The organism is Aquimarina sp. AU119, assembly GCF_900312735.1.
GTDB lineage: Bacteria > Bacteroidota > Bacteroidia > Flavobacteriales > Flavobacteriaceae > Aquimarina > Aquimarina algiphila.
In genome coordinates this window covers 634,385-690,893 of record NZ_OMPF01000001.1, presented here as the reverse complement: position 1 = coordinate 690,893, position 56,509 = coordinate 634,385, and the positions used below count along the sequence as shown (strand labels likewise).

General features: G+C 31.8%; 68 protein-coding genes (2 of these 68 cut by a window edge). 33 read left to right on the top strand and 35 right to left on the bottom strand.

Annotated elements, in window-relative coordinates; translation table 11 throughout:
• The 3 genes in view from DK442_RS03000 to DK442_RS02990 are tightly spaced (at most 18 nt apart) and all read left to right on the top strand, a layout consistent with a single transcriptional unit that may run on beyond the window.
• Positions 1-196 carry the 3' end of a hypothetical protein gene (locus tag DK442_RS03000; protein ID WP_109434345.1) on the top strand. 335 nt of this gene lie to the left of the window's left edge, so the window shows 196 of its 531 coding nt (coding positions 336-531); its start codon lies off the left edge, out of view; the stop codon is at positions 194-196.
• A gap of 18 nt (positions 197-214) precedes the next feature.
• Positions 215-1,174 (top strand): DUF6175 family protein, encoded by a 960-nt coding sequence (locus tag DK442_RS02995; protein WP_109434344.1) that lies wholly within the window; start codon positions 215-217, stop codon positions 1,172-1,174.
• An 11-nt stretch (positions 1,175-1,185) separates the two neighbouring features.
• Complete coding sequence (locus DK442_RS02990) at positions 1,186-2,124, top strand: hypothetical protein (protein WP_109434343.1); 939 nt, start codon at positions 1,186-1,188, stop codon at positions 2,122-2,124.
• A 59-nt stretch (positions 2,125-2,183) separates the two neighbouring features.
• Here DK442_RS02990 and DK442_RS02985 read toward each other — a convergent pair whose 3' ends face one another.
• Both DK442_RS02985 and DK442_RS02980 read right to left on the bottom strand, forming a co-directional pair.
• Positions 2,184-2,366: a hypothetical protein gene (locus DK442_RS02985; RefSeq protein WP_109434342.1), complete on the bottom strand. Its 183-nt coding sequence runs from the start codon at positions 2,364-2,366 to the stop codon at positions 2,184-2,186.
• Between the two features lie 29 nt (positions 2,367-2,395).
• Positions 2,396-2,665, bottom strand: a complete 270-nt coding sequence (locus DK442_RS02980; protein WP_109434341.1) for a heavy-metal-associated domain-containing protein — start codon at positions 2,663-2,665, stop codon at positions 2,396-2,398.
• A gap of 151 nt (positions 2,666-2,816) precedes the next feature.
• On the opposite strand from DK442_RS02980, the gene DK442_RS02975 reads away from it, so the two are divergent.
• The 4 genes from DK442_RS02975 to DK442_RS02960 are packed head-to-tail and all read left to right on the top strand — an operon-like array spanning position 2,817 to position 5,848.
• On the top strand, positions 2,817-3,599 hold the full coding sequence (locus DK442_RS02975; RefSeq protein WP_109434475.1) for an ABC transporter permease: 783 nt from the start codon (positions 2,817-2,819) through the stop codon (positions 3,597-3,599).
• Entirely contained in the window at positions 3,599-4,351 is a 753-nt protein-coding gene (locus tag DK442_RS02970; protein WP_109434340.1) for an ABC transporter ATP-binding protein, read from the top strand. Before DK442_RS02975 ends, DK442_RS02970 begins: the two co-directional genes overlap by 1 nt.
• 28 nt (positions 4,352-4,379) lie before the next feature.
• Positions 4,380-5,345: an MlaD family protein gene (locus DK442_RS02965; protein ID WP_109434339.1), complete on the top strand. Its 966-nt coding sequence runs from the start codon at positions 4,380-4,382 to the stop codon at positions 5,343-5,345.
• A 14-nt stretch (positions 5,346-5,359) separates the two neighbouring features.
• Complete coding sequence (locus tag DK442_RS02960) at positions 5,360-5,848, top strand: hypothetical protein (protein ID WP_109434338.1); 489 nt, start codon at positions 5,360-5,362, stop codon at positions 5,846-5,848.
• Positions 5,849-5,907: 59 nt separating this feature from the next.
• On the opposite strand, the gene DK442_RS02955 is transcribed toward DK442_RS02960, so the two are convergent.
• Positions 5,908-6,690, bottom strand: coding sequence for a DUF6544 family protein (locus tag DK442_RS02955; protein WP_109434337.1), 783 nt, complete (start codon positions 6,688-6,690; stop codon positions 5,908-5,910).
• A gap of 139 nt (positions 6,691-6,829) precedes the next feature.
• Here DK442_RS02955 and DK442_RS02950 point away from each other — a divergent pair, with 139 nt between their 5' ends.
• Complete coding sequence (locus tag DK442_RS02950; protein ID WP_109434336.1) at positions 6,830-7,669, top strand: universal stress protein; 840 nt, start codon at positions 6,830-6,832, stop codon at positions 7,667-7,669.
• Here the strand turns inward: DK442_RS02950 and DK442_RS02945 are convergent.
• Genes DK442_RS02945 through DK442_RS02935 form a run of 3 tightly spaced genes read right to left on the bottom strand, consistent with a single transcriptional unit; the run spans position 7,662 to position 10,689 of the window.
• Positions 7,662-8,336 carry an ABC transporter ATP-binding protein gene (locus DK442_RS02945; RefSeq protein WP_109434335.1) on the bottom strand — a complete coding sequence of 225 codons (675 nt, stop codon included), beginning with the start codon at positions 8,334-8,336 and terminating at the stop codon, positions 7,662-7,664. The genes DK442_RS02950 and DK442_RS02945 overlap by 8 nt on opposite strands.
• 8 nt (positions 8,337-8,344) lie before the next feature.
• On the bottom strand, positions 8,345-9,607 hold the full coding sequence (locus DK442_RS02940) for an FtsX-like permease family protein (protein WP_109434474.1): 1,263 nt from the start codon (positions 9,605-9,607) through the stop codon (positions 8,345-8,347).
• Complete coding sequence (locus DK442_RS02935) at positions 9,607-10,689, bottom strand: efflux RND transporter periplasmic adaptor subunit (protein ID WP_109434334.1); 1,083 nt, start codon at positions 10,687-10,689, stop codon at positions 9,607-9,609. The genes DK442_RS02940 and DK442_RS02935 overlap by 1 nt, the downstream gene beginning before the upstream one ends.
• A gap of 115 nt (positions 10,690-10,804) precedes the next feature.
• On the opposite strand from DK442_RS02935, the gene hpf reads away from it, so the two are divergent.
• Entirely contained in the window at positions 10,805-11,107 is a 303-nt protein-coding gene (gene hpf / locus DK442_RS02930; protein WP_109434333.1) for a ribosome hibernation-promoting factor, HPF/YfiA family, read from the top strand.
• A 280-nt stretch (positions 11,108-11,387) separates the two neighbouring features.
• Here hpf and DK442_RS02925 read toward each other — a convergent pair whose 3' ends face one another.
• Both DK442_RS02925 and DK442_RS02920 read right to left on the bottom strand, forming a co-directional pair.
• Positions 11,388-11,801, bottom strand: a complete 414-nt coding sequence (locus DK442_RS02925; protein WP_109434332.1) for a VOC family protein — start codon at positions 11,799-11,801, stop codon at positions 11,388-11,390.
• A gap of 3 nt (positions 11,802-11,804) precedes the next feature.
• Entirely contained in the window at positions 11,805-12,734 is a 930-nt protein-coding gene (locus DK442_RS02920) for a glyoxylate/hydroxypyruvate reductase A (RefSeq protein ID WP_109434331.1), read from the bottom strand.
• Positions 12,735-12,837: 103 nt separating this feature from the next.
• On the opposite strand from DK442_RS02920, the gene DK442_RS02915 reads away from it, so the two are divergent.
• Positions 12,838-13,278, top strand: a complete 441-nt coding sequence (locus tag DK442_RS02915; RefSeq protein WP_109434473.1) for an Lrp/AsnC family transcriptional regulator — start codon at positions 12,838-12,840, stop codon at positions 13,276-13,278.
• Between the two features lie 7 nt (positions 13,279-13,285).
• On the opposite strand, the gene DK442_RS02910 is transcribed toward DK442_RS02915, so the two are convergent.
• The 3 genes from DK442_RS02910 to DK442_RS02900 all read right to left on the bottom strand — a co-directional run bounded on the left by DK442_RS02910 (position 13,286) and on the right by DK442_RS02900 (position 14,824).
• Positions 13,286-13,900, bottom strand: coding sequence for a WG repeat-containing protein (locus tag DK442_RS02910; protein WP_109434330.1), 615 nt, complete (start codon positions 13,898-13,900; stop codon positions 13,286-13,288).
• Positions 13,901-14,030: 130 nt separating this feature from the next.
• Entirely contained in the window at positions 14,031-14,303 is a 273-nt protein-coding gene (locus DK442_RS02905; protein ID WP_109434329.1) for an acylphosphatase, read from the bottom strand.
• A 71-nt stretch (positions 14,304-14,374) separates the two neighbouring features.
• Positions 14,375-14,824, bottom strand: a complete 450-nt coding sequence (locus DK442_RS02900) for a DUF2267 domain-containing protein (RefSeq protein WP_109434328.1) — start codon at positions 14,822-14,824, stop codon at positions 14,375-14,377.
• A gap of 144 nt (positions 14,825-14,968) precedes the next feature.
• Between DK442_RS02900 and DK442_RS02895 the strand changes: the two genes are divergently transcribed.
• Positions 14,969-15,808, top strand: a complete 840-nt coding sequence (locus DK442_RS02895) for a universal stress protein (protein ID WP_109434327.1) — start codon at positions 14,969-14,971, stop codon at positions 15,806-15,808.
• Positions 15,809-15,884: 76 nt separating this feature from the next.
• Here DK442_RS02895 and deoD read toward each other — a convergent pair whose 3' ends face one another.
• The 8 genes from deoD to DK442_RS02855 all read right to left on the bottom strand — a co-directional run bounded on the left by deoD (position 15,885) and on the right by DK442_RS02855 (position 20,621).
• Positions 15,885-16,583, bottom strand: a complete 699-nt coding sequence (gene deoD / locus DK442_RS02890; protein WP_109434326.1) for a purine-nucleoside phosphorylase — start codon at positions 16,581-16,583, stop codon at positions 15,885-15,887.
• A gap of 5 nt (positions 16,584-16,588) precedes the next feature.
• Positions 16,589-17,236, bottom strand: a complete 648-nt coding sequence (deoC, locus tag DK442_RS02885) for a deoxyribose-phosphate aldolase (RefSeq protein WP_109434325.1) — start codon at positions 17,234-17,236, stop codon at positions 16,589-16,591.
• Between the two features lie 2 nt (positions 17,237-17,238).
• A complete protein-coding gene (gene trxA, locus DK442_RS02880; protein ID WP_109434324.1) occupies positions 17,239-17,538 on the bottom strand; it encodes a thioredoxin in 300 nt (99 codons plus the stop codon).
• An 83-nt stretch (positions 17,539-17,621) separates the two neighbouring features.
• Positions 17,622-18,506, bottom strand: a complete 885-nt coding sequence (locus tag DK442_RS02875; RefSeq protein ID WP_109434323.1) for an RsiV family protein — start codon at positions 18,504-18,506, stop codon at positions 17,622-17,624.
• A 136-nt stretch (positions 18,507-18,642) separates the two neighbouring features.
• Positions 18,643-18,927, bottom strand: coding sequence for a hypothetical protein (locus DK442_RS02870; protein WP_109434322.1), 285 nt, complete (start codon positions 18,925-18,927; stop codon positions 18,643-18,645).
• Between the two features lie 86 nt (positions 18,928-19,013).
• Positions 19,014-19,310, bottom strand: coding sequence for a chaperone modulator CbpM (locus tag DK442_RS02865; RefSeq protein WP_109434321.1), 297 nt, complete (start codon positions 19,308-19,310; stop codon positions 19,014-19,016).
• Between the two features lie 10 nt (positions 19,311-19,320).
• Positions 19,321-20,196 carry a DnaJ C-terminal domain-containing protein gene (locus tag DK442_RS02860; protein WP_109434320.1) on the bottom strand — a complete coding sequence of 292 codons (876 nt, stop codon included), beginning with the start codon at positions 20,194-20,196 and terminating at the stop codon, positions 19,321-19,323.
• 14 nt (positions 20,197-20,210) lie between these two features.
• On the bottom strand, positions 20,211-20,621 hold the full coding sequence (locus tag DK442_RS02855) for a hypothetical protein (RefSeq protein WP_109434319.1): 411 nt from the start codon (positions 20,619-20,621) through the stop codon (positions 20,211-20,213).
• A 285-nt stretch (positions 20,622-20,906) separates the two neighbouring features.
• On the opposite strand from DK442_RS02855, the gene DK442_RS02850 reads away from it, so the two are divergent.
• From DK442_RS02850 to hemN, 4 genes are all read left to right on the top strand, one after another.
• On the top strand, positions 20,907-22,133 hold the full coding sequence (locus DK442_RS02850; protein ID WP_109434318.1) for a PAS domain-containing sensor histidine kinase: 1,227 nt from the start codon (positions 20,907-20,909) through the stop codon (positions 22,131-22,133).
• Positions 22,134-22,158: 25 nt separating this feature from the next.
• The gene (locus tag DK442_RS02845) at positions 22,159-23,220 is read left to right on the top strand and encodes a response regulator (protein WP_109434317.1); all 1,062 of its coding nucleotides are present in this window, start codon (positions 22,159-22,161) and stop codon (positions 23,218-23,220) included.
• 78 nt (positions 23,221-23,298) lie between these two features.
• Positions 23,299-24,135: a universal stress protein gene (locus DK442_RS02840; RefSeq protein WP_109434316.1), complete on the top strand. Its 837-nt coding sequence runs from the start codon at positions 23,299-23,301 to the stop codon at positions 24,133-24,135.
• Positions 24,136-24,266: 131 nt separating this feature from the next.
• The gene (hemN, locus tag DK442_RS02835) at positions 24,267-25,631 is read left to right on the top strand and encodes an oxygen-independent coproporphyrinogen III oxidase (protein WP_109434315.1); all 1,365 of its coding nucleotides are present in this window, start codon (positions 24,267-24,269) and stop codon (positions 25,629-25,631) included.
• 13 nt (positions 25,632-25,644) lie between these two features.
• Here the strand turns inward: hemN and DK442_RS02830 are convergent, their stop codons facing one another.
• The 7 genes from DK442_RS02830 to ccoS form a co-directional block, all read right to left on the bottom strand.
• Complete coding sequence (locus DK442_RS02830; RefSeq protein ID WP_109434314.1) at positions 25,645-26,346, bottom strand: sulfite exporter TauE/SafE family protein; 702 nt, start codon at positions 26,344-26,346, stop codon at positions 25,645-25,647.
• A 3-nt stretch (positions 26,347-26,349) separates the two neighbouring features.
• Complete coding sequence (locus DK442_RS02825; protein ID WP_109434313.1) at positions 26,350-26,796, bottom strand: FixH family protein; 447 nt, start codon at positions 26,794-26,796, stop codon at positions 26,350-26,352.
• Positions 26,797-26,991: 195 nt separating this feature from the next.
• A complete protein-coding gene (gene ccoG, locus DK442_RS02820) occupies positions 26,992-28,413 on the bottom strand; it encodes a cytochrome c oxidase accessory protein CcoG (RefSeq protein WP_109434312.1) in 1,422 nt (473 codons plus the stop codon).
• Positions 28,414-28,454: 41 nt separating this feature from the next.
• Positions 28,455-29,411, bottom strand: coding sequence for a cbb3-type cytochrome c oxidase N-terminal domain-containing protein (locus DK442_RS02815; RefSeq protein WP_109434311.1), 957 nt, complete (start codon positions 29,409-29,411; stop codon positions 28,455-28,457).
• A complete protein-coding gene (locus tag DK442_RS02810; protein ID WP_109434310.1) occupies positions 29,408-29,593 on the bottom strand; it encodes a CcoQ/FixQ family Cbb3-type cytochrome c oxidase assembly chaperone in 186 nt (61 codons plus the stop codon). Before DK442_RS02810 ends, DK442_RS02815 begins: the two co-directional genes overlap by 4 nt.
• A 5-nt stretch (positions 29,594-29,598) precedes the next feature.
• Positions 29,599-31,800, bottom strand: coding sequence for a cytochrome-c oxidase, cbb3-type subunit I (gene ccoN / locus DK442_RS02805; protein ID WP_109434309.1), 2,202 nt, complete (start codon positions 31,798-31,800; stop codon positions 29,599-29,601).
• A 1-nt stretch (position 31,801) separates the two neighbouring features.
• The gene (gene ccoS / locus DK442_RS02800) at positions 31,802-31,996 is read right to left on the bottom strand and encodes a cbb3-type cytochrome oxidase assembly protein CcoS (protein ID WP_109434308.1); all 195 of its coding nucleotides are present in this window, start codon (positions 31,994-31,996) and stop codon (positions 31,802-31,804) included.
• Positions 31,997-32,977: 981 nt separating this feature from the next.
• Here ccoS and DK442_RS02795 point away from each other — a divergent pair.
• Positions 32,978-33,184 (top strand): DUF2892 domain-containing protein, encoded by a 207-nt coding sequence (locus DK442_RS02795; protein ID WP_109434307.1) that lies wholly within the window; start codon positions 32,978-32,980, stop codon positions 33,182-33,184.
• A gap of 14 nt (positions 33,185-33,198) precedes the next feature.
• Here DK442_RS02795 and pdxH read toward each other — a convergent pair whose 3' ends face one another.
• Both pdxH and DK442_RS02785 read right to left on the bottom strand, forming a co-directional pair.
• Positions 33,199-33,804 (bottom strand): pyridoxamine 5'-phosphate oxidase, encoded by a 606-nt coding sequence (pdxH, locus tag DK442_RS02790; RefSeq protein WP_109434306.1) that lies wholly within the window; start codon positions 33,802-33,804, stop codon positions 33,199-33,201.
• Positions 33,805-33,835: 31 nt separating this feature from the next.
• Positions 33,836-36,244: a heavy metal translocating P-type ATPase metal-binding domain-containing protein gene (locus DK442_RS02785; RefSeq protein WP_109434305.1), complete on the bottom strand. Its 2,409-nt coding sequence runs from the start codon at positions 36,242-36,244 to the stop codon at positions 33,836-33,838.
• A 142-nt stretch (positions 36,245-36,386) separates the two neighbouring features.
• On the opposite strand from DK442_RS02785, the gene DK442_RS02780 reads away from it, so the two are divergent.
• The 15 genes from DK442_RS02780 (at position 36,387) to DK442_RS02710 (ending at position 48,113) form a co-directional block, all read left to right on the top strand.
• The gene (locus DK442_RS02780; RefSeq protein WP_109434304.1) at positions 36,387-37,235 is read left to right on the top strand and encodes a universal stress protein; all 849 of its coding nucleotides are present in this window, start codon (positions 36,387-36,389) and stop codon (positions 37,233-37,235) included.
• Positions 37,236-37,281: 46 nt separating this feature from the next.
• Entirely contained in the window at positions 37,282-38,136 is an 855-nt protein-coding gene (locus DK442_RS02775) for a universal stress protein (RefSeq protein ID WP_109434303.1), read from the top strand.
• Between the two features lie 20 nt (positions 38,137-38,156).
• Positions 38,157-39,005: a universal stress protein gene (locus DK442_RS02770; RefSeq protein ID WP_160114025.1), complete on the top strand. Its 849-nt coding sequence runs from the start codon at positions 38,157-38,159 to the stop codon at positions 39,003-39,005.
• Between the two features lie 64 nt (positions 39,006-39,069).
• Positions 39,070-39,567: a universal stress protein gene (locus DK442_RS02765; RefSeq protein WP_109434472.1), complete on the top strand. Its 498-nt coding sequence runs from the start codon at positions 39,070-39,072 to the stop codon at positions 39,565-39,567.
• An 89-nt stretch (positions 39,568-39,656) separates the two neighbouring features.
• Positions 39,657-40,505, top strand: a complete 849-nt coding sequence (locus DK442_RS02760; RefSeq protein WP_160114024.1) for a universal stress protein — start codon at positions 39,657-39,659, stop codon at positions 40,503-40,505.
• A 67-nt stretch (positions 40,506-40,572) separates the two neighbouring features.
• Positions 40,573-41,424, top strand: coding sequence for a universal stress protein (locus DK442_RS02755; protein WP_109434300.1), 852 nt, complete (start codon positions 40,573-40,575; stop codon positions 41,422-41,424).
• A gap of 21 nt (positions 41,425-41,445) precedes the next feature.
• Positions 41,446-41,865, top strand: coding sequence for a hypothetical protein (locus DK442_RS02750; RefSeq protein WP_109434299.1), 420 nt, complete (start codon positions 41,446-41,448; stop codon positions 41,863-41,865).
• Positions 41,866-41,885: 20 nt separating this feature from the next.
• Entirely contained in the window at positions 41,886-42,722 is an 837-nt protein-coding gene (locus tag DK442_RS02745; protein ID WP_109434298.1) for a restriction endonuclease, read from the top strand.
• Positions 42,723-42,733: 11 nt separating this feature from the next.
• Positions 42,734-44,104 carry an MBL fold metallo-hydrolase RNA specificity domain-containing protein gene (locus DK442_RS02740; protein ID WP_109434297.1) on the top strand — a complete coding sequence of 457 codons (1,371 nt, stop codon included), beginning with the start codon at positions 42,734-42,736 and terminating at the stop codon, positions 44,102-44,104.
• A gap of 366 nt (positions 44,105-44,470) precedes the next feature.
• Positions 44,471-44,887 (top strand): hypothetical protein, encoded by a 417-nt coding sequence (locus DK442_RS02735; protein WP_109434296.1) that lies wholly within the window; start codon positions 44,471-44,473, stop codon positions 44,885-44,887.
• 91 nt (positions 44,888-44,978) lie between these two features.
• Positions 44,979-45,422 (top strand): Hsp20/alpha crystallin family protein, encoded by a 444-nt coding sequence (locus DK442_RS02730; protein ID WP_109434295.1) that lies wholly within the window; start codon positions 44,979-44,981, stop codon positions 45,420-45,422.
• 75 nt (positions 45,423-45,497) lie between these two features.
• A complete protein-coding gene (locus DK442_RS02725) occupies positions 45,498-45,941 on the top strand; it encodes a hypothetical protein (protein ID WP_109434294.1) in 444 nt (147 codons plus the stop codon).
• A gap of 6 nt (positions 45,942-45,947) precedes the next feature.
• The gene (locus tag DK442_RS02720; RefSeq protein WP_109434293.1) at positions 45,948-46,445 is read left to right on the top strand and encodes a hypothetical protein; all 498 of its coding nucleotides are present in this window, start codon (positions 45,948-45,950) and stop codon (positions 46,443-46,445) included.
• 17 nt (positions 46,446-46,462) lie between these two features.
• On the top strand, positions 46,463-47,128 hold the full coding sequence (locus tag DK442_RS02715; protein ID WP_109434292.1) for a hypothetical protein: 666 nt from the start codon (positions 46,463-46,465) through the stop codon (positions 47,126-47,128).
• Complete coding sequence (locus tag DK442_RS02710; RefSeq protein WP_109434291.1) at positions 47,109-48,113, top strand: 2-hydroxyacid dehydrogenase; 1,005 nt, start codon at positions 47,109-47,111, stop codon at positions 48,111-48,113. The genes DK442_RS02715 and DK442_RS02710 overlap by 20 nt, the downstream gene beginning before the upstream one ends.
• Here DK442_RS02710 and DK442_RS02705 read toward each other — a convergent pair.
• The 7 genes from DK442_RS02705 to DK442_RS02675 all read right to left on the bottom strand — a co-directional run bounded on the left by DK442_RS02705 (position 48,102) and on the right by DK442_RS02675 (position 54,457).
• Positions 48,102-48,515, bottom strand: a complete 414-nt coding sequence (locus DK442_RS02705; RefSeq protein WP_109434290.1) for a DUF6691 family protein — start codon at positions 48,513-48,515, stop codon at positions 48,102-48,104. The genes DK442_RS02710 and DK442_RS02705 overlap by 12 nt on opposite strands.
• 4 nt (positions 48,516-48,519) lie before the next feature.
• Entirely contained in the window at positions 48,520-49,077 is a 558-nt protein-coding gene (locus DK442_RS02700) for a YeeE/YedE family protein (RefSeq protein ID WP_109434289.1), read from the bottom strand.
• 78 nt (positions 49,078-49,155) lie between these two features.
• Positions 49,156-50,568: a rhodanese-like domain-containing protein gene (locus DK442_RS02695; RefSeq protein ID WP_109434288.1), complete on the bottom strand. Its 1,413-nt coding sequence runs from the start codon at positions 50,566-50,568 to the stop codon at positions 49,156-49,158.
• Positions 50,569-50,681: 113 nt separating this feature from the next.
• Entirely contained in the window at positions 50,682-51,314 is a 633-nt protein-coding gene (locus DK442_RS02690) for a Crp/Fnr family transcriptional regulator (RefSeq protein WP_109434287.1), read from the bottom strand.
• Positions 51,298-52,089, bottom strand: coding sequence for a patatin-like phospholipase family protein (locus tag DK442_RS02685; protein WP_109434286.1), 792 nt, complete (start codon positions 52,087-52,089; stop codon positions 51,298-51,300). Before DK442_RS02685 ends, DK442_RS02690 begins: the two co-directional genes overlap by 17 nt.
• A gap of 18 nt (positions 52,090-52,107) precedes the next feature.
• Complete coding sequence (gene cls / locus DK442_RS02680) at positions 52,108-53,529, bottom strand: cardiolipin synthase (RefSeq protein ID WP_109434285.1); 1,422 nt, start codon at positions 53,527-53,529, stop codon at positions 52,108-52,110.
• Positions 53,530-53,620: 91 nt separating this feature from the next.
• Complete coding sequence (locus DK442_RS02675; RefSeq protein WP_109434284.1) at positions 53,621-54,457, bottom strand: universal stress protein; 837 nt, start codon at positions 54,455-54,457, stop codon at positions 53,621-53,623.
• Positions 54,458-54,617: 160 nt separating this feature from the next.
• Between DK442_RS02675 and DK442_RS02670 the strand changes: the two genes are divergently transcribed.
• Positions 54,618-55,601, top strand: coding sequence for a hypothetical protein (locus DK442_RS02670; protein ID WP_109434283.1), 984 nt, complete (start codon positions 54,618-54,620; stop codon positions 55,599-55,601).
• Positions 55,598-56,509, top strand: partial view of a glycogen-binding domain-containing protein gene (locus DK442_RS02665; RefSeq protein ID WP_109434282.1) — the 5' portion only. 54 nt of this gene lie beyond the right edge of the window; 912 of the gene's 966 nt are visible here — the first part of the coding sequence; it begins with the start codon at positions 55,598-55,600; its stop codon lies beyond the right edge, outside the window. Before DK442_RS02670 ends, DK442_RS02665 begins: the two co-directional genes overlap by 4 nt.

The following is a 56,509-nucleotide window of genomic DNA, read 5'->3' as shown; positions in this document are numbered from 1 at the left end:
AACCTTTTTTAGCGATGGTGGAGAATTTAGAAAATATGTTACAGCAGCGGCAGATGGTAATATAGCACCAGGTGATCGCTTAAAAGTTAGTAAAAGAGAATATAAAATAGGTGTAGTTGTAAATGTGACCACTGACCAATTAAGAAAAAAGTTAGAGGCAGAGGGAATAATTAGAGCTTTAAATTCGGGATTTTAAACATAAAACAAAAGATTAATGAAAAAAAATATTATCGTACTCGTTGGGGTTTTAATGCTTACCATATCCTTTGGTTTTGGTCAAGCAAAAAAACCTACTATTATGGTTGTTCCTAGTGATGTTTGGTGCAATCAAAATGGATATATGTTAGGGTTTAACAATCAAGGAACAATTGTAAAGGTTCCCGATTATAAAAGAGCATTTCAGGAAAATGCTGAAGTATTACAGGTAATTAGTCAAATAAATGGTATGATGGCAGAAAGAGGATTTCCTCTTAAAAATATGGAATCTGCTATAAAAACTTTAGAGTCTAATGCTGCCGAAGATAATATGCGTTCTTCAAAAGACACAGGAAGCGGTGTAAGTGAAAGTCCAATTGATGCACTTAAGAAAGTTGCCAAAGCAGATATTATTATGCAATTAACTTGGACTATTAATAAAACTGGCCCTAAGAAATCAGTTAACTTTAATCTTCAAGGGTTAGATGCATATACAGACAAACAAATCGCAACAGCAACAGGTACAGGAGCTCCTTCTTTCTCTGCAGAAGTACCAGTATTACTTTCTGAAGCGGTATTATCACACATGGATAACTTTACCGGTTCTCTACAAACTCATTTTGATGATATGTTTGAAAACGGACGTGAAATTATTGTAAGAGTTCAGAAATGGGATGATTGGGATGGTGATCTAGAATCAGAATATGGTGATGATGATGAAGAACTAGGAATTATTATCGAAGATTGGTTAGCTGATAATGCAGTTAAAGGTAGATTTAATACTACAGATATGACAGCAGATATGGCTTTATTTGAACAAGTAAGAATTCCTCTTTTTAATGATAAAGGAAGAGCTATGGATGCAAGAAGGTTTGTAAGAGGACTTAGCAAAATGCTAAAAAGTGAGCCATATGCAATTCCAAACAAGCTTGTTATGAAAGGCTTAGGTAGAGCAACAATCATATTAGGAGGAAAATAAAATATAAAATGATGAAAAGAGTATTATATATAATGTTGTTTTTTGTTGCGACTTCATTGGTAGCACAAGAAAAAAGTAACAACGATGGTATTTCATTAGCAGCATATGTGCCGAGGCAAGTAGAAGGAATTCCTGCTTCTGCCAAAAAAATGCTATTGAATAGATTAGCACAGATTATTACTAAAAATGGAATTAGCGAAAATCCGTATAACTCAAGGTTTATATTAGCACCAAATGTTAGTGTGTTAAGTAAAGATATAACAGCTACGGCTCCACCAAAAACTGCATTAAATTTAAATGTAACACTATATATTGGTGATGGAGTATCTGGAACCTTGTTTGCTAGTCAATCTATCGAGTTAAAAGGAGTTGGTAATAATGAAACCAAAGCATATATCTCTGCGATTAAAAGATTATCACCAAAAAACCCTGAAATTTTAGAGTTTGTTGAAAAAGGAAAAGAAAAGATTATAGAGTATTATAATTCTAACTGTTCTAACATTCTTAAAAAGGCAGCAGCTTTAGAAGCACAGAATGAATTTGATGAAGCTTTGGTTATATTAACTAATGTTCCTGAAGCAAGTACTTGTTTTAATAAAGTAAAGTCAAAAATCAAGGTTCTTTATCAAAAGAGTATCGATAGAGATTGTAAGCAAAAACTTACTGAGGCATCAGCTATCTGGGCGGCAAATCAGGATATAAATGCAGCAAATGAAGCTGGAGCTATTTTATCAACTATAGAGCCTCAAGGAGCTTGTTATGGTAAAGTAAAATCTTTATATGCAAAAATTGCGGCAAGAGTTAAAGATCTAAGTGATAGAGACTGGAACTATCAGTTAAAAGTATTAGATCTTAAAAAGACTTATATTAAGGCTGCTAGAGACGTAGGAGTAGCGTATGGTAAAAATCAACCTCAAAATGTAAAATATAATGTAAGAGGTTGGTATTAAGATTATATATCATATACCTAATATAAAAAAAAGCTGTCTAACTAATTAGACAGCTTTTTTTATGCTTTTACATATTTAAAAATTTCATAAACTAAAATTGCTGGCCAAACGATTGCTTTTAAAACACCAATTATACCTATCCAAAAACCTGTAGCGTGACTAATATAATAGATTACTGCTCCTATAAAACCTAAACCATAGATTGAATTAGAAGAAGCATTTGTTTTTACTTTTTCTTTCATTGTAGAACTTTTTATCTATATAACATACATTATTTACTTACTCTTCCTATAGCGCAACTCACATACGATTTTGCTTTTATATTAAAGTTGTTTTTATCTCCCTTAATTGGATATCCAAGTTTTAAAAGTTCCTGTCGTACTGTTTCCAGACCCTGATGGGTTTTATAACTAAAAGATACAGAACAATCATTGACGTTTATACATATATCTTTGATGCCCTCTAGTGCATGAAGTTTTTTTGCAATTGTATTTTCGCAACCACTGCATTTTAAATTTTGGATTTCAATAGTTGTTCTCATAATATCAATTTTAGCAATCGAAACTATGAGTTTATACTATGGTAAACTATGATATATATCAGAGAATATCTGCTTCTTATGATGATTTATGTCATTTTTATTAGAAAACACTACTTCTATCTTTGATAATAAACCTGAAGTAGATTATGTTATGATGCAATCCCTTCGTATAGTAGAAAGAACCAAAGCTTTTTTTATAGAGATTGGAGATTTATCATATTTCTCTAGACGTTTTTTCAAAGAAGTTTTTACCAAACCATTTGAGTTCCAGGAGTTATTACGACAGTGCTATCATATGGGCAATCGTTCTTTGCTTTTAGTAGGAGTAACAGGGTTTATTTTAGGGTTGGTTTTTACGCTTCAGTCAAGACCTACGTTAATGGAATTTGGAGCAGAATCGTGGATGCCTTCTATGGTAGGGATTTCTATAGTTAGAGAAATAGGGCCAGTAATTACCGCTTTGATTTGCGCAGGTCGAATTGGCTCAGGAATTGGAGCAGAGTTGGGTTCGATGAGAGTTACAGAACAAATCGATGCGATGGAAGTATCAGGAACAAATCCTTTTAAATATTTAGTAGTTACTCGCATTGTAGCAACTACATTAACGTTACCTATTCTTATTGTATTTGGAGATGCGATTGCTTTATTTGGTTCTGCAATCGTAGAAAACCTAAAAGGAGCTGTATCCTACCGACTGTATTTTAATCAGGTTTTTGATGCTATTGAGTATAGCGATATAGTTCCTGCAACTATAAAATCATTCTTTTTTGGGTATGCGATTGGATTAGTAGGATGTTATAAAGGGTATTATTGTAAAAAGGGAACAGCTGGAGTGGGTGAAGCATCGAATTCTGCAGTAGTATATACTTCGATGCTATTATTTATAATTGACTTTATCGCTGTTTTTTTAGCAGATATATTTTTTGAAATCTGATGAAATTAAAAGAGAATATAGTAACCGTTTTAGAAATCCAGAATCTTAAAAAAAGTTTTGGAGAGAATCATGTACTTAATGGGTTTAATCTGCGATTATTTGAAGGAGAAAATCTTGTGGTAATGGGAAAGTCGGGCTCTGGTAAATCAGTAATGATTAAATGCCTTGTTGGATTGATGCAGGCTGATAGTGGTAGCATAAGGATAAGGAATCAGGATATTACAGTTCTGGGACAAACAGAATTAGATCTATTACGAACCGAAATTGGATTTCTATTTCAAGGAAGTGCATTATATGATTCGATGACCGTGCGAGAAAATCTCGAATTTCCGCTTAGACGGCATAAAAAAAAACTAAGGATGACAGGACATACTGAGGCATTAGTCATTGAAGCACTTGAAAATGTAGGCCTAGTAGATGCTATTGATCTAATGCCTGCAGAACTTTCTGGGGGAATGCAGCGACGTATCGCGTTAGCGAGAGCACTAATATTGAAACCTAAAATTATTCTTTATGACGAACCTACTACAGGGCTAGATCCTATAACAGCAAAAGAGATTATTGAGTTGATGCGTAGTATACAAGAAAAATATGGAACCTCTTCACTAATTATAACGCATGATGTGGATTGTGCTCGTGTCATTTCTAATCGAATTATTTTATTGGTCGATGGGATTAATTATGCAGAGGGGACTTATCAAGAATTATCACATTCTGATGATCCTGAGACAATGGCATTTTTTAAACATTAGAAATGACACTAACCAAAAGTAAAATGTTATGAAAAAAACAACATCTCAAAAATTTAAACTTGGCGTTTTTGTAGTCGTCGGGACAGTACTACTTATTGCAGCATTATATTCGATAGGAAATCGACAAAATCTATTTGGTAATACCATTAAAATCATGACGCAATTCACAAATGTAAATGGTCTCGAATTAGGTAATAATGTTCGTTATTCTGGAATCAATGTGGGAACCGTGAGTAGAATTCGTATGATAAATGATGCTCAAATTATAGTAGAAATGGTCATTGAAGAAAAGATTGGGAAGCATATAAAAAAAGACGCTGTTGCTACAATTGGATCAGACGGTTTAGTAGGTAATATGATTGTTAATATAATTCCTAGGGAAAGTAAAAAACCATCTGTGATTTCAGGAGATACAATTCAATCCTATAGTAAAATTGGAACCGATGATATGCTTACGACCTTAAACGTTACCAATGAAAATGCAGCATTACTTACAGCTGATTTATTAAAAATAACAACAGAAATTGTTAATGGTAAAGGAACACTAGGATTGTTAATCAATGATTCTATTATGGCTAAAGACCTTAAAAAGACAATGTATGAATTAAGAAAAGCTAGTACTGGAGCATCATATGCAATTGAGGAGCTCAAAGATGTTATTTCTTCTATTAAGGAAAACGAAAGTATTGCTGGGGTTTTATTAAATGATAGTTTGTCCGGGCAAAAAATGAAAACTATAGTTAGTAACCTAGAGAAATCGAGTACTGAGATTGTCGAAGTTACAGGAAACCTAAACAATGTGGTTAGAAAGATTAATGATGGAGAAGGAGTATTACATTATTTGGCAAATGACTCTATGTTAGTAAAAAATATAGATTCTACCATGAATAATATTAAAGAAGGAACCAATCGATTTAATGAAAATATGGAAGCTTTAAAGCATAATTTCTTTTTTAAAAATTACTTTAAAAAGATGGAAAAAGAAAAAAACTAATATCATCATGAGTTATGAAAATAGAACATCTCGAAGAACGAATAAGTGATTATAGAAATTCTATAAAAACTGTTGTGGATAAAAGAGTATTATGGAAAAACACAACAAAAAATATTCTTGTTAGAACATTGAACAGAATTGTAAAACAATATGATATTGGATGGAAAGTTCAAGAATTAAGCTGGATACAGAACAATGAAGCAGTTAATATCACTTTTGATTCTTTTCCTCCAGAATTAATAGATTGTACCAACTTAATCCCAGCGTATCAATTTTTACCGGGAGGAGCACTGATTTTTTCTCAATCCTACAATGGGGATGTTTATGTTTTTATGATATTTCCACAGATCGAAAACGCATCTCATGAAAATAATATGGTAGAATTAGGCGTATATACCCCAGAATCTATAACCGAAAAATTTATAGTAGAGAAAGTTGATGAATTTTTGAAAGAAATGATTAAATGGGAAGTCCCTTCATTAAAGAAGAAAGTGGGATATTAAAATAAAGCAAGCTTTGTTATAGTTAATGATCATAACATTTTAGGTATTCAATGCTATTATTACAGTAGTGTATAGCCTTTAATATCCGCTTTAAAGTATTCTTGTTTTCCTTCCTTACTATCCCAGATTGCAGTCATCTTATTTGGAATTATTAGTCCATCATAATCTTGATATTCTCCAACTTCGCCTATAAAATTTTCTAATTCGATATCTCTATATCTTTTGGTTTTAAAGAGGTCTATCATTCCATTTTGATTAAATATAAAAAGACCATCAAGGACTTGGCTATTCTTTGTAATAGTTGCTTTGATTGTTTTTGAGTCAATAGTTTGCCACGAAATATCAGGATCCAGAAAACCCATAGGGAACCATATTAGTTCCCCTAAATATCGTCCTAGTGAACTTTGATCTACTTTTTGACCAGTAAATAGTATTAAGTTTTTCAGGCCTAATAGACTCACTTTTACTTCTCCCCTATGATTAACATATTTATCTCGAATAAGCATTGGTAAAGCTTTAGCTGTCCAGATAAAACCAGGGTTGTTGGATGACATATATTGTATAGCAGTAAACGATAACCAATTTTTTTCGGGATTTGTTTTTATCATTCCCGTTTGTTTAAAAGTAGCATTGCAATATTTTGGTTTTCCCAGAACACCCGTTTTGATGAGATGATTTTTTATAAGATTTGGTAGATTTTTCAGGTCATTTTTGGTGATTTTTTGATCACCTCTTTTTGAATTGAATAGTGCTGTTTTTTCTTTTTCAACCCTACTATTAAAAGAGGATATTCCGGCAACACCTATTAAGAATAGTAATAATACGATACTCCCAATTATCATAAATATTATTTTAATAATTCTTTAGAATACTAATAATCTGAAGTCTTCTAAATTATAGTATGACTGGCTGATTATAAATGATTTATATCATTCTTTTTGAGCCGATAAAATCGTACCTTTTTTTAAACAGACAGAAATCATGAAAAATATTCTTTATGCTACTGATTATACAGAACATTCAGTATCTGCTTTGCGTTATGCATACGATTTAAGTAGTAGAATAAAAGCAAGGTTGATAGTATTACATGTTTTTGATGTTATGACTTTTACAGGAACTACAGTAATAAGTTCCTTAAGGCAGACTTCAAAAAGATTATATGAGGAACAGTATTCTATTCTGAAAGAGTATTGTATTAGACATTTAGGAAATAATTTGTCTGATATGAATATACAAATTGAAGTAGCTAGGAATATATCAATTACAGAAGAAATCCTGCTAAAAGTAAAAGAATTATCTGTTGACATGGTTGTTATAGGAATAAAAGATAAATATAGTAAGCGAGGATTTCTAGAAGGAGATATTGCTAAAAAACTAATAACTAAGATTTCTTGCCCTCTTATGGTTATCCCAAATAATAGTATAGCCACCGAGATAAAGAATATTGTATATGCAACAGATTTTGAAGAAGAAGATATTTTTGCTATTAAAAGACTACTAGAAATCGCAGCATTTTTTGAGGCCACAATACATGTTGTTCATATCTCGTCCAAAGAAAACGATGAGGACGAAAATCAAATGGCTTGGTTTAAAGAAATGTTATTTCAAAAGGTGAGCTATCCTAATCTCGAATTTGATGTCCTTGTTTCTGATAATATCCATGACAAATTAAATGAGTATTTGAAAAGCCTTGATGCAGATATAATTGCAATGCTAGAAAGAGGTAGACGAGGTTTCATTAAAAAATTATTTCATAAGGATGTTGTAAAACAAATAGAATCTCATACAACTATTCCGTTATTAAGTTTCAATATCAATTAATAATCCTCCCATCACCCATTTGTATAATTCGGTCTGTTTTATCTGCAAAATCTTGATCATGGGTCACAACAAGTAATGAAAGCCCTTGTTCTTCACTAAGTTGTTTGAAAATATTAAAAACATTATCAGAATTTTGACTATCTAAATTACCTGTAGGTTCATCTCCCATTATGATAGTTGGATTATTAATCAAAGCTCTGGCGATGGCTACTCTCTGTTTTTCTCCACCCGATATTTGTGATGCTCTTTTTTTTGCAATATGCTCGATGTTAAGGATGCGGAGCTTTTCTATGGCATTATATTCTATTTCTTCGATTGATTTTTCAGCTAACTTTTTAGCTGGTAGCATAACGTTTTCCAAAACCGAAAATTCAGATAATAAATAATGAAACTGAAACACAAAACCAATATGCTTATTTCTAATATAAGAGAGCTTTTCGTTTTCTTGCCCTGTAATCAATTCTGTATTTAAATACAAGTCACCTTCATAGCCTGTGTCCATGGTAGATAATATATATAATAAAGTGGATTTTCCACATCCAGACTTTCCCATAATAGAAGCAAACTCTCCTTGATTTACCTTAAAATTAATATCTTTTAGTACATGAAACAGTACTGGTTTCCTGAAATATTTATTGATGTTTCTTGCTTCAAGAATTGTTTTCATAACTTAAATTATTGTCCTCTGATAATACGAACAGGATCTATTTTTTTAGCCTTTTTAGATGGTAGATAGCCAGCCAAAAAAGTTGAAATCATAGCAAAAGAGAAACCGATAATATAAAACCAGGGATTATGATTAATTGGATATGTAGAAATTGTTGGTAAAGCTTCAGTTTCAAAAGGTAAACTACCAATCAAATGAGATAATCCAAAACCTATTAGTAACCCTAAATTTCCACCAACAGCTCCTATGATCATCGCTTGACTCATAAAGATGAATTGCACATCTTTACCCGAAAACCCAATTGCTTTTAGAATAGCAATATCATTCATTTTTTCATAAATCATCATGTTTAGAATATTATAAATGCCAAAACCGGCTACAATTAATAAGGTAATAGAAACAGCATATGTAATTAGATTTCTGATTGTTGTTCCTGTTTCAAATTGGGCATTTGCGGTTTTGATATCAATAGCTTTTAATTGAAATTGTTGTTCAATTTTTTGTGCTAATGGAATTGCATCTTCGATATTAAATAGCTTTACATTGATATCAGTAATATAATTTTCGGCTTGACCTAATATTCGTTGTACTGTCTTTACATTTGCAAAACTTTGAATATTATCAATATCCGCAATACCGCTTTGATATAACCCTACAATTTTTAACGGAAAGACATCTCCTTTTATCGTACTAACCTGAACTCGATCTCCTATATCTAATGACATTTTCTCTGCCACTCCAGCACCCAATAAAATACCATTATCATTATTTTTTAATGCTTGCGGACTACCTTTAACTACATAATCTTTAAAATTGAAGAGTTCAACTTCTTGTAAAATATCTATACCGGTTAAGTTTCCTCCTAATTCGATAGAACCAGCGATATAAAATATTTGCTCTTTTATTTGAGGAATAGCACCTTTTACTTTGGGATCTTTGTTTAGATAATTGATTATTGGTAATGCATTATGAATCCTTTTTTGGCTTTGTTTTGGTTTAATTGAGTGTACAATGTTAAGTGTGTTTTGAAATTCAAAATATAGATCGGTAGGTTGTTTTTTTGAAGGCTCAATCTCATTAAAAATATGAATATGTGGTGTCTGATTGAGTATTAAATCATCTAGCATTCCATTAAGTCCAGTCATAAAACAAACCAAAGTGATGTATGAGCCAATACCAAATGTCACTCCAAGAGCTGCTGTTGCGGTTTGTTTAATTTTGGTAACCAAATGTGTTTTGGCGATGTTTAATATAACTTTTGTGTTAACCATCATTGAGGTTTGTAAATCCATGTTTTTGAAGTAATTCCGGATAATACTTCTACAGTATCCATACTTTGTAATCCGATCTTGATTTCAGTTAACCCTTTTTCAGTTTTTACTTTATTGCCATCAACCAAATATTCTTTTGGGATAGTCAAGGTTTTTGAGATATGAGCAATTATAATATTTGCTTCTCCGGATAAACCAGGATATAATACCCCAGGACTTTTTTCAAACAGTGCTTCGACCATAAAAGTCTGGTTACGCTCATCTTTTTTCGGATAAATTTTACTCACTTTTGCTACAAAGACTTCTTCATCGTATGCATCTAAGGTTATGAGCGTCTTTTGGTTCTTTTTTATCTTTACTATGTCTACTTCGTCAACCAACATTTCTATAACAAAAACGCTATCACTCCCTAAAGAAGCCAAGGGTTCCAAAGTATTAACAACTTCTCCTGGGTTTTTATACAATGCATAAATCTTTCCATTAATTTTACTATTAATAGTGAAGTCTTTTGTGGTAATAACCGATGTTTTGTAAGTGTTTTTAGCTTGTTTTAATTGAGTTTGAAGTTCTTCCCTAGTCCTGTAATATTTGTTTTTTAACAGGCTTAAATTATTGGTAGAAAGTTCATAGGTTAATTTTTTAGTGTCATATTCTACTTTTGAACCAATGTGTTGACTCCAAAGATTTTTTTGACGGCAATAGTTAATAGAATCATTTGTCATTTTTAATATTGCTGCTTTTATTTCTTCTTCTATGCTACTAAGAATAGCTGCGTTTCCGTCATAATTATTTTTTGCCAGCTCTAAAGATAATCTGGCATTTTCTGCATTTAATTTCGAATTGCTATTTATAACCTGAAGTATAGGAACTCCTTTTTTTATGATTTGTCCTTCTTCTACGAGATTTTTATCCAGGATGCCATTTACCGAAGCATATGCTTGATATAAACTATCTGGTTGAATCGTTACCGATGAATATACTGATTCTGTAACATTACTAACCGTGGGAAGTATTTTATCTTCTTTAGTAGAGCAAGAGATAAAAATGGTAACAAAAAGTATCCTTAATACGAGGGTATGCATACGTATTTGTTTTTTATCAAATTTCTACTAAAAGAGCGGCTTTCGAAATGATATTTATCATATTTAAAACAGGGTATACCTATTATTTTTGAATAAAAATTAAACAGAGATATTTATGAAAACCAATATTCAATTTGTACAAATGCCGACAAGTGAAACCATGGAAGATTATGTACATGAAAAACTAGATAAACTATTCAAGAAATACGGTTGGGTAATCAAATCTGATGTGTTTTTTAAAAAAGAAAATGATCCAAAAGGAAAAGGGAAAATCTGTACTATGGAATTGAGTTTGCCAGGACCTAAAATATATGCAACATCAAATGAAGAGAATTTTGAATTAGCTTTTAAAGAAACATTAAGTGATATAGAAAAACAATTAAAAAAAAGAAAGCAAGAGTTTAAACCTTATCATTAATTATTCAAGATGTATAAACTGATATATATCATATTTTTTGAGTAAAAATAGGAGTACTTTAGCCTTGATGATAAAGAAGTGATTTATAGTTAAAGAAAGGTTTTTAGTATGGTATAGTAGAAACCAAATAGAGAAGTTAATCATGCTTAAAGGAACATAATTAGGTTTCCCTGGCTTAGTAATAAGTTTAAGAATTATAATTATAAGTAATTTACAAGATTAATTTCCTATAAAGAAGCAGGTAGGTGAAGGTCTACCTGTTTCCGTTTATAAACCTTACTTATTTAAATACTTCTGCTTTCTTAATGAAGCATTTAAATTCTATAGGATTATTACTAAAATCTAGTACAAACATTGTTTTTTGTTCTCCTGTTTGGTCTGCATATCGTGTTTGTGGAGGAATCATAAAATCAACATTATTAGTTTTTAATTTTTGTTTTAAAATATCAAATTGGTCTTCTTGTAGGATGCATCCAAAATGAGGAATAGGGACTTTAATTTTATCTACGACTCCGCAATAGTCAAGAGGAGGGATAGTATCAGAGACATGAGCAGAAATTTGATGTCCAAAGAAATCAAAATCAACCCAGTCTGTGGTTTCTCGCCCCAGAGGACAACCTAATATTTTATTATAAAACTGTTTGGTACTACTGATGTTTTTTACTTTAAATGCAAGATGAAATATGGTGTTCATGGTTTAATATCCTTTTTTTAATGAAACTTCGTGCATTAATTCCTTACCAGATGTAAACCTGTTATAGTTTTCTACAATTTGTAATGATGCAGATTCGATATTGGTAAGACTTGCTACATGTGGAGTTATTTGAATTTTTGGATGGTTCCAGAAAGGATGATTATCTGGTAAAGGTTCTGATCTAAAGACATCAAGTATAGCCCCCGAAAGATATTTCTCCTCTAACAGATCTAATAGATCATTTTCTACAAGATGTTCACCTCTTCCTACATTAATTAGATACCCTCCAGCATTTATCTTTTTAAGGTTTGTGATATTAAGAATATTTTGAGTAGTATCGGTAAGTGGTAATATATTAATAAGTATATCGGTGTTGTGCAGGCACCTATCCAGTTCCTGTATTCCTGAGTAACTGATTACATTGTTTATGTTTTTGACAGAAGAGGACCATCCTTTAACCTTATATCCAAGTAGACCAAGCTTTTCTGCAACAAAAGAGCCTATTTTTCCTAATCCAAGGATAGATATGTTAGTGTTTTGAATATTGGTATAGGGATGTTGTTTCCATAATTTTATAGATTGTTGGTGAGCATATATAAAGTTGTTTTTTGAGATAGATAATATAGCAGTCAACAAGTATTCCCACATATCATGAGAAAGATTATTGTCTACTATTCTGCTTAATGTAATTGTTTTACGTAGTTCTTGTGTTTTAATGATGTGCTCTACCGAAGCACCTACAGACTGAACTACTTTAAGATTAGGAAATTGCAAAAGAATGTTTTGGTGTGGTTTCCAGCATAATGCAAATTTAACTATCAGGGGATCATGTATTTCTGGATAAATCTGGATAGGGATATCAGATAATTTAGATTTTAATTTTTCTGCCCAAGGTTTAGGATCTTTGTTATTAAAAACGATCACAATACTCATAGTTTTATTTTTTTATCAAAATTAAAGATAGAAATATTCAATTTGAAGTTGATTCTTTGGTTAATGGCTATATTTGAAATTGAATAAAGTTAATTATGAAGAAATGAAGAACGAATCGGTTGTAGATAATATTGATCACAGAATACTTTCTAGTTTAAAAAAGAATTCCAGGATTTCTTTTGCAGATCTGGGGCGTATAATTAACCTTTCTCCATCTGCTGTTCGTGAGCGAATTCAGAAAATGGAAGATACAGGGATAATTAAACATTATAATCTATCTTTAGATTATAAATTACTTGGATATACAATTGAAGCTTTTGTATTAGTAAAAGTATTTCATGGAAACTTAAAAGCTCTTTTTATGCTTATAAATAAGTTGCCAGAAATCAAAGAAGCCCATCGTATTACAGGAAACCAAAATGTCCACCTCAAAGTTGTACTTAAGGATCAATTGCATTTACAAGATTTAATAGATAAGTTAATGCAATATGGAGATACAACTACTTTTTTGATATTGTCAGATATTACACCTCAAGAAACCTGAACGGTTTTTATTCTTTCGTAGTATTTACTACATGGATTTCCCATCGACTATTATTATTTAAAGCTACTAAGTTTGATGATATAAGATAGGATTGAATTCCAGGTCGCTTCTTTAATTTATCTTTAGAAAAAATTAGATGTTCTGGACCAGACAAATGAGTTATAATAGTTCCATTTGGGTTTATCACCACTTCATCGTAGCTATATGAAATCACTTTTTTATCAAGTAGATCATTTTTCCCCAACTCCTCTTTTGCAATTTTTAGAACAATAGCATATCCGTCATTAAATGGAATAGCATTTAGGTATTCTGGTTCAATTACCGTCTTTCCAGATTTATCAATATATCCATAATAATAAATATCATTTTTTATTTGTTTAATCAGACATCTTTCGTTGCTAAAGTAAGGATAACTTTCACTTCCCTTAGAAGCTACAATATCTTCTCTATACGGTATTATTATTTCTCCTTTTGTATTTATGAAAGCCCATTTATTTCCTTTTCGTATTGCAGCGAGCTCTTCATGAAATGGTGTAATTTCATCAATATCTTTTATAATCTGCGCGGTTCCATAAAACGAAAATAATATCAGGCCTATGCTTAAAATGAGTATTCTTTTCATCAGTATGTATCTTTTAAATTATACTTCTAAAAATAACATATGGATACCAATCATAAAATGAGAAATATCATACTATCAAAATCTTGATTAAATCTTATGAATTGATATAAAAGAATACTGGAAAAGCAAGTTAGTATATAATTTCAAAACATTTAAAAGGCCTTATATCCCCTTCTTCAAATGAAACATCGTCCACTTTTGCAAATTCTGGTCCAAGAGTACACCATGCTATAAAGGAGGTAAGTTGATCGTGATTTCCTTCGGCTTCTATATATACATTTCCGTTGCTTAGATTTTTTACATGGCCCGTGATATGGAGTTCTTTGGCTTTTTCAAGTGTATTTTTTCGATACCAAACTCCCTGAACTTTTCCTGTTACTGTAATGTTATAATGTTTTAACATTTATGATGCTTTTTGGACATATATGATAGTTTTGAAAGGTACCCAAATAATATAAAAAGTGATATAAATTCTTATAAAAATAACTTATCAAAAATCATATTTTTAAGATTTTTGGGGAGCTCGTCTCTTATATGCTTCATCTCTCCTGTTGATACATATTTACGAAGTATGAAAAATGTAGTATTAATATAATGTTCTGCTATTTCATTAGATTCAAAATCATAAGTAGAAGTCACTCCGTCAAAGGACCTTACTAAATCAATAAATTCCTTCATATGTTTTATCCTATGTTTTTTACCTTTAATAGACCACCCATTGACATATACAGCTTTTAGAAACATGGGGAGTTGAGCAATAAATTGCAAGGACTCTTCTATAGATATAATTTCTCGTAATCCATGTAAAATTGCAGATAGAATTCTACCTGCTTTATCTGGAGTCTCGCTTAAGTTCATTTCTTCAGCATATTCTTTTAAAAAAGTGTTTGCTTCTGTTGCATATCGATTAAAATTAAGTGCCATTATAAAGAGGTTTTGGTTTTCGATTATTCGAACATAAAATATAAAGTTATCATCTTCTAAAGAGGATTTGTATGATAATTATCATATTAATTGGGGATTACATCTTATAATTTTGACATTGTAAAAACACTTAATACTTACATTATGAAAAAAATTCTTGTCCCCGTAGATTTTTCTGAATATTCTGAATATGCATTAAAGGTTGCAGCAATACTAGCTAAACAACAAAATGCAGAAATTGTAGTATTACACATGTTAGGATTATCTGAAGCCGTATTGACCAAAAATGAAGGTCAGGAGATTAATGAAGCAATGTATTATATGAAACTTGCAGAAAATAGATTTAGTGCTTTTTTGGATAAAGATTATCTGGAAGGAATTAAAGTAACAGAAACTGTACAGAATTATAAGATTTTTAGTGAGATTAATGAGGTAGCACATGAAAATGATGCAGATTTAATTGTTATGGGTTCTCATGGTGTTAGTGGTTTATCTGAAGAAGTTTTTATAGGTTCAAATACAGAGAAAGTAGTTAGAACTGCAGATGTGCCTGTATTAGTGATTAAGAATCCAGTAGAAGATTTTACTATGAAAGAAGTAGTATTTGCATGTGATTTTAAGATAGAGAATATTAGACCTTATCATAATGCGATAAAACTGTTTAACTCATTTGGAGCTAATGTACATTTGTTATATATAAACCTACCGGGAGAACGATTTAGAAGCTCTGGACAGATTGAAGAAAGGGTAAGAGAATTTTTATTCAAAGCAGATTCTGGTAATATGGATATGTATAATAATGTGGTTTACTATAATGATTATAGTGTAGAAAGCGGAGTATTTAATTATAGTAATAAAATAGAAGCAGACATTATTGCAATCCCTACTCATGGTCGTCGTGGTCTGGCACATTTCTTTAACGGAAGTATAGGAGAGGATATCGCAAATCACGCAAATAAACCAGTGATAACATTTAAAATGTAATCCCATTCATATGTTGTTGTGGCCTCATAGGCGTGTATCTAAAAGACGGATGCTACGATATGCTTATGAGGCTTCTTTATAAAATACCCAAAGCGATTTCTATCATATTGCTAAAAGTGGTTTCTCGTTCTTCAATCGAAGTTCTCTCCCCAGTAACCAAAGAATCAGAAATTGTAAGAATCGAAAGGGCTCTTACATTAAATTTTGCAGCAATAGTATATAAACCTGCTGTCTCCATCTCAACACAGAGCACTCCGTATTTTGCCCAATGCTTATAAGCATCAGGGTCATCCTCATAAAATTCATCTGAAGATAGTATGTTCCCCGCTTTTATAGCAATATGATTATCTTTTGCATAGTGCGTAGCTTTCATCAGTAATTCAAAATTGGCAGTCGGAGCATAATCTGAGTTAACAAATCTTGTAGTATTAATTCCCGATGTAGAAGAAGCGGACATAGCGATAACAATATCTCTAAGTTGAACATTTTTTTGGTATGAACCAGCAGAGCCTACTCGAATTAGATTTTTAACTCCATAGTGATTAATGAGTTCGTGATAATATATTAAAGCAGAAGGAATTCCCATTCCCGTTCCCTGAACCGAAACTGGATTTCCATTATAAGTTCCTGTATACCCTAACATTCCTCTAACTTCATTATAACAGACGGGATCATTTAGAAAAGTGTTTGCAATCCATTTAGCACGAAGAGGATCCCCGGGAAGTAAAACTGTTTCTGCTATTTCTCCTGGCTGTGCTGAAATGTGTATACTCATCTGATTTATTTTGAAGTTACGATGGTGACTCCAGCAGATGTACCTATTCTATCAACCCCCAATTCAATATATTGAGTTGCTGTTTTAAGATCTCGAATCCCACCAGATGCTTTTATTTTTATGGTACTCCCGTGTACTTCATTTTTCATAAGTACTATATCTTCGGGAGTAGCTCCTCCGGTACCAAAACCAGTAGAAGTTTTTATAAAATCTGCACCAGCATTCAAGGATAATTGGCAAGCAATTCTCTTTTCTTCATCAGTAAGGTAGCAGTTTTCAAAAATGACTTTTAAGATATGTTCTCCAATTTCTTTTTTAACTGCCTTGATTTCTTCCTCAACAATCTTATGATAACCAGATTTTAGTAACCCTATATTAAGTACCAGATCAATCTCATGTGCTCCATCTTTGATACATTGTTTTGCTTCATAAACTTTGGCCTTTGCTATTGTCGCTCCAAGAGGAAAGCCTACTACAGCAGCTATTTTGATATCGGTTTTCATGAGCTCACTTTCTGCCAAAGCAACATAGTAACTATTTACACAAACTGCATAGAAATGATGCTCTTTTGCTTCTGCGCAAAGTTGTTTAATATGATCAACTGTGGCATTAGCCTTTAGAAGAGTATGGTCTATGAATGTATTAAGTACCATTGTTAACGATGTGAACTTATTATATTTAAAAGGTCATTTTTTTGTAGTACTCCTGATTGCCTCCATAATTGCTTTCCGTCTTTAAATAAAATCATAGTTGGAACGCCACGAACCTGGTATTTTGATGCCAAAGGTTGGTTTTTATCCACATCGATCTTTACAATTTTGATATTTTCACCGAGATCATCTTTTACTTCCTTAAGGATGGGAGCAAGTACTTTACATGGTCCACACCAATCGGCAAAAAAATCTACCAATACAGGTGTTTTAGAATCTATTATAGTATTAAAACTACTTTTCATTAATTTTTATATTACGTTCAAAGATTAGATGTAGAAAAATATATTTATTTTGAATACTAATTTATAATAATGAATTCGAAAAACTAACCAATTTTGGGAGTATTATTATACTTTTTGATAAGATGCATAATTTTTTTAATAGGAACCTCAATAGAGTATGTTCCTGTGTAAGATGGACAAATAACACAATCGTCAAAGTAGAATTCTACAGTGTCATCATTAACCACAAAGTTGTTTTTATACGCCTTAAAATCACCTTTGGATAACTCCCAACAATCATAATATAAATCTCCAGAGCCTATACCTTCTTTTATGATAGTGTTTATAGTATTAAAAACTTCTTCTTCTGAACCTATTTCAAAAAAATCATCAAAATATATAAAATTATACGTTTTGAGATCAAAGTTGACACAATCAAAAAGGTATGTAGAGTATAACATTCCTGAATAATAATTTTCTTTATAAAGTACTACACTTATGAAATTATTTTTTGTATTGTAAATTTTGTAATCGATACTTCTTTTATCTCTAAATCTATTAATTTTTAGAGTATCACAAAGAAGCTCTTTATCTTCAAGAATCTGGTTTTCTGTTTTTTCAATATTTAAATAATTTTCTGTGATATAATCATTAAATATGGAGTGTTTAGGATTGATTTTTTCATTAAGATACGGATATTGATAATCTAGGATATAGTGATCTTCTTCTTTGAAAAAACGTTTAGAGATTACAAGCTCTTGTAATTGTGGTTTATCGTCTTCTGCGGTTATTAATCGTTCTCTTTTTATAGCCTTTGTTTTTTCTTGATTTAATTCTAAGTTATCTTCAGAAAATATTGATATCGTGTCTTTGGCTTTTTGCTCGACATGAGATTCTGTTTCTTTTTGCTCGATTTCATTTTGAGTAGAGGCCTCATTTTTACAAGAGATTAAATTTAACAGTACAAGGCAAGCGATTAAGGTTTTCATATGTTGATTTTTTGAGTAGTATAAAAATAGGATAGTGCATGGTTATAAAATATGATATTGCTCAGGATATGGAGTACAATAAAAAAGGTGATTTTCAATTGAAAATCACCTTTTTATCAAACTAATTAAGTGTTAATTAAGAAAGCCCGTTTCCAATAATTATTGCAGAATTTATAATCAAACTAGTGATTAAAAGATCTAGAACTAATTTTGGTTTCTGAACGGTTAATATTGCGGCATTATGAGCACTACATACAACTACGCTTAGAAAAACAAGGAACATTTGTATAGGCGCATTTCCATTAAGCAATGTTGCCATAATAGCAATAGAACCCAGACAAGTTGATGCTATGATAGCCAGAGCAGAATATCCTATAAAGTTTTCAGAAAAATCAGCATTTATTTTTGCATAAAGTGTCATAATTGTTACGTTTTAAATTCTAAGTAAAATTAGATACTTTAGGTTTTTTAAAATATGATAAAAATCAGCTTGAATGATAAAATAGATTAAGGCTTTTCATATAATTGTAACCGATTCTTAAGTATATTCATTTCTTCCTGAATTTTTTGTACTCGTTCTAATAGATTAATGATTACCTCTATTCCTTCGAGGTTAATTTCTAATTCTTTATTAAAAAGTAAAATTTGCTCTAGTTTTGGTAACTCATCCACACTTAAAAATACTTGTTGTCGAACAGTAATAACTTTTATCAAACCAAATTCATATAAAGAATTTATGAATGAAAATTCTATCTTATGATTTGTACAGAATTCTTTAGCAGATATGAGATGCTTTTTTGTCATTGTAATGTATTTAAAGTTTTGATAGTTCTCTAAATAATTCTTTTTGTTTTTGGGATAGATTTTTAGGTGTTTTGATAGTATAAGTGATATAAAGATCCCCAAATTGTCCTTCTCTTTTATATATAGGAAATCCTTTTCCTTTTAGCTTAATTTGTGTGTTATTTTGAGTTTCTGGTTTTACTTTCAATTTTACTTTTCCATCCAAAGTGTTAATTGTGATTTCACCTCCTAAAACGGCTGTGTATATATCAATATCTTTATTTAGATATAGATTACTTTTATCACGTTTAAAAGATGTTTTGTTTTCGATAATAAAAGTAATATACAAATCACCTTTGGGGGCACCTCCTATTCCTTGTCCACCGTACCCTTTGATTTTGATAATTTGTCCGTTTTCAACTCCAGCCGGAATAGTAATTCTAATATTCTTTCCATTAATGGTTAGTGTTCTCTTATGAGTTTTATAAACATCCATTAAACCGAGATGTAGCTCTGCATTAAAATCCTGCCCCCGATATTTTACCTTTCCACGACCATAATCTCTACTTCTTTCTCCAAACATAGATTCGAAGAAATCAGAAAAATCTCTAGAATACTGCTGTTGTTGATTAGCATGATTGTATTGTTGTTTTGATTTTTGATGTTTTTCAAATTCTTCAGCGTGTTTCCAGTCTTTACCATATTGATCGTACTTTTTACGATTTTCGGGATTGCTTAAAACCTCATTTGCTTCATTAATTTCTTTAAATTTCCTTTCTGCTTCCTTATCATTTGGATTTAAGTCTGGGTGGTATTTTCTTGCCAATTTTCGATAAGCCTTTTTAATATCACTTTCAGAAGCATTTTTTGGAATCCCTAATATTTTATAGTAATCGATAAATTCCATGTTCTTATTCAGAATTAAATTTTATCTTCAAAAAGTAGTTTTAGTCGCCCCAACATCATTAATTCTGATTTGTTTTTTCCAGAAAATGCACCAGCAATTGCATTGGCTGTTGTCCAAATGAGTTGTTTTATAGCATCTTTAAAATGTGATTTGTTTTCATGATAATACGCTTCAAACTGTTTAAAACTTTCTTCGGCATTAAGTTCTTCATTATCTAACCAATCAAAAACAATTTCGATCTGAAAAGATGCGTCTACGCCAAATTCATCTTCAATGTCATCTATTTTTAACCATTCTGATTTCGCGATTTTTCTTAAAGTATCATACTCAGATTTACGGACTACCTTATCCGAGGCAGCAACGGCATAAAATAGTTTTCCGAGATTTTGATAAAATGTAATTCCTATATTTTGTGCAGTTGTCATGATTATATAAAATTTATCAATTTGTGAGATAAATTTAGGAAGTGATGTTGAGTATTTTTATGATATAAATCAGGTTTAAAAAAGAGATTGGTAAAAGGAATTTTTCATAATTTTCAGTTAAAGTATCCTAGAGAATGCTAATAACAAATGGGAAGTACAAGTTTTTATTATCGTTTGTATTATTTTTGGAGGTAAAATTTAATACAACAATAAGAAGGGATTATTTTGGAATTATTTTTTTGAAGTCAATCTATATACAATAAACAACCACTACTTAATATTTATATGAAGGTTTTTGAAAAACAAAGTAATATTTTTAGACTCTTGTCAGAAGGTGTTTCTGAAGGTATTGTGGTTGTAAATGAAGATCAGGTCATAGTAGCATGTAATGGATCAGCAAATGAGATATTTGGATATGAAACCGATGAATTAATAGGAAAGCCACTAAATATTCTTATTCCGCGAGAACACCATAAAGAACATAAAGGACACTTTGAAGGTTTTGTGCGTAACAAAGAAAAAAGGTCTATGGGTAATGGGAGAGATATCCACGGAGTACGAAAGGACGGTACCAAATTCCCTGTAGAAGCGGGATTAAACCCATTTTCTATTTATGGAAATAATTATGTAATGGCTCTAGTGATTGACATTTCTTTTCGTAAAGAACAGGAACGGCAGATCAGAGAATTAAATGCAAGGTTAGAAGAAAGAATAGAAGAACGTACAGAAAAATTACATAGTACAATTGAAGAATTAAAAGAAGAGGTAAAACTACGAATGGAAGCTGAAGCCAAGGCTAAGGAAGCTTTAGAAAAAGAGCGAGATCTTAATGAGTTAAAAACGAAGTTTCTCTCTTTGGTTTCTCACGAGTTTAAAACACCATTGAGCGGTATTCTTACTTCAGCAACACTTGCAGGAAAATATACTCAAACAGAACAACAAGAGAAAAGAGAAAAACATCTGGGTACGATCAAAAATAAAGTGAAATACCTTAATAATATTCTAAATGATTTTTTATCCATTGAGCGTTTAGAAACAGGTAAAGTTTGTTATAAGTACAGTAGCTTTCCTTTGAGCAAAGTAATTAATGAAGTGATTTATAACGCAAATATGCTACTCAAAGACGGGCAAAGGATTAATTACCCCAAAGACATTGATGGTTATGTTATAGAATTTGATGAAAAAATTCTGGAACTTGTCTTGTCAAACCTAATTAACAATGCAATTAAATATTCTGGGGAACATACAACTATAGATTTAGAAGTTGGCTTTGAAGATAACATCCTTACATTTACCATTATCGATCAAGGAATTGGAATTCCTGAAAAAGAACAAGGTTTTATTTTTAAACGATATTTTAGAGCAGAAAATGCATTACTGGATCAAGGAACCGGGATAGGATTAAATATTGTAAAAACCCATCTAGAAAATCTTGGTGGAAGTATTATCTTTAAAAGTGAAGAAAATCAAGGATCTACTTTTACCGTAACCATACCAACCACCAATACATAACGACCAATAATAATTAGGTAAACCGATGAAAACTATCCTTTTAATAGAAGATGATACTGCACTAAGAGAAAATACTGCAGAGCTTTTAGAGCTTTCTGATTATAAAGTAATTACGTCGCCAAATGGCAAATTGGGAATAACAAAAGCAAAAGAAGAGAAACCAGATATCATTGTTTGCGATATTATGATGCCCGAGGTCGATGGCTATGGGGTACTCGAGGCTTTGTCTTATGATACAAATACAAATCATATTCCTTTTATATTTTTATCTGCAAAAACTGAACATAAAGAAATTCGAAAAGGAATGGATTTGGGGGCAGATGATTACTTAACCAAACCTTTTGAAGAAGATGAATTATTAAGTGCAATAGAAAGTCGTTTAGCTAAAGCAACTATAATTTCAAGAATTCTTGAAGAGCAAAATCAACGTACTGAAACAAAAACTGAGGATGAAGAAGGATTTAGAAACCTAAATGAACTCAAGAATTTTTTTGATGATCATGGTGAAATTTCTAATTTTAAAAAAGGAGGCATAATCTATAAAGAAGGAGAGCATTCTAATAAAATATATCTTATTCTAAAAGGAGTTATTAAAAGCCATAAAATGGATGAAAGTGGCAAGGAATTAATAACAGCACTATATAAAGCCGATGATTTCTTAGGGTTTTCTTCTTTCGTAGATAATACTCCATATCAAGAATCTGCTACTGCGGTTGAAGACACTGAATTGGCCGGAATATCAAAAAACAATCTCAAAGAGATTTTGGAAAAGAGCAAAAATATTTCTCTGGAGTTGATGGAACTGTTAACCGATAATCTTTCTGAAATTAAAGAACAACTATTACAGATGGCATATAGTTCGGTGAGAAAAAAAACAGCACAAACCATTTTACAATTTGCTCAGGTTTTAAATAAAAAGCCAGAAGATAGCATCAAAATATCAAGAAATGATCTGGCTAGTGTTGCTGGAATAGCTACAGAAAGTTTAATTCGTACGCTATCAAATTTTAAGAAAGATGGGCTGATCGAAATCGAAGGGCGTAATATTCGAATATTAGATTTAGCAGGTCTTCAGTTAGTTGAATAAAAATAGTGCTAAACTGATTTTTGTCATTCTTTTCATAAATACATCCTAATACATTTGTTGTGTTAGAAAGTATTTAAGATGAAGAATATCCTGATCCCTACAGATTTTTCTGAAAATTCATGGAATGCCATAAGCTATGCCCTTTCATTTTTTAGAAAAGTAAATTGTAATTTTTATATTCTACATGTTTCTCCCTTTGAAGAAATGATAGGCGGAGATTCTTTCTATGCTTCAAAAGATACAGTCATAGAAAAACATACACATAATAATAAAGAGCAAATGCAGTCATTGCTCAAAAGCATAGAAAAATTACCTTTAAATACGAAACATCGATTTTTCACTATAAATGAATATATTTTTTTTGTTGATGCAATTAGAAAACAAATTCAGGAAAAAAATATTGATTTTATTGTTATGGGAACCAAAGGAGCTTCTGGACTCAAAGAAAAAACTATAGGAAGTAATACAGGTGATGTGATTACTAAGGTAAAATGCCCGGTTTTAGTAATTCCAGAAAAAGCTACATATACCAAGCCAAAAGAGATTGTATTTCCTACCGATTATTACATGTATTATAAAAGTAGAGTACTAAATACTATTAGTGAAATACTCTATATGAATAATGCAAGTTTAAGAGTGTTGCATATTGCCAAAAAGGAACAAGATCTAACGACTTTACAAGTGAAAAATAAAGATTTTCTGGACGACTCCCTTGACAACCTAGATCATAGTTTTCATTTTTTATCCAATACGAATATGGAAGAAGCAGTGCAGTGTTTTATTGAGAGTCGAGAGATTAATATGATTACTATGATAGCTAAAAACCTTAATTTTTTCCAACGTATTTTATTTCATCCTATGGTCGAAAAGATAAGTTATCATACCAACATTCCTTTTTTGGTATTGCATGAATGATATAACTGCGCAGCTTTAATGAATTGAAGAATTTAATGTGTTTCGTTTTGATTGGTGCTATATAAGTTGAACTTAGGTTATAATAGAATTTTAAATAGGAGTAGAAACTACTCAAAATAAAAAATAAAAAAATGCGGACAAACTTAGTTCATAAATACAATATTCCAGGGCCGAGATATACAAGTTATCCAACCGTGCCATATTGGGATGACAATACATTTTCATTAAAAAAATGGATAACATCTATACAAAGATCATTTAATGAAAGTAATGATGATGAAGGAGTAAGTCTTTACATTCACCTTCCGTTTTGCGAAAGCATGTGTACATTTTGTGGATGCAATAAGCGAATTACCAAACGACATGATGTAGAAGTCCCATATATCAAATCATTATTAAAAGAATGGAGTTTATATCTCAATCTTTTTGAAACCAAACCCAAAATAAGAGAATTGCATTTAGGAGGAGGTACTCCTACGTTTTTTTCTGCTAAGAATTTACAACATTTAATTCATGGTGTTTTTAGTGGAGTAGAACGTGCAGAAAACTGCGAGTTTAGTTTTGAGGGACACCCTAATAATACAACTCGTGAACATTTACAAACATTATATGATTTAGGTTTTAGAAGGGTGAGTTTTGGAGTACAAGACTATGATGAGGTTGTGCAGAAAGCAATTCATAGAGTACAGCCTTTTGAGCGTGTAAGGGAAGTTACAGAAGCAGCAAGAGCTATTGGTTATACATCTGTGGGACATGATATTATTTTTGGTTTACCATTTCAAACTGAAAAAGGTATAGTAGATACCGTTTTAAAGACAAAAGAATTACTTCCGGATCGATTAGCATTTTATAGTTATGCTCATGTACCTTGGCAAAAAGGGAATGGACAACGAGGATTTAAAGATGCTGATTTACCTACTGGGGCTCAAAAAAGAAAGCAATATGAGATGGGTAAGAAGTTGTTGTCAGAGGTTGGTTATATAGAAATAGGCATGGATCATTTTGCGTTAGAACATGATACTCTATTTCAATCCATGAAAAGTCAAACGCTACATCGCAATTTTATGGGGTATACTGCTTCTAAAACGCATACAATGATTGGTTTAGGAGTATCTTCAATAAGTGATAGTTGGTATGGTTTTGCTCAAAATGTGAAAAATATAGAAGAGTATCAACATCTTATAAACGAAGGGATTATTCCGGTATATAGAGGTCATATGCTTGATAAGGAAGACGAAATTATTAGACAGCATATTTTAAATTTGATGTGTCATTTTGAAACCAATTGGAAGAATGATATTATGTATTTTAAGGAATTACCAGAAGTAGTACAGAATCTCGAAGAATTAGCACTGGATGGATTATTAGTTAAAAATGATCATAGTATAAAAGTAACAGAAAAAGGAAGGCCTTTTGTTCGTAATATATGCATGGCATTTGATCTGAGATTGCAACGAAGTAAACCTGAAACTACATTGTTTTCTATGACAATATAAATTTTCACTAGAATTAATGACATTCAAAGTCTGCAGAAACCATTTCTACTGCAGGCTTAGGAGAAAGATAAGGAATACCTAAACCAAGCCCTCTTATAATAAATAATAATCCGATAATAACAACAAACACCGGGATAGCTTTTTGAATGTGCTGTCTCACTTTTCTAGTTAAGAAATTTCCGGCATAAACTGCTACAGTCATTAAGGGTATAGTGCCTAATCCAAAGAAAACCATATATAAACTCCCCTCAAAAATTTGACCAGAAGCGATAGCTCCAAAAACTGCCATGTACACTAAACCACAGGGTAGAAAACCATTTAAAAAACCAATTGAAAGAAAGGTGTCGGGTGTTTTCTTTTTAAGAGCAATACCCAATGCATTTTTTACTTTGGTAATGACTTTATATATTGGTTTAGAGATATTATATTTATTAAGGGTCTGATGAGGAATTAATATGAGGATAATCATCAACACTCCTACAGCAATAGATAGATTTTGTTGTAGGCCAAATATATTTAGACTTTTTCCAATAATTCCGAAGAATAATCCAATTATACAGTAGGCTATCAGTCTGCCAAAATGATATAGAAAAACTCGGAAAATTTTCTGAAAAGTATTTGATTGATGTACAGGCAACATAAAAGCTATCGGGCCGCACATTCCAACACAGTGAAAGCTTCCTAATAACCCTAATATGAATGCCGATAATAACATTTTTTAGTATGTAAATGATTTTTTAAACAAGTATGAAGTGTCGTTATACTCCCAATTAATTATGATATTCCAGCGCCCTTCTATTATATTTTCATCTTTGATTATCATTTTAGAACTAGAAAGCGAGATAGGAATTTCAAAATCCAGTTTTTTATTTGAAGGACGATATAGAGATACCATTCCAGAAATATCACTAGGGTTCTTGTCTTTGGGAAAAGAAATAACTAACCCATCGATAGTGGTATGAATTAAGATATTGTTTTCTAGATTTTTTGAATTTTTCTCGGCATCGATTTCATTCTGAAAAGCAAGTTCTTTCTTATAGTAATCTTCTGTTACAAGATCATGTTCATATTTTTTTTCAGTATTCATTCGCACAACAAAATATAGGATGAAAGAAATGAATCCTATAAACACTAATACTATAGCTGTTCCCCAGTTTATTTTCATAATTTTTTTTAGTTTTGTACAGTGGATCCCATTCTACAATGGGATGACAAAGATGCATGGTAGTAAAATGTTTGTCATTCCAGCATAGGCTGGAATCCATTATAATTAACAGTTTTATTTATTATTATAAGTGTTTTGTTCTATATCCGTAATTCTAGGTTCTTTACTATTTTTCACTTATACAAAGACTGAATATTACCTATAACTTCTTGGACCTAAAAAAGCCGTTATTGTTGTTTCAATTAATTTACCACCACTGTAGACACCAATTTTTAATCTGTTACTATCACCTTCTAATGCAGCTGCATTAATTTCTATAAATAAAGTCCCTTCGGCCAAACCTTGTTTTGGGACGGTAAAATTTTTATGAGTAACCAGCTCTATTTTTCCTTTATGAGATAACAATTCGAAGTGAACATCTTTAATCTCTGTTGTTGTTTTATTGACTAGTTTATACGTGTATACATTACTAATTATATTATCGTCCTTATGATCGTATAATTGTCCTGGTAATCGTAGGATATTAGCTTCTACATCATTTCGTAAAAAAGACATTCCCAGAAGAACACCTATTAGAATTACAAGTACAGCACTGTATCCTTTTAACCTAGGAGTGAACTTAAATTTTGCTTTTTTTGCAATATTATCTTCACTGGCGTATCGTATTAATCCTTTTGGTAGGTTTACACTTTCCATCATATGGTCGCATGCATCAATACAAGCGGTACAGTTTACACATTCGAGCTGTGTGCCATTACGAATATCAATTCCGGTTGGACATACATGGACACACTGAAAACAATCAATACAATCTCCTTTTCCTGTAGTTGGACGATCTTCATTTTTCTTAAACTTTGCTCTTCCAGCTTCTTTTTCTCCACGTTTATAATCATAAGCAACAACTATAGATTTGGAGTCCAGAAGTACGCCTTGTAATCGACCATAGGGGCAAGCTATAATACAAACTTGTTCTCTAAACCATGCAAATACAAAGTAAAAGACAGCAGTAAATATAAGTAAGGAAATTAATGTGCTAATATGCTCAGAAGGGCCATCTATGATGTATCGTAGTAACTGATCGCTTCCTATTAAATAAGCCAAAAATATGTTTGCTATAAAGAATGAAATGATAAAAAATATAATCCATTTCATCCCTCTTTTTCTTATTTTTTCAGCATTCCAGGATTGCTTATCTAGTCGTATTTGTTTTCCTCTATCTCCTTCAATCCAATATTCGATTCTTCGAAATACCATTTCCATAAAAATGGTTTGTGGGCATACCCAACCGCAGAAAAGTCTTCCAAATGCAACTGTAAATAGAGTAATAAATAGAACACCTATAATCATTGAGATTACGAAGAGGTGAAAATCCTGTGGCCAAAATGGGGCTCCAAATATGTTAAAACGTCGTTCTAAAACATTAAATAGTAAGAATTGATTTCCGTTTATTTTTATAAATGGTGCAGAAAACAAAAAGATAAGTAACCCATAGCTTACCCATTTGCGATAAGAATAATATTTGCCGCTTGGTTTTTTAGGATACACCCAGGCACGTTTACCTTCTTCGTTGATGGTACCGATAGAATCTCTGAATTTTTCGTTTGCGGGTGTTTCCAAAGGAATATTATTTTAAGTTTTGATATAAGGTTCCAGAAACATTAATGATTTACAACTATGCTTGTCGAATCAGAAATAGTTTCGGGGATCTCTTCTTTAGGAGTTTCTTCTTGAGGTGCATCTGGATCAATCCATATTTCACCTTGAGCTTCTTTAGGTTCGGCAGGAGTTGTTCCCCCGAGGGAAATCACATAACTTGCTACTTGAGCCATTTCTGCAGGCTTCAGAGTTTGTTTCCAGGCAACCATTCCTTTTCCATCACGTCCTCCTTCAGAGATGGTCCTGAATACATTTTTAATACCGCCTCCTAAAATCCAATATTCATCGGTTAGGTTAGGCCCAATACCACCACCACCATCAGCTTTGTGACATGCTACACAATTTGTAGTGAAAACTGCTTTTCCAGCGTTAATATCTGAGGCTTCTGTAAGCAGAGTTACTGTGTTTATATCGACTAAGTCTTTTGCAGTTTTTTTGTATTCTTCGATAGCAATTTTGGCTTCGGCAACCTCAGTTTCATACTCTTCTGTTTGTGTATAATCATTGAAAATATGAAAGCGAACTAAATATACAGCTCCAAATACGATGGTTGCATAAAAACCATACACCCACCATGGCGGGAGATTATTATCCAGTTCCTGAATCCCATCATAATTATGATCAAGAATAATCTCACCTTCTTCTTCTACAGGTTTACTATCCAATAATTTTAGATAGATCTTTTTAATCCACCCAAATTGTTTTTCTTTTTTAGTTTTTTCTGCCAGGAGATAACGTTCTTGGGCCTCTGGATTTAAAGAGCGAAACAAGATGCTTCTTAAAGCCTGTAAACTAATCTCTATCGCCACAATAAATAGTAAAACCATTCCTAAGACTAACCATGTTAATGGTTGTGCAATGAATGCAGATTGTTCTCCAGATTCGACAGTAAGTTCTATTAATATATAAGCAATACCTAAAAAGGCAAGCACTCTTAAATAGGATGAAGTACTTCTCATGATTGTATATCGTTTTCGGTTTCTAAAGGAATTTGACTTACCTCTTTTATATGTTCTTTTTTTGCTGTGATCACCCACCAGAATAATCCGGCGAAGAATATAAAAAATATGAGTAATGAAATCATAGGATAGATCTCAATACCTTCAATACTCTCCATGTGACCTTTTATAAATTTTAGCATGGCGTTTATTCTTTAGTTTGAACTATGTTCTCTTGGTTTTTAACTTTTATATCAGTTCCTAATCTTTGGATATATGCTATGAGCGCAACGACTTCTCTATCGCGCATTTCGATAAAATCCAATCCGTTTTCCTTGGCATATTTTTTATCAGCTTCATATGTTTTTGCAAAATCAGGGTCGGTGTACAGATTTTTTTCAATTTGCGTTGCTTGCTCATCCATCCACTGTTGTGCTCTGTCTATCTCTTCTGGAGTATAAGGGACACCCAGAGATACCATAGCATTCATTTTATCTTCGGTTTGTGAACGATCAAGTTTGTTTTTAATCAACCATTTATAACTAGGCATAATTGATCCTGATGAGGTAGTTTGTGGATCATAAAAATGATTTAAATGCCAGTTATCAGAATATTTTCCTCCAATCCTCATTAAATCGGGTCCAGTACGTTTACTTCCCCAAAGGAAAGGGTGATCATATACATATTCACCAGCTTTAGAATATTCTCCATAACGTTCTACTTCACTACGGAATGGTCGAATCATTTGTGAATGACAGGATACGCAACTTTCTCGTATATAGAGATCTCTTCCTTCAAGCTCAAGCGGAGTATAAGGTTTTACACTGGTTATTGTTGGAATATTGGATTTTACCATTATGGTAGGAACGATTTGAACAATACCACCAATCAAAATTGCAATTGTAGCAAAGATGGTTAGTTTAACAGGTCTTCTTTCTAGCCAGGTGTGGTACCCTTCGTTAGCAGTTCTAAATCGAGTTACTTTTTGTAACGGAGCAGCTTCGGCTAATTCATCAGTAACTTTACTTCCACTTTGTATCGTTTTAATAATGTTATATAGCATTACAAAGGTTCCCAAAATAAACAAACTACCTCCGATAGCACGCATCCAATACATAGGAATGATTTCATTAACGGTTTCTAAGAAATTACCGTAGGTAAGTGTCCCATCGGGATTAAATTGTTTCCACATAGATGCCTGCACAAAACCGGCAACATACATTGGTAGTGCATACATGATAATCCCCAAAGTACCAATCCAGAAATGTAAATTAGCAAGGCCTGTAGACCATAATTTTGTTTTGGTTAGTTTTGGTACCATCCAGTAGATCATACCAAAAGTTAAAAACCCATTCCATGCTAAAGCTCCAACATGAACATGTGCTATAATCCAATCACTAAAATGAGCAATAGCATTTACGTTTTTTAAAGAAAGCATTGGCCCTTCAAAAGTGGCCATACCATAACCTGTAATGGCAACTACCATAAATTTTAAAACGGGATCAGTACGTACTTTATCCCACGCTCCTCTTAAGGTCAAGAGGCCATTAATCATACCTCCCCATGATGGAGCAATAAGCATTACAGAAAATGCTACACCAAGATTTTGTGCCCAATCAGGTAAAGATGAATATAGAAGGTGATGAGGTCCTGCCCAGATATAGATAAATATTAAAGACCAGAAATGGACAATAGATAATCGATATGAGTATACAGGTCTATTGGCAGCTTTAGGAACAAAATAGTACATTAATCCTAAGAAAGGAGTGGTAAGAAAAAATGCAACTGCATTATGGCCATACCACCATTGTACTAATGCATCCTGAACACCTGCATATACAGAATAACTTTTTAAAGCACTTACAGGAAGTTCGAGGCTATTAAAAATATGTAAAACCGCAACAGTAACAAAAGTGGCAAGATAAAACCAAATTGCTACATACATATGCCGTTGTCGTCTTCTTAAAATAGTTCCTATTAAGTTCCATCCAAAAACTACCCAGATGATGGCAATAGCAATGTCAATTGGCCATTCGAGTTCTGCATATTCTTTTGAAGAAGTATATCCTAATGGTAATGTTATTGCGGCTAAAACAATAATAAACTGCCAACCCCAAAAATTAATATTACTTAATGCGTCGCTAAACATTCGGGTCTTTAGCAACCTCTGGGTAGAGTAATAGACTCCTGCATAGATAGCGTTACCTACAAAAGCAAAAATAACGGCATTTGTATGTAATGGTCTTAAACGACCAAAACTCAACCATGAGATACCATCTGTTACATTAGGGAATAAAAACATGAATGCTAGTAGTAGACCTACAGACATTCCTACAATGCCCCAAAACATGGTTGCATATAAGAATTTTTTCACGATTTTATTATCGTAATAGAATTGTTCCATTTCCATATTATGATTGTTTAGTTTTATTGGATTCTGAAGATTTTTCTTTGTTTTCTTTTATAAGTTCATCCTCAAAGAGCATTCGAATAGAAGGAGTGTACACATCATCATACTGTCCATTCCTGACAGATATAATAAAACTTATAAAAAAGACGATGGCAACGATAATACTAATCGTTAAGAGTACATAGATTACACTCATGCTTACTTTGATTGTGAGCCAAAAGTATGTTTGAAGATTTTCTTAAAAAATGACATTTGTCAGGTTTTAATAATAAAGGATCATTCTAGGCTTAAACCAACTCCCAGTACCTGTTTTTGAGGTACAAAATGTTAATAATTGTTAAAATAGTACCTTTTTATACATAGTACTGTAACAAAAATAAACTCTTGACGTCTAGTAAGTATAAATAACAATTAAATATATAAAATATGAGAACTTTAGATAGCAACAGAATTACAAGAAAATTAAGCGCAACTATAGGATATACCTGGAACACAAAGAGACGTTACAGATAACCTAAATACTAACATCAAGAGATAACAATTTATAATCAAAAACAATTAAAATATAGAAATTATGAGAACCTTAGATAGCAATAGCATTACAAGAAAATTAAGTGCAACCAAAGGATATACCTGGAACACAAAGAGACGTTACAGATAATCTTACTATAAAAACCAAAAGATCAATTTATATATCAAAATCATTAAAATACAGAAATTATGAGAACTTTAGATAGCAACAGAATTACAAGAAAATTAAGTGGAACTGTAGGATATACCTGGAATACAAAGAGGCGTTATAAATAACGATAGTTAAATTTTACATCAATCAACTCCCGAAACAACAGGGAATAAAAACTAATCATCATGAGAACTTTAAGAAACATCAGAAAAAGACTAAAATCAGCGACACAAAAACAAAATATGTTTTTGGATTGCACAACAAATCTTTACAATTATGACGAGACTTTGTTTAGAAGAATTAAATGCTATGCGCATTAAGTGGAGTGTTATTATGTGTTGATAAGGCTAAATTCTATTAGGATTTAGCCTTTTTTTTGCAATACATTGATTTTTCCTATTTCATTTTATAGGTGACATTTATCATACAATACTTTCAAATTCTTTAAGAACTTTATAGAAGTTAATAGAGTATTCACTTTTAAATTAAATCGTTATGCGAAAGAATTTAGGAAAGATAGATGCTATCATTAGAATCATTTTAGGTGTAGTATTAGCATATTTATTTTATAACAATTTTATATCTGATACCTTAGGAATTGTTTTATTATCAGTATCAGGAGTATTAGTTATTACTGGTTTTATGGGTTGGTGTCCATTATATAAATTATTTGGGATAGCCAGTTGTAAAGTAAAGAATTAGCTTAATAAAGATCTTTAATCTATAATAATTTGTATATTCTTAGACCAGCAATAATTAGATAGAAGTCTGTATTTTGTCCTGTGTTTAAATTTTATTTTTTCAGAGTGTAAGATAAACTCAATCGTTTCTGGTTTGATTATATATCCGCCCCAATACTTAGGTTTAGGAATGATTTTGTTTTTAAATTTTGTTTTATACTTTTTTAGGCGGTCCTCTAATACTTTTCTAGAAGAAATCACATCACTTTGATGAGATACCCATGCACTTAATTTACTTCCTTCTGGACGTGATTCAAAATATCCTTCAGATAGATTTTCTGGGATTTTTTCTGCTTTTCCAGTAATAAGGACTTCACGTTTTGAAGCAGTCCAATTAAAAGAACAAGAAACTCTATTGTCCTTTGCTATCGCTTTTCCCTTCTCACTATAGTAATTAGTGAAAAAAACAAAACCTTCCCAGGTAAAACGCTTTAATAAAACAATTCTGTTTTTTGGAAAACCATCTAAACCTATAGTTGATAATATCATCGCATTAACCTCGTCTTCTGGATGAGCTTTTTCGACTTCATAAAACCATTGCTGGAAATGTGCCATTGGGTTATGGTCCTCTGTAGTTTCCATATTTAATGTGTTTTAAACATTTAGGAACAAATTATAAATCCTTATGATTATCATTTACTTTTTGACCTATCCAATTGGTTAGTATGGTAACATATACTATTATTGATATCGAACTCAAAGGCATTAATATTGCAGCTATTATTGGAGAAAGCTGACCAGTCACAGCAAAATAAAGTCCAACACAGTTATATAAAAAAGATAATATAAAACTTGATTTAATAATTTTAATAGCATTTTTAGATATCATTAGATAGGTTGATATCTTATCAAATCGAGAGGCATCTAAAATTCCATCACAAGCCGGCGAGAATACATTTACATTTTCTGATACAGCTATACCTACATCACTTTGTGCTAAAGCTCCGGCATCATTTAACCCATCACCAACCATAATTACTTTTTTATGTTGTTGTTGTAACATTTTTATATAATTAAGTTTATCATCGGGTTTTTGATTAAAGATTAAAGAAGTGTTTTCGGGCAATACTTTTTGCAAGTATTCCTTTTCACCTTCATTATCACCTGATAATATGGCTAGTTGATAGTTCTTAAATAGTTGATTAAATACTTTTTTTACACCATTTCTATATTGGTTATAAAAAGTATAATGGCCCTTATATTCATCATTAGTACTTACGTGCACAGTTGTACTAAATACTTTAGAAAGGTCTTCATTTCCTACAAAGTTTGGAGAGCCTATTTTAATGGTATGATCGGCAGATTTACCTTCAATACCTTTGCCCACATATTCCTGATATTCATCCAAAGTTAGAATATCATGTTCTGCTAAAACATTATAAAGTGTTCTGCTAAGCGGATGATTTGAAGCTCGAAGTGTATTTTTGAGCAAAGATTCTTCCTCTGGAGTTAATTGCATTCCTTCATAAGTTACGTTACTCGTTATCGTGGTGGTTATGGTACCCGTTTTGTCAAAAATAATAGTATCAGTCAATGCCAATCGTTCTATTACATCTGCATTTTTAAGGTAAAATTTATTTTTTCCGAAGATTCGCAGAATATTACCTAATGCAAAGGGTCTCGCTAATGCTAATGCACATGGACAAGCAATAATAAGTACTGCTGTAAAAACGTGTATAGCTTTTGAAACATCTGTAAATAACCAATATGAAGTAGAAATTATAGCGATACACAAAATAGCTATTGTGAAGTATTTACTTATAATATCAGTGAGATTAGTAAAAGATGCTGATTTATCAGTGTTAAATACATCATTACTCCAGAGTTGAGTAAGGTAACTTTGTTCTACTGATTTTAATACTTCGATTTCAATAGCCCCATAAAGTTGTCTCCCTCCTGCAAAAAGAGTATCGCCTGACTGTTTATGAACAGAATCACTTTCTCCGCTTACAAAACTATAATCGATTTGCGCATTACCATCGATAAGAATGGCATCTACAGGGATCAATTCACCATTCCTAATCAACAATCGATCTCCCTTTTTGATATCATATATTTGTATGTTTTCTTCTTTTCGTTCTTTTTTATGCTTCGCAGTCGAAATTCGTGTTACTGCGATAGGAAAATAGGACTTGTAATCTCTTTCAAAAGATAAAAAGGAGTAGGTTTTTTTCTGGAAAAATTTCCCAAGCAGTAAAAAGAATACTAAACCGGTTAGGCTATCAAAAAAACCAGTCCCCCAATCAAAAATAATTTCTGCTGTACTACGTAAAAAAAGAACCAAAATTCCTAAAGCAATGGGGACATCGATATTTAATAATTTAGAACGCAAACCTTTATATGCTGAAATAAAATACTCCTGTGCAGCATAAAAAACTACAGGTATAGAAAAGGCAAACATTAACCATCTAAAAATAGGTTTGTATTGCTCAAGCCAGTATTCTGATACTTCAAAATACTCTGGAAAGGACAGAAACATTACATTTCCAAAAGCAAAACCTGCAATGCCTAATTTATAGAGTAAACTCCTATCAATTTTCTTTTTTGCTGTAGCATAATCATCAAGACTAATATAAGGTTCGTAACCTATAGTATGAAGTAAAATAACTACTTCCTTAAGTGAGATAGCATCACTTTTAAAGGTGATACGAACCGTTTTTTTTGGAAAGTTCACTTGGGAAGCGGTAATTGCAGTTTGAAGTTTATGTAAGTTTTCTAAAATCCAAATGCAAGAGCTACAGTGTATATGAGGAATGTATAGTGTTATGATTTGGGTATTTCCGTCATCAAATTCGATTAATTTTTTAGCAATAATATCAGTATCGAGATAATCGTATTTTCCTTGAATTTCTTTAGGAATGGCTCCAGGAGCAGACTGTAGGTCATAATAGCAGGATAGATCATTAGACGAAAAAATATCATATACGGTTTTGCACCCATTACAGCAGAATGTTTTTTGATCAAATTTAATTACCGTTTTACCACAATCAATTCCGCAGTGAAAACAAGTAGACTCAGACATAAAAATCTATTTGTTGCAAATTTGAAGAAGTGTGGTCTGATAAACTATGACAAATATCATAATTGCCAGACTGATAAAAATCATAGTTTTTGCCTCTCTTAAGACTTAGTTTTGAATGCACTATGTCATAAAAAAGAACCAAATGAGAAAAATAGTAATCCCTACAGATTTTTCAGAAAATGCAATGAATGCTTTACAATATGCTGTTGAACTTTTTAAGTATGAGCGATGTGAGTTTTTTATTTTAAATGCGTACGCCGATGAGGTGTATGAGAATAACACTCAGGTGTCCAGAGATGTTTTTGAAGAACTAAAAGAAACGGCATATAAGAACTCTAGTGTTGCATTACATAGTACGTTGTCTACATTAGAAGAAATATCTCCAAATCCACGACATAAATATATTGCTTTACCAGTATTTGGAAGTCTGGTTGATGAAGCAAATGATTTGGTGGATAAGGAAAATATAGATATTGTCATTATGGGTACCAGAGGCAAAACAGATGATAGAAAACTTACTTTTGGAAGTAATACCTTACAGGTGCTTAAATATGTAAAATGCCCTTTATTGGCAATTCCCAGTAATTGTAAATACCAACAACCAAAGAATATTTTATTTCCCACAGACTATCTTTTACCCTTTAAAAGAAGAGAATTAAAGCTGTTAAGTACATTAACTAAAAGTTTTAGATCTGTTATCAATTTTCTATATGTTTCAGATTATGATAAACTTTCAATAAGGCAAGAAGATAATAAGGCATTCATATTGGATTCATTACCAGATATAGAATTGGTATTTCATAGAGAAGATGCAAAAAACCTTACCAATGCAATTAATGGATTTATAGAGAAGAACGAGATAGACTTTTTGGTGATGGTAAACTCAAGACATTCTTATCTGGAGAATATTTTATATCAGTCTACTATCGATAAAATAGGATTACATATTAAAATTCCATTTTTAGCTATGCAGAATTTAAAACGATCTTAAGACAGATTTTATCAGTACAGGTTTGAACAACTAATACATACATAAGATGAAACAAATTTTGTTACCTACCGATTTTTCTGACAATGCATTTAATGCAATCAGATATGCAATGCATTTTTTTAAACATGAGGAAGTTACTTTTTATCTTCTCAATACATTCACCCCAGTATCTTATCATGCAGGATATCTTATCGAAAATCCAACATTATATGGACTAGAGGATGTAGCAATGGTAAATTCTAAACGTGATATTAAACGAACCGAGGAGAAAATTAGGGCAGAATTTGATAATCCAAAACATAGTTTTGTTAGATTATCAGCTTTTAATACGTTGATCGGCGAAATTGAGGAAGTGCTAGAAAAGTATGCTATTGATCTTATTGTAATGGGTACAAAAGGAGCTACTGGTGCCAAAGAAATATTTATAGGGACACATACAATGTACACTATCAAAAAAGTAAAATGTCCTGTTATTGCGGTTCCTTCTAATTTTGAATTTGAAGCGCCAAAAGATGTTTTGTTTCCAACAGATTATAATTTTAATGTAAATAATGCATTTCTGCCATTGATAAAAGAAATATGCGATAAGCATATATGTAGACTTAATATTTTAAATGCATATTATGGAGTACCCTTAAATGATGATCAGCAAAAAGTTAAGGATTTTCTTGATATATATTTTAAAGATAACGCTCATGTTTTTCATATTGCCGATGGAATGGATGTACTAGAAGCCGTAGAAGATTTTCAGAAAAAGTATAAAATCAATTTATTGGTAATGATCCATAATAAACATTCCTTTTTTGAAAATCTATTATTTAAACCTGTTATTAACCAAGTTGCTTATCATACTAATATTCCGTTTTTAGTAATTCCTTCAGAAAAAAGAATGCAATCATAATTTATAAAGTGATGAAACGTATGAAACGAATTCTAATTCCGACTGATTTTTCTGATAATGCATGGAATGCCATATTGTATGCGATCGAGGCATATAGAGATGTTCCCTGTGAGTTTTACCTGTTAAATACATATGAGCTCAACCCGGTACAACTATTAACAACAGTAAGTTCTCAGCGGATTGGTCGTTTCTACCAAGGAATTAAGGTAGAATCTGAACAAGGATTGAAAATGATATTAGATGATATTCAAAACTCTAAACCGGGTTTGGAACATAATTTCAAAACAATTTCTAAATCAGGTTCTTTATTAGATACTATAAATAGACTGATACAATTATATTCTTTTGATATGATCGTTATGGGAACCAAAGGAGCAACGGGTGTAAAGGAAGCTTTTTTGGGAAGTAATACGCAGAAAGTGATTAAGAACATATCCAACTGTCCAATTTTGGTTGTTCCTGAGGATGTATATTTTGAGAAGATTTCAGAAATAGCTTTTGCAACAGACTTTAAGCGATTGTATCATAAAGCAGAGATTTCACCTATACTTGATTTTGCAAAAAATCATAATGCAACCATTAGAATGATCCATGTGTATGATCAACCTGGACTAGATAATATACAACATTACAATTCGAATACGTTAGAGCAGTATTTTAAGAAGGTTAACTATGATTTTCATGTTATTTCAGATTTTTCAACAACAGAAAAGGCTATTCAGGCGTGTATTGAAGAATTGGAGATTAACCTCCTTATTATGATCAATTATGAACATAGTTTTATAGAACGGTTAACCAAAGAACCAGTGATTAAAAAAATGACATTTCATACCAATATTCCTTTTTTGGTTATTCCTTCTGATGACTGATAAATATCATATTATTTCTAATGAATTGAGTATAATTTTATGCTATAATTTTAAAGTAAATATCATGAAACGAATACTTGTTCCTACCGATTTTTCTGATAATGCATACAGTGCTCTTTACTATGCTACACGTTTGTTTAAGAATGAAGCTTGTCAATTTTATATTTTGAATGCTGGTGATGTAGAAATTCCACTTTTTACAGGTATTATTGATACGAGTATTGGAGATGAACAAATAAGAAAAGAGTCTAAGGAAAAATTAGAAGAAACATTCCATTCTATTGTTCGAGATTCTGAAGATTTTGGACATGTTTTTGAAACAATTTGTACCGCAAAAAAACTTCATGAAGTGATTGAAGAAACTGTAAAACAAAGAAAAATAGACCTTATCGTGATGGGAACCAAAGGAGCAACTGGTGCCAAAGGTTTTTTTATGGGGAGTAATACATCAAACATCATTCAAAAAATCAAATGTTGTCCAGTTTTGGCCGTTCCTCACGAATTCAATTTTGAAAACACCGAAACTACATTTTCTGAAGAGGACGTAATAACAAAAAAATAATGAAATTTTAAGGGTATTCCTGAGAATTATCATAGTATTTTTTGTGTTTTGGAGATAGTTTTATGTCCTATATGATAAAACTAAAGATTATGAAAAAAATACTTGTTCCTACCGATTTTTCTAACAATGCATATAGTGCACTTTGCTACGTTACAAAGCTTTTTAAAAATGAGGCTTGTCATTTTTATATTCTAAATACATTTAGTGTCGAAACACCTGTTTTGACTAGTAGATTAAATACAAGTAAAGGAGAAAAGCTATATAAGGAATTAAGTAATGAGTCGCGGGAAAAACTTACTGAGACTTTTCATGCAATAACAAGAGATACAGAAGATCTGAATCATACATTTGAGATGATTTCAGTTTCTAAAAAACTCTCTGAAACCATTAACAAAACCGTAAAAAGTAAAAGCATTGATTTGGTCGTGATGGGCACCAAAGGAGCCAGTGGTGCTAAAGAGGTTTTAATGGGTAGTAATACCGTAAGAGCTATACAGAAAATTAGAGGTTGTTCCATATTAGCAATTCCAGATGAATTTGATTTTAAGATACCACAAGAAATAGCTTTTGCAACAGATTTAAGCCGTTCTAAAAGCAAAGAGGAACTAAAACCGCTTATAGATATAGCATCGTTATTTGACTCCAAAATTAGAGTTGTACATATTCATGAAAAAGAACAACTAGATGAAATCCAAGAACGTAATTTTAAACAACTAAAAGAACATCTTAAAGAGGTTAAATATAATATGCATTGGGTTTCTAAGTTCGATCAAAAATCAAGAGTCATCAATGAATTTATTGATGAAATGAAGATTGATATGTTATCTATGCTTCATTATAAACATGGTTTTATAGAAAGTATAACCAGAGAAGCCGTAATCAAAAAAATAGGCTTTCGTTTGACTATTCCTTTTTTAGTCATGCCAGCATCAAGCTGATAATTATCATAGTATTCATCTAAGTATACCTATACATTTACAACACTAATAATAAAAAACCTAACTGATGAAAAAGAAGATTTTATTACCTACCGATTTTTCAAAAAATGCATGGAATGCTATAGTATATGCTTTAGAGCTTTATAAAAATGAGGCTTGTGATTTTTATGTGCTTAACGCCTTTAATGCTACCGGTTATGCTTTAGAAAGTATGATGGTTCCAGAACCGGGAGAAAAGCTTTATGATGAAGCCAGAGATAAATCAGAGAAGGGATTAAGTAAAATTTTGGAAAGACTAAGTTTTAGAGATGATTATCCCAATCACAAGTTTTTTATGGTATCACAGTTTAATGGAATATTGGATGCCATCAAAGATATTGTAGAAAAACAGGATATAGAAATGATCATCATGGGCACAAAAGGAACAACTAATGCCAGCGAGGTTATTTATGGGAGTAATACTGTTCTTGTTATGGAGAAATCAAGAAACTGTCCTGTAATGGCAATACCAGATGAAGCAGATTATAGAGCATTGAAAGAAATTGTATTTCCCACAGATTATAAGATGAATTATAAAAGAAGAGAATTACAAACTCTTATTGATGTTGTGCAAATGAGTAATGCCGAATTACGCATATTACACATTTCTCATGGAGAAGATTTGACAGAAGACCAGAAAAGTAATAAACGATTATTAAAAGAATATTTTGAAAACTTAAAACATAATTTTCATACACTTCATAGTATCGATGTTAAATCTGGAGTACGGTGTTTTGTAGAAAGTAGAGAAAGTGATATGGTGATCTTTTTTAATAGAAAACACAGCTTTTTTGGGAGTATTTTCTCCAGACCAATGGTCAAGGATTTAGGCCATCATTCTAAAGTACCTGTATTGGCATTACATGATTTAAGAAATTAAAAAACAATAAAAAAAGAACAAATGAAAAATTTAGGAATCTGGATAGATAAAGAAAAAGCTCATATTATTTCTGTAAAAGAAGAAAGTGAAGATATGACAACCATTCCGTCAGAAATTGAGAATTATCGTATACATGGTGGTTCGGGAACACGACTTAAAGGAGGACCCCAGGATGTAGTACAGGATAGTAAATATTTAGAGCGAGAAAAACACCAATTTAGAGCATATGTTAAAACGATAGTTCCGTTAATACAGGATGCAGACAGGATTGTCATTTTTGGACCAGCAGAGGCCAGAGATAGATTTAATAAAGAATTAAATGATAATTATAAAGATGTTGCCAAAAAAGTAAAAGATGTCCTTATTGCAGATAGTATGACCGACAACCAAACCAAAGCTTTGGTAAGAGATTATTTTAATAAGTTTAAGAGTGCTTTTTAACCATAATTAATAAACATTTAATGCAAAACCAGGATTTTGATATTTTAAAATCTACTGGTGAAAAGGTTAAGTTTTCACTGCATAAGCTTCGTAAATCTTTGCAACGAAGTGGAGCCGATGATAAAGCGATAGCATATATTCTAGATGTTGTTCGAGATGAATTATATCAAGGAATTTCTACTAAAGAAATTTATAATCGGGCTTTTGCTTTACTTAAAAAGAAGAAATCTGTTTTTGCTTCAAAATATAAACTCAAGAAAGCAATTTATGAATTAGGGCCAACAGGTTTTCCTTTTGAACGTTTTGTTGCAGCAATATTGAAATATTCTGGTTACCAGGTGAGGGTTGGACAAATTATTCAGGGTAATTGTGTATCTCATGAAGTAGATATAGTAGCCGATAAGAATGATGATTACCTGCTAATAGAGTGCAAATTTCATGGTGAAGAAGGACGTAATTGTAATGTAAAAGTTCCACTATACATACAATCTCGATTTCAAGATATCAAAACACTAAATAAAAATAAAAACAAAACAACTCTTAAAGAAGGTTGGGTGGTAACTAATACACGATTTACAAAAGATGCAATTCAATATGGAGAATGTATGGGGTTGTACTTGCTAAGTTGGGATTATCCAGAAAAAAACAGTCTTAAAGATAGAATAGATCGTTTACGATTATACCCTATAACGGTTTCTACATTATTAACCAATCGAGAAAAACAATTTCTATTAAGCAGAGATGTGGTGTTGTGTAAACAATTAACAGGTGATGTTTTCTATTTAGATCATTTGGGTATTTCTGAGCAGCGAAAAAAGAAGATTCTTAATGAGATTGAAATGTTATGTAATGAGTAAAAAAAACTTCTATGCCACTAGTTCGAATTCATTTTTTGGGTGCTGCAGGTACCGTTACTGGATCCAAGTTTTATATTGAAACACCTCAGTATAATATTTTGATTGATTGTGGAATGTTTCAGGGGGTAAAAGAATTACGTGAATTAAACTGGAAAAATTTACCTATTGCGGCCTGTGGTATTGATGTTGTGCTTCTTACCCATGGGCATTTGGATCATACAGGTTACCTCCCTCGGTTAATAAAACAAGGTTTTACCGGGGATATTATTGCTACTGCACCAACTTTGGCAATTTCAGAAATTATAATAAAAGACAGCGCAAAGATACATGAGGAAGAAGCAGAAAAAGCAAATGAAGAAAAATACTCAAAACATCATCCAGCATTACCTTTTTATACACAGAAGGATGCAGAAAAAACAATACAACGCTTTAAAAGCGTTGAAAAAGATATATGGATTCCACTATCAACAGATATAAAATATAGGTTTCGGTATAATGGTCATATTATTGGGTCAACTTTTATAGAATTAGATATTCATGGTAAAATCTTTGTGTTTTCTGGTGATATAGGAAGAAATAATGATGTGTTGCTTCGAGCTCCAGAAAAACCCGATTGGGCAGACTTTCTTTTTATAGAAAGTACATATGGTAATAAGCGTCATCCCAATGATGACATAGAAGAAAAACTGATTACTTTGATTAATGAGACTTTGCATAACAGAGGAACGTTAATTATTCCATCATTTGCAGTAGAACGTTTACAAACACTGATGTACATATTATGGAAATTATATCAAAAAAACAGAATCCCTAATGTACCAGTTTATGTAGATAGTCCCATGGGGAATAATGTACTTTCTGTTTTTGAACGTTTTCCCGACTGGCATAAAGTTCCTATAAATGAGTATTATGCAGCTTGCCATCATAGTACCATTGTGACCTCATATAGAGAAACATGGGAGATTATTGATAACTCCCACCCCAAAATTGTTATTGCGGGTAGTGGTATGGTTACAGGAGGAAGAGTACTTACTTATCTGCAGCAACTGATAGATCGAATTAATACTTCAATTTTGTTAGTTGGTTATCAAGCAGAAGGTACTCGAGGAAGATTATTGCAAGAAGGAACTCATGAGGTTAAGTTATTTGGAAAATATTATCAGGTAAATGCAAAAATACATCAAATAGAAAGCCTATCTGCTCATGCAGATCAGCAAGAATTATTAGAATGGATGCGGGAGATCAGGAACATTCCCGAAAAAGTTTTTCTGATACATGGAGAAGCTTCTGCAGCAAATGCATTACGGGTAAAAATACAAGATACTTATCGTTGGAAACCTCATATCCCTAAGTTACACGAGATTATAGAAATCATGGTTTAATTCCTCATCGAAGGGCTAATTCCCTAAGTTTGCTTCGAGGTTATTGATTTTTTTCTTCTCCCAGAAGCATAAGGTATTGTCCCGCTATATAAAATATAATTCCCAGCATCCGGAGAAAGGGGCTTAACCCTCCAGAAAAACCAAAAAACCTCCCGGGAAGCTATCTCGATGTCCCAGGGAAACAAAAAGAACTTCGGGGAAAGGATAAAATACTGCAGGGAGGAACTTTATACTGACAGGGATCACTTTTAAACAGCCGGGAAACTATAAATAGTCATTAGGAGAGGAAGTTATTAAATCTGATAATTATCATTTTCTACATGCCTAAATTTGGTTACCTTTTTTTGACTTTAAAAACCAAGAAAAATGACAGCAGAACCAAATACAATTTTAGAAAAAGAACTTAAGAATATACATTTTGATGTTTTAGAATGGAAGTCAAGCCTTTGTTTTATCAAAGATGAAATACTTTTTATTAATCAATTACTAAATTCTTATGTGTTCGAACCCACCACGCCAAATCTTTTTGAACGATTACATGAATTTAGACTAGAAATAGAAAAGATAGAATTGATATTAGAAGAGTTTAATGATCAAATAAAAAAGCATGAAAATCAATTGGGTGGTATGATGGAGTGCGATACGATTTCCTGCGATCATTTTTACAATAAGAATCATGAATCATTAAGAGATAAATTACGAGATTTTTACAAAAACTTTAGAAAATTAAAATCAGAAGTTTTTAGCTATGCTGGTGGCATTTTAAGAAAGAATAAAAAGTAAAGTTAAAAACTAATAAACTGATAATTATCATTTTAATATGATTGTTGTCAACTTAACTTTGGATATAATAACTCTATTAAACCTTAACGTTATGTCATTAATTAAATTTAACAAAAACAGATTTCCTTGGGTAAATGATCGAGTATCCAATTGGTTAGATACCGAAGATTTTTTTGCAGATGATTTTTTTGTAAGAGATAGAAAGCTTCCTGCAATGAATGTAAAAGAGAACAAGGATGATTTTGAAATTGAACTCGCGGTTCCTGGTTTTTCAAAAAAAGATATTGAAATAACTATGGAAGATGAAATGCTACACATTTGTGCAAAAAAAAGAAAAGAAGAGGTAGAAGAAGAGGAAGGATATACACGCAGAGAATTTAGTTACAATGAATTTGACAGAAAACTACAATTACCTGCCAGTGTAAACCAAAATGAAGATGTAAAAGCCACGTACAAAAATGGAATTCTTACCCTTAATCTCATAAAGAGAGAAGAAGCAAAAGAACAACCAAAAAAGGTAATTGAGATCGATTAACCTCAATAACAAAAACAGAGGATAATAGGGGCATTATCCTCTGTTTTTTAATATTCCTTAAAAAAATAAGATATCATGAAACCAAAACAACCAAATGTAAAATATATAGAATGGCGAAGTCCCGAAGAGTTGCATGAAACTTCTATTCAATGGGTTTTAGAACTTAAGTTTATTAAGGATGAACAACATTTTCTAGACGAACTTATTAAAAACCATACTATAGAATTAATCTCTGAAAAAACTTTTGAAAAAAGTAGAGATATCGTTAATGAATTATCTACTAAAAGAAAAGAAATCGATCCGCTTCTAAAAAAAATAATCAACCATCATAATGAATTAACAATACTGATGGACGGTATCGATCAACCCAAAAAAGAAAAGCAATATAAAGAAGATCATAGAGAATTGACCATAATAGTAAATATCTACCTTAATGATTACAAAGTATTGAAAAGAAAGATTTTTGACCTGATTAAAATGATAATGAAACTAGGGAAACAAAAACGATTATTAAGTTAATTTTTGATGAGAGTTGTTAGAAAAATACTCATCCTGATTTTTATTCTTTTTGCTGGATATTGGATATGGTATGAATATAAGTATAGTATGGATACTGTGATTCCTTTAAAAGTTAATCAGTCTAGTCTACAAACTAAAGTTTTGATAGCATCACAAGGTAGTAGATTTAAAGATTCACTAGTACAAGGGATTTTAAAACATTATAAAAAAGATGATATTCATTTTAAAGTAATCGATGCATATACTTTTTTTACTGTAAATATTGATAAATGGGACGCCATAGTGATCATTAATTCTTGGGAGTATGGCAGTCCACCGCTTAATATTAAAAAATTTATAGAAGAACACCCGGATCAATTAGATAAACTTATCATCCTATCTACAGTAGGGAGTAGCAATATTGCTCTCGAAGAAGTAGATGTTATATCGGGAGAATCTATTCTAGAAAAAACATCTGAGTATACAAGTATTGTAACAGAACGATTAGATAAACTTATAAAGTAAAAACCAATTTAGAAAACATGAACAAACTGTATCTTTCTCTTTTAATAATTACCGGATTATTTAGTGCTTGTACATCAAGTGAACTGGTTGAAAACTGGAAAAATCCTGATATCGATACGTTTGAAGCGCAAAAGGTGCTGGTAATAGGTATTACTCCAGATGAAAATGCAAGAAAAGTATTCGAGAAGAAACTTGCAGGAGAACTGAAAAAAAACGGGGTTAAAGCAGTAAAGAGTTTAGATTATTTTGAAAAATCTTTCACCAATTCTCCCAAGACCGAAACAGAAGTGATGAGCCTTGAGTCTCAGCTTATTGAAAAAGGTTTTGACGCTATTTTACTTTCCAAAGTACTTGGAGTTGAAGATAAAGTCACGGTGGTAAAAGCATATAGAAATCTTGATAAGACATTTGATAGTTTTAGAGACGATTATTATGAAAATCAAGATATTTATTATGATGAAGATTATTATTCTGCATATCAAATTTTTCATGCAGAATCATCCCTGTACTGTATTTGCCCAGATAAAGAAAGAGAATTAATTTGGAAGGGATCAATAGATATTACAGAGCCAGAAAATATTAAGAAAGCCGTAAGCGATTATGTTAAAGTACTGGTATGGGCGTTAAAAGGGCAACAATTATTAATTATTGAAGAAATGACAGATGAAGGTATTGATATATAGTGCTAAAGATTTTGAAATTCCCTTTCTGGAAAAAGCAAACAATGAAACACATCAAATAAAATACATACCAGAGCAGCTTTCTTGTGAAACAGCTAGGTTGGCTATTGGTTTTGATGCCATAGCAATTTCTTCTGATGATAATGGATCCTCTAGAGTATTAGAAAGATTAAAAGATTTCGGAGTTAAACATGTTGCACTGCGCTCTACAGGATTTGATAATGTAAACCTTATCGTGGCTAAGAAATTAGGAATAAAGGTTGCTAATGCTGCCGGATATTCCCCAGAGGCAATAGCAGAACATGCGGTTGCATTATTGTTAAGTCTTAATCGTAAATTGATACAGGCTAATGATCAAGTAAAAAACTATAATTTCTCGGTAAGTAACTTGGTGGGATTTGATCTTAATAAAAAAACAATTGGTATTGTAGGAACAGGTAGAATAGGAACGGTAATTGCTAAAATAATGCATGGATTTAATTGTAAGATCATTGCCAATGATATTTATGAAAATCAAGAATTAAAGGAAAAATACCAAGTAACATATGTGGAGTTAGAAGACCTATGCAAACAATCTGACGTAATATTTTTAAGTATGCCGCTTACTACCGAGACACACTATCTTATTGATGTAAATTATATTAATCATATGAAAAGAGAGGTGTTGCTTGTTAATGTTGCAAGAGGTGCAGTGGTGTACACTCAAGATATATTGGAGGCACTAGACTCAAAAAGGATTGGGGGGTATGGAGCAGATGTTTATGAGCATGAAAGAGGTGTTTTTTTCTATGATCATTCTAAGGATAAACTCGATGATCCCATATTAAAACGTCTTATTGATCATCCCAATGTATTACTTACTCCCCATCAAGCATTTCTTACAAAAGAAGCATTGACTAATATTGCAGAAACCACTTTTTATAATATCAATTGTTGGGAGCGCAATGAACCTGGTAAAAATGAACTGACATTGGAGTTAGTGGGGTAGTTTTGCTTTTAACACTCCATATAAAAAAGTACCTAAAATGGCTGAGATAATTACAATGAAAATTGGTAAATAACCAGCTCCTAAAAGCACAAACATAGGACCAGGACATGCACCGGCTAGAGCCCACCCTAACCCAAAAATTATTCCGCCATACATGTATCTCTTAAAACTTTTGTCTTTTGGTAAGATAGTAATGTTATCTCCATAAAAGGATTTGACCTTATATCTTTTTATAAATTGGGTGACTACTATACCTAAACCAACTGCAGAACCAATGATGCCATACATATGAAAAGATCCAAATTGAAACATTTCATAAATTCTAAACCAAGAAGCAGCTTCGGATTTGAATAAAACAATTCCGAAGAAAATACCGATACATAAATATATAATTGAACGCATATGTTTAAAATATTAAAGGAAAAATAATATGTATCATAACCAATCCACCAATAAAAAAGCCAATGACCGCAATTAGTGAGGGCAGTTGTAAATTGCTTAACCCCGAGATAGCATGTCCAGAGGTGCACCCTCCTGCATACCTGGCTCCAAAACCTACTAATATACCACCAATTATAAGCAGTAAAATTCCTTTTGGATCAGTTAGTATTTCGTTAGAAAATAGAAAATCTGGCATGTAAGCATTACCAGCATCTATGAATCCTTTAAATTGAAGATCAGTTATGACTTCAGGATTCATTAATACAGCTGTATCATTAGATAAAAAATTGGTAGCAATAAACCCTCCAATGATTGTTCCCAAAGCGACCAAAAGATTCCATCGTTGAGTTTTCCAATCAAACTTAAAAAAATCAGTTGTTTTTCCTGCACCACATAGGGTACACATGGTTCTTAGATTGGAGGACATCCCAAATCCTTTTCCAACCATTAGTAATAGGAACAATACTAATGCAATTAATGGTCCTGATATATACCAAGGCCAAGGTTGATAAATCCAATTCATAAGCAATATTTTGAAGTAAAGAAATTAAAACTCAGGGGAGTTATCAGTAACAAATGTTACATTGCACGTATTTTTAATTTATTTCAAAGTCGAAGGACACACATACTCTGTAGTTTTTATACCAACTTCTTTGATATCTTTAAATCCTCCTGCAACATCAATTAAATTATGTATACCTCTACTTTTTATTATTGATGCAGCAATTACAGAACGATATCCTCCTGCACAATGTACATAAAAGGGTTGGTTTTCTGGGAAATGAGCTAAATAATCGTTGATAAAATCTAAAGGAGAATTATGCGCATTATCTATATGTTCTGCGACAAATTCACTTTCTTTACGTACATCAAAGACAGGAAGTTCCTGATTCTCCATTCTGTTTTTAAATTCAGAAGCAGAAATAGATGTTATGGTATCGTATGTGGCTCCAGATGCTTTCCAAGCTTCAAAACCACCTTCTAGATACCCAAGAGTATGATCAAAACCTACTCTTGATAATCGAGTAATTGTTTCTTCTACTCTACCTTCTGGTGTTACCAATAAAATAGGTTGTTGTACATCGGCTATTAAAGCACCAACCCATGGAGCAAATCCACCATCTATTCCTATAAATATAGACCTGGGGATATGCCCTTTTACATATTCGTTTTGATGTCTTACATCAAGAACAATAGCTCCGGTTTCATTAGCTAAATTTTCAAACTCTTTTGGGGATAACGGTTTTGTTCCTCGTTCTAGAACGTCTCCGATATCAGTATACCCTTCTTTGTTCATTTTCACATTTAGCGGAAAATATAAAGGAGGAGGCAACAATCCATCTGTAACTTCTTTTACAAATTCCTCTTTGGTCATATCGGATCGCAGTGCATAATTCATTTTCTTTTGATTACCAAGAGTATCCACAGTCTCTTTCATCATGTTTTTACCACATGCAGAACCAGCACCATGAGCAGGATAAACGATGACATCATCAGCTAGAGGCATAATTTTAGTTCTTAAACTATCATAAAGGGTCTCTGCTAATTCTTCTTGTGTTAAATGAGCCGCTTTTTGCGCAAGATCAGGACGTCCAACATCACCAAGAAATAATGTGTCTCCACTAAAAATAGCATGATCTTTCCCGTTTATATCTCTAAGAAGATATGTGGTACTCTCCATAGTATGCCCAGGAGTATGTAGTGCTATAATAGTGATATCTCCAAGTTTAAACTCTTGTCCATCTTTAGCGATAATGGCTTCAAAAGAAGTATTTGCGTTAGGACCGTATATAATTTTTGCACCAGTCTCTTTTGCCAAAGTAACATGACCACTTACAAAATCAGCATGAAAATGTGTCTCGAAGATGTATTTAATTTTTGCATTATCTTCCTGAGCTTTTTCTATATAAGGTTGTACTTCTCTTAAAGGATCTATAATAGCTACTTCACCATTACTTTCGATGTAATAAGCTCCTTGTGCAAGACATCCTGTATATATTTGTTCTATTTTCATGTGTTCTATTTTGAGCTTTCCTCAATTTTATAAGGAAAAACTAGTTCTTTATTATTTATTGGTCAAAAATAAGGGAATTATTATTGCAATACGGTAACAATTGTTACATAGGTTCAGAAGTGTACTATTTCAATCGTATTTCTATTCAGTTTTACGATACCGTTTTGCTCAAGCTTTTTAAGTAATCTTGAAATTACAACTCTTGATGTATGTAAATCATATGCAATTTGCTGATGAGTATTATTAATGATATTGGTTTGGTTGATTTTTGTTTTGTCTTTAAGATATTTAAGTAGTCTATCATCCATTTTAAGGAAAGCAATACTATCAATAGTCTCAATGGCTTCTATTAATCTTTTATGATAACTTTCAAATACAAAAGCTCTCCAGGATTTGTATTTTGCAGTCCATTCTTCCATTTTTTCTACTGGAATCATAACCAATCTAGCATTGGTCTCAGCAACAGCTTTAATTTCGCTTTTATGATGTCCTAAACAACAAGATAAGGTCATAGCACATGTGTCTCCACGTTCTAAGAAGTACAATAATAACTCATCGCCATCAGTATCTCCTCTAAGAATTTTAATAGCTCCATTAAGAATTAAAGGCATAGCGGTTATATAGCTTCCCGGTCGAATAAGCTCAAAACCTTCTGGTACTTCTTTAAAAGTAGCTACATTGTTGATTTCCTGTAGAAGCTCTTCTTCAAAAAGATGACCATAATTATTTTTAATTTCCTGAATCATTTTTTCTGTTCTTTAGAAATAATTCTAATTGTAATTGAGCTTCTTCATATCCCAGAGCATATACTTTATCCATACTGCTGCTGTTAAAGATTCCGTGATTGACTAATTGCTTTGGTTGAATTATAATATCACAGTGTTTAAATTTGATTTCGGCATTTGGCATTGCCCTAAGGTAGTAGGCACGTTGCATTACATTATAGGAGTGTTTAAAATCTGAAATCTTGGGTTTTTTAATAGGAGATACATCTACACCAATAATCATATCACAATGTTTCATAAGTGGTGATACCGGGAAATTATCAAGAATACCACCATCGGCATAAAGTTGATCTTGGATCATTATAGGAGTAAAAACTCCGGGGAAAGCGGCAGAGGCTAATATAGGTTTGATTAATTCTCCTTTATCAAATACTTCTACTGTTCCTTCTATTAAATTTGTGGCGGTAACAAAAAGTTTTTTAGGTAAAGCTTCAAAAGAATTCTCAGGGAAAAAATTCTCAAGGTCATCATGAAATTTTTCAGAATCTAAGAACCCTGCTTTTTTACGGGTGAACCTGTTAAAATTAAATATGGATGTTTTTTGAAAGAAATTTCTGATTTCCTGAGGAGAATATCCTCCGGCATATAACGAGCCTACTATTGCTCCAGCACTGGTTCCTGAGATGTAATTAGGTTTGATTCCGGCTTCTTGTATTGCCTGAATTGCACCAATATGGGCAACACCCTTAAACCCTCCGCCAGATAATACCAATCCTATATTCTTAGATGTTTTCATTATAGAAATTATATACAATTATAAAATAGGACTAAAGATCTTAGCAACTCCTTCTTTAAGTTTTTCATGCCAAGGTCTTAATACAAAGGTATCATAGTTAAGTCGAATACTTTTACTACAATCATTTAAAAAATCATTTTTGAGAGCTACTGCAAAGGAATCATCGTAGATTACTGCGTTAACTTCATAATTTTGTTCAAAACTTCGAACATCCAGATTGGTTGTACCCACAGATGATATCGTATTATCGGCAACAACAGTTTTACTATGTAAAAAACCTTTTGGGAATAAATAAATCTTTACTCCAGCTTGTAATAATCTTTCAAAATAAGATCTGATACACCACTTAACAATTATATTATCAGATTTGTCTGAAAGTAATAATCTTACATCGACCCCGCTTAGAGAAGCTACTTTTAATGCATCCAAAATAGATTCTCCAGGAATGATATAAGGGTTGGTGATATAAACATATTCTTTGGCCTCATTGATTATAGAAAAATACATCTGTTGTGTGGCAGAAAAATCAGAATCTGGTCCACTATGTACGATTTGAGCAGTAGAGCCGTCTGTTTTTTTATGAGGATGGAAATATGAAATATCTAATATTTCATCATCCCCACTCACCAAATACCAGTCCATAGCAAATATGGCCTGGAGATTATGTACGATAGGTCCTTTTAATTGTAAATGCATATCGTACCAGGCTCCAAGATCAGGATCTCCATTAACATATTTGTCAGATACATTTATCCCTCCTGTAAAGGCAATTTCATCATCAATAACTATGATTTTACGATGATTCCTATAGTTTATCGAGGATAAAAATTTACCAAAGCGGATAGGCAAGAATTTATGAATTTCTACTCCTATATGCTTAAGCTTATTAATATATTTTTTGCTCAGAGATCTACTTCCTATCCCATCATAAAGAATACGAACTTTTACTCCGTTTTTTATTTTTTTTCTAAAAAGTTCAAAAAGACCATTGGTCAATTCACCTTCTTCAAAAATATAATACTCCAAGTGGATAAAATGCTCAGCTTTTTCTAATGCATTGAATATTGCCTGAAAAGTAGCTCTTCCATTTTTAAGAAGCTTTAAGTCATTTCCTGTACATGGAGAAAAATAGGAATTTTTAGTAATTAAAGAAATCATCTTGTGATGTTCTTCGTATTCTTCTTCAGTTATTGGAGAATATTGATCTAAAGCTTTTTTGATGTATGAAGTTATTTTTGGAGTATGCCTAAGTTCAAATAACTTGTTTTTTCTTCGATTTCGACCTAACATCAGGTATAAGAACATTCCTCCGACAGGAATGGTAAAGATTGCAAGTAACCAAGCCAATGTTTTGGTAGGACGCATCCCGTTAAGAAGTAACCTAACAATGATAAAAATTCCGATTAGGATATAGAGCGAGATGATAAAGTATAATAACATCTATTATGCGAATTTGACTATTTCCTCTAAAATATTTAAAAAAAATAAACAAGTATAATAAAAGAACATAAATAGCAGATAAGAGAATATATCAATGATGCATAACCATCAAAGGAACTCGGGTTCCATAACTTATTTTAGAAGTTTCTGAACCCTTAAAAAAACGTTCTAAAAAAGTTTCTTTTTGAATAAACATCGCTGTCATGTCTACATTCATAATCTGTACAAAACTTGTAATAGCCAAAGCGGTTGGGACATTGATAATAGAATGAAACGTATGATTAAGGTCTTTAAAATATTCCTTCATGTGTTTTTTATCATCAAAATCAGCAACTGTAACTGTTTCATCTTCTTTAATCTTAAGGATTCGTATGGAAGATTTATATTTTAATACCATATCCATCAATGGTTCTATACCTTCAGTTTTAAAGTGGTCACTTTCATCTATAGCATATAGTATAGTTTTAGGTTTTTTAAAAGTATATCCTTGCGGAATTGCAATTAAAGGACAATCTATTTTGCGAATTACATTAAGAGTATTGCTTCCAAAAACAACTTCTGAAGCGCCTGTAGCACCATTGGTTCCCATGACAATAATATCTATCTCTTTAGATTTAATTGCCTGTTTTATAGCATCAATAAAAATATCATAATCGGTAATGGTGTGAAAGGTATAGTTCTCATGAGGATATTGCTCCTTTAATTGCTCTACCATGAGATTAAGTTTATTTTTTACATCGCTAATCACAGATTGATGAACTGAGGTATTAGCTGGGGCAACCATAAGATCATCAGTGGTATAATTGGACGCTTTTTGCACGTTGAGAATATAAAATGTACAGAGTTCATTTTTAAAGAGTTCCATAGCATAATAAATTGCATTTTTTGCATTTTCAGAAAAATCGGTAGGAAGCAGTATATTTTTCATAAGTATATCATTTATCAGTATAAAAATAGATGAGACACCATAGAGTAACTATGATATTGGTCATAATAGAACCTAAAGCATACGTTCTTAATTTTATATTAAACTTGGTTTTAAATAGAGAAAAGGTGTAACGAATGTCATCCCTATTGGTCTTATATATATGAGAAAGATTCTATTAGGTACTATATTCTATTTGATTAGTATCACTGGTATTTTTGCCGGAGAGAATGTGCCTGAGTTTTTTCTGGGGAAGAATAAAATTACCTTCCCAAAAGCTGAGATTCTAAATGAATATACAGCTAGAATCCCTTTTAAACTTATTGATCGACTTATTGTTGTAGAAGCAGAATTACTTCAAAAAAAAGGAAATTTTATTATTGATACTGGTTCAGAAACCCTGATGCTTAACGAAGTTCATTTTCCTGTTCAGTATCAACATCTTTCAAGAAAAAAGCAAACTTCTGGAGTTATTTCAGTGATGGACGATACGTTCGAGCAAAATGTAAAAGAATTTATTCTTCAAAATTTTAATTTAAAAAATAAAACATCTGATATTGTTGATTTATCTCATATTGAGAAAACTAAAAAAATGAACCTGTTAGGAATTATAGGATTTAGTATTCTAAAAGATTATGAAGTATTTGTAGATATGCATCTAAATCAAATTACGCTAACAAAGGTTGATGAATTTGGAACTAAATTGGATCAACATGTATATGCCGAGAAAATTGTGGATAGTATTGATTTTAAATTAAGAAAACATACTATTGTGTTAAATGGTTATATTGGTGATCAAAATGTTAAATTTGGATTGGATACTGCTGCAGAATTTAACCAAATCAATAAAAAAATAGGAAGAAAAGCACTTAAAAATTTTTATCCAAAGAAACGATTGGTTTTATTAGGAGCCAGTGATCATAAGATTGAAGTGATGGCAGGGAAATTATTTCGCGTAAAACTAAGCGAAACCGTTTATTTTGGACCAATGAATACGATATTGACTAATTTAAATGCAATGAAAGAAGCTTTTGGAACCGAACTGGATGGAGTTTTAGGGTATGAATTCTTTCAACAAAAAAGAACTATTATTAATTATCAAAAAGAAAAACTGTACTTTGTAAAGTATCCATTAGTACGAAATTGAAAAGGAATATACTATATAGCATTTTTTTAATCCTTGCACTTGTAAGCAAGTATTCCTATGCTCAGACCGAACCCTTTAAAGGATATCGCATAGAAGGAGAAGAATTGATATTTTCTTTTGATAAAAGAGATTATGAAAAAGCAACCACTGATCATCATGGAAGTATACTTGATTTTGAAGATTTGGATATACAAAATGTTGTGGTCTCAGGAAAATTTAACAATTGGTCAAAGTATAAATGGAAGATGACCAAAGTTGATGAAAATAAATATGAACTCAGAAAAAAATTAAGTGATTTTACTGATGAGTTTTCTTGGGAATTTAAATTTGTAATCAACAATGCCTATTGGGCAGAGCCTTCAAAAAGAGATGGTAATGCGGTTAGAGCTTATAAAAATGGATATAGGTTGCGATCTTATAATCTAAAATTTTATACCGCATACCCTGATAAAAATGGAAATATAACATTCACACTTAATGGATATGATACTGCAAGAAAAGTAATTTTAAGTGGTAGTTTTAATAAATGGAATGAAGATTTATTTAGGATGACTAAGAACGAGGACTGCTGGACTTTAACATTAAAAATAAGACCTGGAGAGTATCAATATAAATTTATTGTTGATGGAGATTGGATAGAAGATCCCGATAATCCTAGAAAAACGATTAACGAATTTAGTGGATACAACTCCTTAATAGACATAAAAGCACCTGCAAAATTTATTCTTAATGGTTTCCTGGATGCTCAACAAGTTATTATTGCGGGTTCATTTAATAATTGGTCAGAAGGAGAATATAAAATGACTAGAACCAAGAATGGTTGGGCAGATACTCTGATGCTGTCTGGAGGCAAACATCATTATAAATTTATTGTTGATGGCAAATGGATGGAAGACCCTGATAACCCT

What these genes read in the sequence shown, in the direction of transcription:
- DK442_RS02975 (WP_109434475.1), top strand. Translation starts at nt 2,817, where the DNA reads ATGATGCAATCCCTTCGTATAGTAGAAAGAACCAAAGCTTTTTTTATA.
- DK442_RS02845 (WP_109434317.1), top strand. Translation starts at nt 22,159, where the DNA reads ATGAAAACTATCCTTTTAATAGAAGATGATACTGCACTAAGAGAAAAT.
- DK442_RS02940 (WP_109434474.1), bottom strand. Translation starts at nt 9,607, where the DNA reads ATGGTTAACACAAAAGTTATATTAAACATCGCCAAAACACATTTGGTT.
- DK442_RS02870 (WP_109434322.1), bottom strand. Translation starts at nt 18,927, where the DNA reads ATGACACTTTATGCAAAAATAAATGCTGATTTTTCTGAAAACTTTATA.
- DK442_RS02700 (WP_109434289.1), bottom strand. Translation starts at nt 49,077, where the DNA reads ATGAATTGGATTTATCAACCTTGGCCTTGGTATATATCAGGACCATTA.
- DK442_RS02850 (WP_109434318.1), top strand. Translation starts at nt 20,907, where the DNA reads ATGAAGGTTTTTGAAAAACAAAGTAATATTTTTAGACTCTTGTCAGAA.
- DK442_RS02765 (WP_109434472.1), top strand. Translation starts at nt 39,070, where the DNA reads ATGAAACGAATACTTGTTCCTACCGATTTTTCTGATAATGCATACAGT.
- DK442_RS02865 (WP_109434321.1), bottom strand. Translation starts at nt 19,310, where the DNA reads ATGACAAAAAAGCATCTCATATCTGCTAAAGAATTCTGTACAAATCAT.
- DK442_RS02935 (WP_109434334.1), bottom strand. Translation starts at nt 10,689, where the DNA reads ATGCATACCCTCGTATTAAGGATACTTTTTGTTACCATTTTTATCTCT.
- DK442_RS02950 (WP_109434336.1), top strand. Translation starts at nt 6,830, where the DNA reads ATGAAAAATATTCTTTATGCTACTGATTATACAGAACATTCAGTATCT.
- DK442_RS02905 (WP_109434329.1), bottom strand. Translation starts at nt 14,303, where the DNA reads ATGTTAAAACATTATAACATTACAGTAACAGGAAAAGTTCAGGGAGTT.
- DK442_RS02895 (WP_109434327.1), top strand. Translation starts at nt 14,969, where the DNA reads ATGAAAAAAATTCTTGTCCCCGTAGATTTTTCTGAATATTCTGAATAT.
- DK442_RS02755 (WP_109434300.1), top strand. Translation starts at nt 40,573, where the DNA reads ATGAAAAAGAAGATTTTATTACCTACCGATTTTTCAAAAAATGCATGG.
- DK442_RS02855 (WP_109434319.1), bottom strand. Translation starts at nt 20,621, where the DNA reads ATGACAACTGCACAAAATATAGGAATTACATTTTATCAAAATCTCGGA.
- pdxH (WP_109434306.1), bottom strand. Translation starts at nt 33,804, where the DNA reads ATGGAAACTACAGAGGACCATAACCCAATGGCACATTTCCAGCAATGG.
- DK442_RS02775 (WP_109434303.1), top strand. Translation starts at nt 37,282, where the DNA reads ATGAAACAAATTTTGTTACCTACCGATTTTTCTGACAATGCATTTAAT.
- DK442_RS02995 (WP_109434344.1), top strand. Translation starts at nt 215, where the DNA reads ATGAAAAAAAATATTATCGTACTCGTTGGGGTTTTAATGCTTACCATA.
- DK442_RS02705 (WP_109434290.1), bottom strand. Translation starts at nt 48,515, where the DNA reads ATGCGTTCAATTATATATTTATGTATCGGTATTTTCTTCGGAATTGTT.
- DK442_RS02750 (WP_109434299.1), top strand. Translation starts at nt 41,446, where the DNA reads ATGAAAAATTTAGGAATCTGGATAGATAAAGAAAAAGCTCATATTATT.
- ccoS (WP_109434308.1), bottom strand. Translation starts at nt 31,996, where the DNA reads ATGAGTGTAATCTATGTACTCTTAACGATTAGTATTATCGTTGCCATC.
- DK442_RS02985 (WP_109434342.1), bottom strand. Translation starts at nt 2,366, where the DNA reads ATGAAAGAAAAAGTAAAAACAAATGCTTCTTCTAATTCAATCTATGGT.
- DK442_RS02955 (WP_109434337.1), bottom strand. Translation starts at nt 6,690, where the DNA reads ATGATAATTGGGAGTATCGTATTATTACTATTCTTAATAGGTGTTGCC.
- hemN (WP_109434315.1), top strand. Translation starts at nt 24,267, where the DNA reads ATGCGGACAAACTTAGTTCATAAATACAATATTCCAGGGCCGAGATAT.
- DK442_RS02760 (WP_160114024.1), top strand. Translation starts at nt 39,657, where the DNA reads ATGAAAAAAATACTTGTTCCTACCGATTTTTCTAACAATGCATATAGT.
- DK442_RS02875 (WP_109434323.1), bottom strand. Translation starts at nt 18,506, where the DNA reads ATGAAAACCTTAATCGCTTGCCTTGTACTGTTAAATTTAATCTCTTGT.
- DK442_RS02960 (WP_109434338.1), top strand. Translation starts at nt 5,360, where the DNA reads ATGAAAATAGAACATCTCGAAGAACGAATAAGTGATTATAGAAATTCT.
- DK442_RS02695 (WP_109434288.1), bottom strand. Translation starts at nt 50,568, where the DNA reads ATGAAAATAGAACAAATATATACAGGATGTCTTGCACAAGGAGCTTAT.
- DK442_RS02770 (WP_160114025.1), top strand. Translation starts at nt 38,157, where the DNA reads ATGAAACGAATTCTAATTCCGACTGATTTTTCTGATAATGCATGGAAT.
- DK442_RS02725 (WP_109434294.1), top strand. Translation starts at nt 45,498, where the DNA reads ATGAAACCAAAACAACCAAATGTAAAATATATAGAATGGCGAAGTCCC.
- DK442_RS02970 (WP_109434340.1), top strand. Translation starts at nt 3,599, where the DNA reads ATGAAATTAAAAGAGAATATAGTAACCGTTTTAGAAATCCAGAATCTT.
- DK442_RS02730 (WP_109434295.1), top strand. Translation starts at nt 44,979, where the DNA reads ATGTCATTAATTAAATTTAACAAAAACAGATTTCCTTGGGTAAATGAT.
- DK442_RS02720 (WP_109434293.1), top strand. Translation starts at nt 45,948, where the DNA reads ATGAGAGTTGTTAGAAAAATACTCATCCTGATTTTTATTCTTTTTGCT.
- deoC (WP_109434325.1), bottom strand. Translation starts at nt 17,236, where the DNA reads ATGGTACTTAATACATTCATAGACCATACTCTTCTAAAGGCTAATGCC.
- DK442_RS02910 (WP_109434330.1), bottom strand. Translation starts at nt 13,900, where the DNA reads ATGAAAAGAATACTCATTTTAAGCATAGGCCTGATATTATTTTCGTTT.
- DK442_RS02980 (WP_109434341.1), bottom strand. Translation starts at nt 2,665, where the DNA reads ATGAGAACAACTATTGAAATCCAAAATTTAAAATGCAGTGGTTGCGAA.
- DK442_RS02900 (WP_109434328.1), bottom strand. Translation starts at nt 14,824, where the DNA reads ATGGCACTTAATTTTAATCGATATGCAACAGAAGCAAACACTTTTTTA.
- hpf (WP_109434333.1), top strand. Translation starts at nt 10,805, where the DNA reads ATGAAAACCAATATTCAATTTGTACAAATGCCGACAAGTGAAACCATG.
- DK442_RS02745 (WP_109434298.1), top strand. Translation starts at nt 41,886, where the DNA reads ATGCAAAACCAGGATTTTGATATTTTAAAATCTACTGGTGAAAAGGTT.
- DK442_RS02990 (WP_109434343.1), top strand. Translation starts at nt 1,186, where the DNA reads ATGAAAAGAGTATTATATATAATGTTGTTTTTTGTTGCGACTTCATTG.
- ccoN (WP_109434309.1), bottom strand. Translation starts at nt 31,800, where the DNA reads ATGGAAATGGAACAATTCTATTACGATAATAAAATCGTGAAAAAATTC.
- DK442_RS02785 (WP_109434305.1), bottom strand. Translation starts at nt 36,244, where the DNA reads ATGTCTGAGTCTACTTGTTTTCACTGCGGAATTGATTGTGGTAAAACG.
- DK442_RS02710 (WP_109434291.1), top strand. Translation starts at nt 47,109, where the DNA reads ATGAAGGTATTGATATATAGTGCTAAAGATTTTGAAATTCCCTTTCTG.
- DK442_RS02860 (WP_109434320.1), bottom strand. Translation starts at nt 20,196, where the DNA reads ATGGAATTTATCGATTACTATAAAATATTAGGGATTCCAAAAAATGCT.
- cls (WP_109434285.1), bottom strand. Translation starts at nt 53,529, where the DNA reads ATGTTATTATACTTTATCATCTCGCTCTATATCCTAATCGGAATTTTT.
- DK442_RS02670 (WP_109434283.1), top strand. Translation starts at nt 54,618, where the DNA reads ATGAGAAAGATTCTATTAGGTACTATATTCTATTTGATTAGTATCACT.
- DK442_RS02690 (WP_109434287.1), bottom strand. Translation starts at nt 51,314, where the DNA reads ATGATTCAGGAAATTAAAAATAATTATGGTCATCTTTTTGAAGAAGAG.
- DK442_RS02675 (WP_109434284.1), bottom strand. Translation starts at nt 54,457, where the DNA reads ATGAAAAATATACTGCTTCCTACCGATTTTTCTGAAAATGCAAAAAAT.
- DK442_RS02795 (WP_109434307.1), top strand. Translation starts at nt 32,978, where the DNA reads ATGCGAAAGAATTTAGGAAAGATAGATGCTATCATTAGAATCATTTTA.
- DK442_RS02715 (WP_109434292.1), top strand. Translation starts at nt 46,463, where the DNA reads ATGAACAAACTGTATCTTTCTCTTTTAATAATTACCGGATTATTTAGT.
- DK442_RS02810 (WP_109434310.1), bottom strand. Translation starts at nt 29,593, where the DNA reads ATGCTAAAATTTATAAAAGGTCACATGGAGAGTATTGAAGGTATTGAG.
- DK442_RS02815 (WP_109434311.1), bottom strand. Translation starts at nt 29,411, where the DNA reads ATGAGAAGTACTTCATCCTATTTAAGAGTGCTTGCCTTTTTAGGTATT.
- DK442_RS02920 (WP_109434331.1), bottom strand. Translation starts at nt 12,734, where the DNA reads ATGAGTATTGTGATCGTTTTTAATAACAAAGATCCTAAACCTTGGGCA.
- DK442_RS02915 (WP_109434473.1), top strand. Translation starts at nt 12,838, where the DNA reads ATGAAGAACGAATCGGTTGTAGATAATATTGATCACAGAATACTTTCT.
- DK442_RS02925 (WP_109434332.1), bottom strand. Translation starts at nt 11,801, where the DNA reads ATGAACACCATATTTCATCTTGCATTTAAAGTAAAAAACATCAGTAGT.
- DK442_RS02965 (WP_109434339.1), top strand. Translation starts at nt 4,380, where the DNA reads ATGAAAAAAACAACATCTCAAAAATTTAAACTTGGCGTTTTTGTAGTC.
- deoD (WP_109434326.1), bottom strand. Translation starts at nt 16,583, where the DNA reads ATGAGTATACACATTTCAGCACAGCCAGGAGAAATAGCAGAAACAGTT.
- trxA (WP_109434324.1), bottom strand. Translation starts at nt 17,538, where the DNA reads ATGAAAAGTAGTTTTAATACTATAATAGATTCTAAAACACCTGTATTG.
- DK442_RS02685 (WP_109434286.1), bottom strand. Translation starts at nt 52,089, where the DNA reads ATGAAAACATCTAAGAATATAGGATTGGTATTATCTGGCGGAGGGTTT.
- DK442_RS02945 (WP_109434335.1), bottom strand. Translation starts at nt 8,336, where the DNA reads ATGAAAACAATTCTTGAAGCAAGAAACATCAATAAATATTTCAGGAAA.
- DK442_RS02740 (WP_109434297.1), top strand. Translation starts at nt 42,734, where the DNA reads ATGCCACTAGTTCGAATTCATTTTTTGGGTGCTGCAGGTACCGTTACT.
- DK442_RS02840 (WP_109434316.1), top strand. Translation starts at nt 23,299, where the DNA reads ATGAAGAATATCCTGATCCCTACAGATTTTTCTGAAAATTCATGGAAT.
- DK442_RS02825 (WP_109434313.1), bottom strand. Translation starts at nt 26,796, where the DNA reads ATGAAAATAAACTGGGGAACAGCTATAGTATTAGTGTTTATAGGATTC.
- DK442_RS02780 (WP_109434304.1), top strand. Translation starts at nt 36,387, where the DNA reads ATGAGAAAAATAGTAATCCCTACAGATTTTTCAGAAAATGCAATGAAT.
- DK442_RS02735 (WP_109434296.1), top strand. Translation starts at nt 44,471, where the DNA reads ATGACAGCAGAACCAAATACAATTTTAGAAAAAGAACTTAAGAATATA.
- DK442_RS02830 (WP_109434314.1), bottom strand. Translation starts at nt 26,346, where the DNA reads ATGTTATTATCGGCATTCATATTAGGGTTATTAGGAAGCTTTCACTGT.